Here is a 55546-nt window from a genome sequence, read left to right on the forward strand (position 1 = left end):
GCTGGGCCACCAGGTGACGATGGCAGCACCCCGACGGCTCGCAACCCCGAGGGCGGCGCAGGACCCCGCCGGTCGCCCTGTCCCTAGACTCGTCCCGGGGACTGTCCCCACGTCTCGCCGGCGTGGCGCAACTGGTAGCGCACCCGACTTGTAATCGGGCGGTTAGGGGTTCGAGTCCCCTCGTCGGCTCAGTCGAAGCTCCCCGCGCCGTCGCGCCGGTAGGGGGAGAGCCGCTCCACCCGCGCCCGCTCGACCCGTTCGGCGCGCAGCCGGGCCGCCGTCCCCGGCTCGTAGCCGGCCTTCGCCACCCGGTGCTCGGTGGTCTCGACCATGTAGGCCAGCGAGAACAGCAGGCCCAGCAGCAGCCCGCCACCGGCCGCGGAGACCCGGTAGGCCAGCGGGACGGGGACGAGCAGCAGGCACGCCACGACGAACGGCAGCAGCTGCACGAGCGCCCGGGTCAGGTGCCGCCACACCCAGGTGCTGCGGGTGGTGTCGGCCAGCACCCACGGTGCCAGCTCGCGGGGCAGCCCCCCGCCGTACGCGTACCAGACCCACTGCAGGAGGCCGGGGTGCCGCGTGCTCACGCCCTCGACGGTAGGCCCATCCGGCCGCACGCGGCCGGCCCCGGCCCCGGGCGTACGGTGCCGCCGTGGACGAGCGTCGCCTGGGGGTGGTCTCCGGGCTCGGCGCCTACGCCCTCTGGGGCATCTTCCCGCTGTACTTCCCGCTCCTGGAGCCCGCCGGCGGCTTGGAGATCGTGGCCCACCGGGTGCTCTGGTCGCTGCTGTTCGTCGGGCTGCTGCTCACCGTCGTCCGCCGGTGGGGGCACGTGCGGGCCGCGGTCGCCAGCCCCCGCACGCTCGTGGTCCTGGCGGGCGCGGCGGTGCTGATCGCCACGAACTGGCTGATCTACGTCTACGGCGTCAACTCCGGGCAGGTCGTGGAGACCTCGCTCGGCTACTTCATCAACCCGCTGGTCAGCGTGCTCCTGGGGGTGGTCGTCTTCGCCGAGCGGCTGCGTCCCCTGCAGTGGGTCGCCGTCGGCATCGCGGCCGTCGCCGTCGTGGTGCTGACCGTCGACTACGGGCGCCCTCCGTGGATCGCCCTCGGCCTGGCGCTGTCCTTCGGCCTGTACGGGCTGATGAAGAAGCTGGTCCGGGTCGAGGCGGCGCCGGGGTTGTTCCTCGAGACGGCGCTGGTCGCCATCCCGGCCGGTGTGGTCCTCGCCGTCCTGCACGGCGGTGGCGCGGGCACGTTCGCCAACGCGGGCGCCGGCCACGCCCTGCTGCTGGCCAGCGCCGGTGTGGCGACGGCGGTGCCGCTGCTGCTGTTCGCCGCGGCGGCCCGGCGCATCCCGCTCTCCACGGTGGGACTGCTGCAGTACCTGACCCCGCTGATGCAGCTGGCGATCGGCGTCTTCGTCTACGACGAGCCCATGCCCCCGGCCCGGCTGGCCGGCTTCGTCATCGTCTGGGTGGCGCTGGCGGTCTTCACCGCCGACACCTGGCGACACGCCCGGGCCGGGGCGCGCCGAGCGGCCCGCGACGCGGTGGTCGCCACGCCCTGAACGGGTAGCCGGGCCCGTCGTGTCGCGGGGCCCGGAATCGTCGGAGGGCGGCGCTACCGTCGTGCCCGAGCCGCCGGGAGCGCCCGGCCGGTGGAGCAGCTCAGGAGATGGTCCGACGATGAACAGCGACCCAGCCCCCGTGGTCTCCCCGCCCCGGGTCGACGGGTCAGGGGAGGGATCCGTGCAGGCCGGAGACGCAGGCCTCTCGCGGCGCGAGCACGAGATGCTCGGTTTCGAGCGCCAGTGGTGGCGGCGTGCCGGCGCGAAGGAGACGGCGATCCGCGACCTGTTCGACACGACGCCGACCAGGTACTACCAGGCGCTCAACGCCCTCGTCGACCGCCCGGAGGCGCTGGCGGCCGACCCGCTCCTCGTGCGGCGCCTGCGCCGGGTGCGGACGGCGCGTCAGCGGACGCGTTCCGCGCAGGTCCTGGGCAAGGGGAATGACATGGATTAGATTTGCTCACCGTGGGCAGGCACGCCGCGTCAGGCAGTGACGGACTGGGTCAGGGACACGTGTCTCCAGCCGCTGGGCGGCGCCGGACCGACACCCCGGACGGGTCCTTGCCCCACGCCGGCCTGAGCGACCACCCGACCGCTCCCGGGCGCGACCGCGCCGACCTTCGGCGTGACGTCGTGGCGGATGCCCCCGCCGAGGCGGCCCGCCAGGTCTCCCGCTCCCGGCTGCCGCTACCGCCCGTGCCGGCCGGCCCGCGCGCCGCGGGTGCCTCCGCACCGGCCGGTCCGCGCGCTGCGGGTGCCTCTGCACCGGCCGGTCCGCGCGCCGGGGCCGTCCCCGCACCGCACACCAGCGCCGCGCCGTTCCGCGCGGTGCCCTCGCCCGCTCCGGCCCCCGCCGTCCTCGGGGACGTCCCCGCGCCGGTCCGCGCCGCCGACGTCCCCGCGCCGGTCCGCGCCGCCGACGTCGTCGCGCCCCGGGGCGCCGACGCGCCACTGCCCGGCGCCCACCTCGTGGGCAAGGTCGCCAGCCCGACGGGCCTCCTGGTCGACGACGAGCCGCTGGCCAGCACCGGCCCGGCCCGCGGCCTGGGCCGCAGCGCCCCCGCGCCGCGCGTCCCCCGGGTGCCGCGGCAGACCACCCCGTCCGGCGCGCCCTCGTCCTCCTACGGCGACTGGACCAAGCCCTCGCGCACCGACGAGACGGGCCGCTCGCGGCTCGGGCCGGCGCTGCAGGCGCCGGCCACCACGGCGATCCCCGAGCGCGGCACCGCCGCCCGCCGCGACGACGTGGCCGACCTCGGTTACGACGACTTCGGCTACGACGAGTTCGGCCACGACGGGCCCGCCTACGACGACGCCCACGACCTCGACGCCGAGCTCGCCGCTACCGCAGCCGGCGCAGCCAAGGTGAAGGGCGGCCGTGCCGCCTACCGCGCCGAGCGGCAGGCGGCCGACGCCGCGCGTCGGAAGGCGGCCAAGCGCAACGGCACCCCCGAGGTGATCTTCGACGACGAGCCCGAGCGCAAGCCGCGCCGGGTGCTCAAGGGCCTGGTCGCCATGGCCGTCGTGGCCGGCGCGGTCCTCGGCGTCTACACGGTCACCGCTCCGGAGAAGGAGGAAGCCGCCGCCACCTCCCCCCCTGCCAGCGCGCCGACCGTCGCCGTCCCCACGGCCGCCCTGCCGCCGCTGCCCGAGAACCCCGTGGTCGTCGAGCCGGTGATCACCACCCCGGTGCGCGTGCCCGTCACCGTCCTCAACGCCACGAACATCAGCGGCCTCGCCGCCACGATCTCCGGCACCGTCGTCGCCGGCGGCTGGGAGTCGCCGGGTGTCGGCGCCTACCCGGGCACCGACGTGTCGGCGACCACCGTCTTCTTCACCGAGGGCGACGAGCAGCAGCGCCAGGCCGCGCTGCAGCTGGTCGACCAGTTCCCCGAGCTCGCCGGCCCCGCGCCGCGCTTCTTCGACGTGGCCGACGCCCCCGCTCCGGGGCTGGTCATCGTCGCCACGGGCAACTGGCAGCCCTGATCCCGGCCGGTACCGACGCCCGGAACACCGGCCGACCCCCGGCCGTTGGGGCCTTCGTGCGTTCCCTCCGCGGGCCCGTGCGTCCCCGCCCGCGCCCCGGTGCGCGCGCCGCGGCCGCCGCCCTGCTCGCCCTCGCCCTGCCGGCCGGTCTGCTCGTGCTGGCGCCCCCGGCGGTCGCCGCCGAGGTGCGCACGGAGGAGGCCCGGGTGCCTTCGGGCTCCGGTGAGGACGCCGTCGAGCTCGACACCACGCTGTACCTCCCCGACACCGACGAGCCCGCGCCCGCGGTCGTGCTCGCGCACGGCTTCGGCGGCAGCAAGCGCTCGGTCGCCGACGACGCCGCCGACCTGGCCGACCGCGGGTACGTCGTCCTCACCTACTCCGCCCGCGGGTTCGGGGAGAGCACCGGGCGGATCGGGCTCAACGACCCTCGCTACGAGATCGCCGACCTCTCCACGCTGCTCGACCTGCTGGCCGGGCGCGAGGAGGTCGAGCTCGACGCCGCCGGCGACCCGAGGGTGGGGGTCGCCGGCGGGTCCTACGGCGGGGCGCTCGCCCTGCTCGGCGCCGCCTACGACGAGCGGGTCGACGTCATCGCGCCGCAGATCACCTGGCACTCGCTGACCACGTCGCTCTTCCCGTCACAGACCGGCGACCTCGCTGCCGACACGGTCGCCGCGGTCCCGCAGACCGAGGCGGCCGGCGTCTACAAGCAGCTGTGGTCGGGGCTGTTCTTCGGCATCGGCTCGGCGGCGGGCGGCCTGCTGGACTCCTTCGGGGGCGGCGGCGCCGGTGCTGCCGCGCTGCCCACCGGGCTGCCCGAGCAGCTGCTCGAGCAGGCCGCCGCGGACCCGGAGGCCGCCGAGCTGCTGCTCACCTGCGGTCGGTTCCGGATCGAGGTCTGCGAGGCCTACCAGACGGCCGCGTCCACCGGCACGCTCACGCCGGAGGTCGCCGCGGTGCTCGACCGCGGCAGCCCGGCCGGCGTCCTCGGCCGCATCGACGCACCGACGCTGCTGGTCCAGGGCACGCAGGACTCGCTCTTCGGCCTCGGCCAGGCGGACGCGAACGCGCGCGGGATCGCCGCGGACGGGACCCCGGTCAAGGTGGTCTGGTTCGCCGGCGGCCACGACGCCTCCCCGTCCGGTGAGCAGGCGCAGGGCCTGCGCGACCAGGTCGCCGGCTGGTTCGACTGGCACCTGCGGGGGCAGGGCGAGGACCCCGGGACCGGCTTCGAGTTCCCCGCGCCCACCGGCCTCGGCGCCACGGTCGGCCGCGTGCAGGGTGGCGGCCAGACCATCGCGGCGACCGCCTACCCCGGGCTGGACGGCGCCGAGCCGGCCACCCGCCGGGCGGTGCCCGTCTCCGGCCCCGTGCAGCCCGTCGTCACCCCCGCCGGCGGCACGCCCGCCGCGCTCACCACCGTCCCCGGCCTGGGCGCGCTGACCGCGGCCCTGGGCGGCGCCACCGCGGAGATCCCCGGCCAGTTCGCCGCCTTCGACAGCGCCCCGCTCGAGGCCCCCGTGGAGGTCGTCGGCGCCTCGACCGTCGACCTCGCGGTCGCCTCGCCCAGCGGCAGCGCCACCCTGTTCGCCAAGCTCTACGACGTCGGCCCGGACGGCGCGACCACGCTGCCCGGCGGGCTGGTCGCGCCCCTCGCGCTCACCGGGATCTCCACCGACCCCACCGCCCCGACGCGGGTGAGCGTCACGCTCCCGGGCATCGTGCACCGCTTCGAGACCGGTCACACCATGCGCGTGCTGGTCTCCTCCACCGACCAGGCCTACGCGCTGCCCGACGAGGCGGCGGTCTACTCGGTCGGGCTGGCCTCGGACGTCGCCCCCAACGGCGTGGCCGCCGGTGAGACGACCCTCGCTGCTCCCGAGGTGGACGGCCGCAGCGAGTCCGCGACCGGTACCTCCCGCTGGTGGGTGCTGCTCGCCGTCCTCGCCGCCCTCGGGTTGCTGAGCTGGCTGGCCGCCCGCTGGTGGGGGAGCCGCCGCGACCGGCAGATCTCGCAGGTCGAGCCGGACGGCGAGGACGTCCCGCTGCGCTTCACCGGGGTGACCAAGGCCTACAAGGACGGCTTCGTCGCCGTCCGCGACCTCTCCTTCGAGGTGCGCCGCGGCCAGGTGCTCGGCCTGCTCGGGCCCAACGGCGCCGGCAAGACGACGTCGCTGCGCATGCTGATGGGCCTCATCAAGCCCACGGAGGGGCGGATCAGCATCTTCGGGCACGCCGCCGGCCCCGGGGCGCCGGTGCTGTCCCGGCTCGGTTCGTTCGTGGAGGGCACCGGCCTGCAGCCGCACCTCTCCGGCCGCGACAACCTCACCCTCTACTGGGCCGCCACCGGCCGGCCGGCCGAGGACGCGCACATGGAGGAGGCCATCAGGGTCGCGGGGCTCGGCGCCGCCATCGACCGGCCGGTGCGCCGCTACAGCCAGGGCATGCGCCAGCGGGTCGCGATCGCCCAGGCGATGCTCGGGCTGCCCGACCTGCTGGTGCTCGACGAGCCGACCAACGGGCTGGACCCGCCGCAGATCCACGCCATGCGCGAGGTGCTGCGCTCCTACGCCGCCACCGGCCGTACGGTGATCGTCTCCAGCCACCTGCTCAGCGAGATCGAGCAGACCTGCAGCCACGTCGTCGTCATGGCGAAGGGGCAGAAGATCACGCAGGGGACCGTGGAGGAGATCGTCGGTACCGGCGGTTCGGTGCTGGTCGGCCTGGCCGACGACGCCGACACCGACCGGGCGGTCGCCATCTTGTCGTCGCTGCCCGGGGTGACCGCCGGGCGCACGGACGAGGGTCTCGTGGCCGAGCTCGACGGTGCCCGGCGCGCCGACGTGCTGCAGGCGCTGGTGGCCGCGGGCATCGCCGTCGAGCAGTTCACGCCGCGCCGCCGGCTTGAGGACGCCTTCCTGGCGCTGGTGGGGGAGTCATGACGACGAGCACCGAGCACGTGCAGCCGACCGGCGCGGTCGCCGGCTACCGGCCCGAGCGGACGCTGCGGCTCTCGGTCGAGCTGCGCCGGCAGTTCAAGCGGCGGCGCACCCTCGGCGTCTTCGCCCTGATGGTCGCGCTGCCGCTGGTGCTCATCGGGGCGCTGCAGCTGGGCGCCAGCGAGGAGGCGGCGGAGAACACCCGGATCAACCTGGTCGACGTCGCGACGGCCAGCGGGCTGAACTTCACCCTCTTCGTGCTCTTCGCGACCACCGGCTTCTTCCTCGTCGTGGTGTACGCGCTCTTCTTCGGCGACACCGTGGCGGTCGAGGCGCAGTGGGGGTCGCTGCGGTACGCGCTGGCCACCCCGGTGCCGCGGATGCGGCTGCTCCGGCAGAAGTGGCTGGCGGCGCTGGTGCAGTCGGTCGCCGCGCTGCTCACCCTCGCGGCGGTGGCGGTGGTCGCCGGGGGCATCGCGTTCGGCTTCGGGGACATCCGGACCCCGGTCGGCGTGGGGATCGACCAGGGCGAAGGCATGCTGCGGCTGGCCGGGATGCTGGGCTACCTCGCCGTCCACCTGCTCGTCGTCGGCGCGCTGGCGTTCTGGTTCTCCACCATCACCGACGCGCCCCTGGCCGCGGTCGGCGGGGCGGTGTTCACGATGGTCGTCTTCGCGATCCTCGACCAGGTGGAGCAGCTGGGGTCCATCCGCGACTGGTTCCCGACGGCGGAGGAGTTCGCCTGGACCGACCTGCTGCAGACGCCGGTCGACGACGGCGACCTGTTCCGCGGCGTGATCCAGTCGCTGGTCTACATCGCCGTCTTCACCGCGCTGGGCTTCCGCCACTTCGCCCGCCGCGACGTGACCAGCTAGTACTGCGGCCGTCAACGCTCGCCTGCGTCCCGTGACCGCCGCTGATGGCGATGGAGTGCGCGGATGGTCAGTTCTCGGCACGGGAACGGCGCATCTGCGCACACTGTCCTGGCGCGGAGAGAGCGGGGACGGCGGCTCGCCTACAGGCTGGCGCGCACCGCCTGGGCCCAGCCCTCGCCCATGGCACCGGCGGTGACCGCGGCGTTGGGGACGGCGGCCAGCGCGTCGGCCATGCCGTCGACCGCGGCGCCGTTCGCGGTGATCCAGAGCCGGCCCACCGCGGGCGCCATCTCCAGGTCGCTGACGCTGTCCCCGATGGCCACGGCATCGGCGGGGGAGAGGCCGCGCCGCTCCAGGTCCCAGGCGATCGCCGCGCCCTTGGAGATGCCGCGCGGCATCAGGTGGTAGACCCGCGGCGGGGCGGCGTCGTCGGCCAGCCCCATCCACGGGGCGGCGGGGATCGCCCCGTTGTCCTTGAGCGTCAGCCAGCCCGTCCCGCGCTCGGCCAGCCAGGCGTCGACGGCGAGCGGATCCACCCGGCCGCGGAGCAGCGCGTCCGTGGCGTGGGTGGCGTGCCAGGGGGCGTGCCACTCCAGCCGCCCCGGGTGGGCGGCGATCAGGTCCTCGACGACGCCGAGCTCGGCCATGACCTCCATCGGCGTCCGGTCGCCGTACTGCGGGGGCAGCGCGCCGCGCAGCCGGTGCGTCGTGCGCCCCGAGCCCCAGCCGATCGTGGCGCCCAGCTCGGCGATGGCGCCGTCGGCGGCGAAGATGCGCGCGGCCTCCACCACCTGCTCGTACGTGCGGCCGCTGACCAGCACCAACGCCACCCCGGCGCGGTGCAGGTCGAGCAGCGCGCCGGCCGGCCCGTCGGTCAGCTCCCGCCCCGCCGTGTGCCAGAAGGAGCCCCGCGGGCCCACCATCGTGCCGTCGAGGTCGGTGTAGACGACGCGCGCGCTCACCTGGTCATCCTGTCCGGCCGCCGGCCGCTCTCCGCGACGGGGTCCGTGCGGCGGAGCCGCTCCGGTTCTGCACCGGAGGTGGGAGGTACAGTTCACGCCGTTCACTCATCCAGAGGGGCAGAGGGACACGGCCCGATGAAGCCCCGGCAACCGCCGCCTGCAGCGCTCCGCGCGACGGGCGGGAGGTGCCAATTCCGTCCCGCGCGGCTCGACGGCCCGCAGCGGGGAAGATGAGGAGGTAGTCGTCGCATGACACTGACCGCTCCCGGTTCTGCTCAGGCCGATTCCAGCGCCGGTGGCCCGGTGCCCCCGTGTCCCGCCCGCGGGCTGGTCTGCCGCAACTGCGGCGCCACCTTCGGCCTCATCGCCCAGCACGCCTGCGCCGAGTGCTTCGGCCCGCTGGAGGTCGACTACGACCCCGAGCTGATGAAGGCCGTCACCCGCGAGCAGATCGAGGCCGGGCCGCAGAACATCTGGCGGTACGTCGCCCTGCTCCCGGTGGGCCAGCACCCGGCCGACCGCGTCTCGCTCGACCCCGGAATGACCCCGCTGGTGCGCGCCGACCGGCTCGCCGCGGAGCTCGGGCTCACCGGTGGCCTGTGGGTCAAGGACGACTCGGCCAACCCCACCCACTCCTTCAAGGACCGCGTGGTCAGCCTCGCCGCGACCGCCGCCAAGGGGCTGGGCTACAAGAAGATCGCCGCCGCCTCCACCGGCAACCTGGCCAACTCGGTGGCCGCCCACGCCGCCCGGGTCGGCCTGCCGTCGTTCGTCTTCATCCCGAGCGACCTGGAGCCCGGCAAGGTCGTGCAGTCGGCGGTCTACGGCCAGACGCTGGTCGCCGTCGACGGCTCCTACGACGACGTCAACCGGCTGACCAGCGAGCTCGGCGAGACCGACGAGTTCGAGGACACCGCGTTCGTCAACCAGAACGTCCGGCCCTACTACGCCGAGGGCTCCAAGACGATGGGCTACGAAATCGCCGAGCAGCTCGGCTGGCGCATCCCGGCACAGGTCGTCATCCCCATGGCGTCCGGGTCGCTGCTGACCAAGGTCGACAAGGCCTTCCGCGAGCTGACCGCGGCCGGCATCGTCGAGGCCACCGAGTGGACGATCTACGGCGCGCAGTCGGCCGGCTGCGACCCGATCGCCACCGCGTTCGACAACGGCTGGGACGTCGTCAAGCCGGTGAAGCCCACGGGGATCGCGAAGTCGCTGAACATCGGCAACCCGGCCGACGGGCCCTACGCCCTCGACGCGATCCGGCGCACCGGCGGTGCGGTCGCCCGCGTGGGCGACGACGAGATCGTCCAGGGCATCCGCGACCTCGCCCGCACGACCGGCGTGTTCGCCGAGACCGCCGGCGGGGTGACCGTCGCGGTGCTGCGCAAGCTGGTCGAGAGCGGTCGGCTGGACCCGGCGAAGGAGACCGTCGTCCTCAACACGGGGGAGGGGCTGAAGACCCTCGACCCGCTCGAGCCCGTCGTCGGCCCGACGCACCGCGTGGAGCCGTCGCTCAGGTCGGCGCGGGCCGCCGGCCTCATCGGCTGAGCCGCGGGTCGCCCGATCCGGCAACACAGCGGCGGGGAAGCTCCTGCACCCGGCGGGTGCTGATGTACCTTCTCGCGCGGTTCCAGTTCCATGTTCGTGAGATGCGGGCGGAAGAGCTAGGCCCGGCCCTCCGATCCAGAGGGGCCGTCCGCACGCACGAAACGTGGGAGCACACGTGGCACAGGGCACCGTGAAGTGGTTCAACGCCGAGAAGGGCTTCGGCTTCATCGCCGTCGACGGCGGCCAGGACGTCTTCGTCCACTACTCGGCCATCCAGATGGACGGGTACAAGAGCCTCGACGAGGGTCAGCGCGTCGAGTTCGAGGTCGTCCAGGGCGCCAAGGGCCCCCAGGCCGACGCCGTCCGCAGCGCCTGAGGACCACCCAGCAGCAGCGGAGGCCCGGTCCCCCTCGAGGGGGCCGGGCCTCCGTCCGTTCTTGCACTCGCCGGGGTGGAGTGCCAGACTCGCTTCTGGCACTCGTACCCTTTGAGTGCCAACCAGGTCGGTCGGTGAGGCACCGGCGCGCGGGCCGAAGGAGCGTCCGCACCGCTGGTGTCGTCCGTCGCGGGCGCCGCACCCGGCCGTGCAGCGATCCATGCTCGGAGGACATCACCACATGGCCAAGATGATCGCGTTCAACGAAGAGGCGCGCCGCGGCCTCGAGCGAGGGATGAACACCCTCGCCGACGCCGTCAAGGTGACCCTCGGCCCCCGTGGCCGGAACGTCGTTCTTGAGAAGAAGTGGGGCGCGCCCACCATCACCAACGATGGTGTGAGCATCGCCAAGGAGATCGAGCTCGAGGACCCGTGGGAGAAGATCGGGGCCGAGCTCGTCAAGGAGGTCGCCAAGAAGACCGACGACGTCGCGGGTGACGGCACCACCACCGCCACCGTGCTCGCCCAGGCTCTCGTCCGCGAGGGTCTGCGCAACGTCGCCGCCGGCGCCAACCCGATGGCCCTGAAGAAGGGCATCGAGAAGGCCGTCGCCTCGGTGAGCGAGTACCTGCTCTCCACGGCCAAGGACGTCGAGACCAAGGAGCAGATCGCCGCCACCGCGTCGATCTCCGCCGCCGACCCCGCCATCGGTGAGCTCATCGCCGAAGCGATGGACAAGGTGGGCAAGGAAGGTGTCATCACCGTCGAGGAGAGCAACACCTTCGGCCTCGAGCTCGAGCTCACCGAGGGCATGCGCTTCGACAAGGGCTACATCTCGCCCTACTTCGTCACCGACGCCGAGCGCATGGAGGCCGTCCTCGACGACCCGTACGTGCTCGTCGTCAACTCGAAGATCAGCTCGGTCAAGGACCTGCTCCCGCTGCTGGAGAAGATCATGCAGTCGGGCAAGTCGCTGGCCATCATCTCCGAGGACGTCGAGGGCGAGGCCCTCGCGACCCTGGTCGTGAACAAGATCCGGGGCACCTTCAAGTCCGTCGCCGTCAAGGCCCCGGGCTTCGGTGACCGCCGCAAGGCCATGCTCGGCGACATCGCCATCCTCACCGGTGGCCAGGTCATCAGCGAGGAGGTCGGCCTCAAGCTCGACACCGCCGGCCTCGAGCTGCTGGGCCGCGCCCGCAAGGTCGTCGTCACCAAGGACGAGACGACGATCGTCGAGGGTGCCGGGGACACCGACCAGATCCAGGGCCGGGTCAACCAGATCCGCAGCGAGATCGAGCGGTCGGACTCCGACTACGACCGTGAGAAGCTGCAGGAGCGCCTGGCCAAGCTGGCCGGTGGCGTCGCCGTCATCAAGGCCGGCGCCGCGACCGAGGTCGAGCTCAAGGAGCGCAAGCACCGCATCGAGGACGCGGTGCGCAACGCCAAGGCCGCCGTCGAGGAGGGCATCGTCGCCGGTGGTGGCGTCGCTCTCGCGCAGGCCACGGCCGTCGCGTTCGACAAGCTCGAGCTCGAGGGTGACGAGGCGACCGGTGCCAACATCGTGCGCGTCGCGCTCGAGGCGCCGCTGAAGCAGATCGCCATCAACGCCGGCCTCGAGGGCGGCGTCGTCGCGGAGAAGGTGCGCAACTCGGAGACCGGCTGGGGCCTCAACGCCGCCACCGGCGAGTACGTGGACCTCGTCGCGGCCGGGATCATCGACCCCGCCAAGGTGACCCGCTCGGCGCTGCAGAACGCCGCCTCCATCGCGGCGCTCTTCCTCACCACCGAGGCCGTCATCGCCGACAAGCCGGAGAAGAACGCTCCGGCCATGCCCGGTGGCGACGGCGGCATGGGCGGCATGGACTTCTGAGTCCGGCCACCTAGCACGAGCACTGCCCGCCAGGGGCGGTCCCGCATCGCGGGGCCGCCCCTGTCGGCGTCTCCGGGGGCCGTCGCCGCCACCGAGTGCGACGACGTCGTGGTCATCCGACGCTGATGGCCACGACGTCGTCGCACTCGCCGCGGCTGTTCGGGTCTCCGGCGGGAAAGGGCACCACCAGTCGGCGAGCGCGTGGTGGTCGCGGGCGTCGAAACGGAGGGCCTCGGACCGGTCCGGTGCAGCCGTCCTGCCCCCGTCCCTGCACGTCCCCGAGACGGGGGGCATCGTCGCGTCAGCCACCGGGCCACGGGGTAGCGGCCGGGGATGGCGGTGATCATCGGGACGTCGGGGTGGCAGTACCGCGACTGGCGCGGAGCCTTCTACCCGCAGAAGCTGCCCCAGCGGCTGTGGCTGGAGCACTACGTCCAGCACTTCGCCACCGTCGAGAGCAACAACGCGTTCTACCGGCTGCCCGAGCGGGAGACGTTCGAGAAGTGGCGCGAGCGCACCCCGCCGGACTTCCGGTGGGCGGTCAAGGCCAGCCGCTTCCTCACCCACATCAAGCGGCTGCGCGAGCCCGAGGAGCCGGTCGCCCGCCTGATGGGGCGCGCCGAGGGGCTCGCGCACAAGCTGGACACGGTCCTGCTGCAGCTACCGCCCACCCTGAAGGCCGACCCCGGGCTGCTGCGCGAGTGCCTGGCGCAGTTCCCGGCCGGTACCCGGGTGGCGGTGGAGCCGCGGCACGAGTCGTGGTGGACCGACGAGGTGCGCGCGCTGCTCGAGCGCTACGGGGCGGCGCTGTGCTGGGCCGACCGGATGGAGGTACCGGTGGCGCCGCTCTGGCGCACCGCCGGCTGGGGTTACCTCCGTTTCCACACCGGCCTGGAGAACTGGCGCTACCGGCCGGGCACGCTGCAGCTGTGGGCCGACCGGCTGGCCGCCGCCTACGGGGACGGCGACGTGCTCGTGTACTTCAACAACGATCCGGGCTGCGCCGCGGTCATCGACGCGGTGCACTTCGCCGACGCCGTGCGCCGGGCCGGAGGGACACCCACCCGGGTGCCGACCGCGGACCAGGCCACCGGTCTGGCCTGGCCCGCGGCCTGACCGTCGGTCAGCCGGCGTCGTCCGCCTTCTCCGCAGCACGCTCGGCGTCCTCGCGGGCCTGCTCGGCGGCTTCGCGGGCGGACTCCGCGGCCTCCTCGGCGGCTTCGCGGGCGGACTCCGCGGCCTCCTCGGCCTGCTCGCGGGCCTGTTCGGCAGCGTCCTCGGCGGCGCCCCGGGCGGCCTTCTCGGCGTCGCGGGCGGCCTTCTCGGCCTCGCGGGTGGCTTCGCGGGCCGCCTTCTCCGCGTCCCGGGCGGCCTTCTCGGCCTCGCGCTCCGCCTCGCGGGCGGCCTTGGCGGCCGTGCCCTCGCCGCGGCTGTGCTCGGCAGCGGGGCCGTCGGCGCTGTCGTCGTCGGCGCCCTCGTCGTCGGTGCTCTCGGGGCTCTCGACCTCGGGGCTGTCGTCCGCGGTGCCGTCGTCCCCGGTCGTGTCGTCGTCACCGACGCCGTCCACGCCGGAGTCGTCGGTCTCGACGGGCTCCTCGGTCGAGGAGGTGTCCTCGACGAGGTCGTCGTCGGACCCCGGCAGGTCGAAGGGGGTCACGGTCTCCACCGTGCTGGCCACGGCGTCCTGCACCGGCGCGGGCAGCGCGCCCACGGCACCGGCGCCGGTGACCCCGGCGGTGGCGATGCCGACGCCGGTCGCCACCTGGGCGACCGTGCCGGCGCCGGCGAACTTCGCCGCCAGCGCGGCCAGACCTTCGAGCAGTGCCATGGATGTCGTTCCCCTCGGGCGGATGGCCGTCGGTACGGCCGTTCCCGTTCCTCTTCGGCAGGTGCCGGCGGTGGCTGGAGCCGAGCCACCCGGTCGGGGGACGGTCAGGGGCCCGGCGGGAACCGGTCGGCGAGGTGCTCGGCGAACCTGCGTGGCGGCCGGCCGAGCAGCGCGGTGAGCACCCGCGGGCTGCCCGTGAAGCCGTGCGCCCGGTACCAGTCGAACATCGTGGTGCGGCAGCGACCGGCGTAGGTCCCGTCGTCCTCGGCCCGGACGTCGACGGCGGTGACCGGCCGCCCGGCACGCTCGGTGAGCAGCGCGGCGACGTCGGGGGCGGTGAGCGCGTCGGGGCCCACGGCCTCGAAGGTGCCGCTGTCGAGATCGTCCTCGGTGAGCAGCACGGCCGCCGCCTCGGCGACGTCGCGGAGGTCGACGAAGGACTGCGCCCGCTCCAGGCCCCACGGGCTGGGCAGCTCACCGGTCGCGACGGCCGCCGTCACCGCACCGTCGAGGTTGCCGGCGTAGGCGCAGGGCTGCAGCACCCGCCACCGGGCGCCCGTGTCGGCGACGGCGCCGTCGAGCGCCTCCTCGACGACGTCCTTGGCGGCGTGGTGCGGCATCGCGCGCACCTGCGGGCGGAGCACCGAGTGGTAGACGAGCCGGGGCACCCCCGCCCGGGCGGCGGCGGTCAGCACGGCGGGGGCGCCGGTGGCCTCGCCGGGGTCGAAGTTCGGCCAGATCAGGTACAGGGCGTCGGCGCCGGCCAGCGCACCCGACAGGTCACCGGTGAGGTCGCCGACGACGACCTCGGCGCCGAGCGCGTCCAGCTCCGGGCGCGGCTTCCGCGAGGGCACGACCGCGCGCACCCGCTCGCCACGCGCCAGCAGGGCCCGGACGACGGCGGTGCCGGTGGCCCCGCCCGCCGCGGTCACGACGATCACAGGACGTCGACCGCCTCCGCGTGCCGCACCCCGAGCTGGTCGGCCGCCTGCCCGAGCACGTCCTGCACCACGAGGGTGTCGGCCAGCGGCATCACGGTGCTCTCGGTGCGGCCGGCGCGCAGGCACCCGGTGACCTCGGCCAGCTCGTGCGCGTACCCGGCGCCGGTCTGCGGGCGGGTGATCTCCTCGGGCTCGGCGCCGTCGCGGTGCAGCACGACGGTCTGCGGGTGGTGGAAGCGCGGGACGACGTCGATCCAGCCCGTCGTCCCCACCACGCGGGCGGTCCCGGGCAGGGCGTACTTGAGCGAGGTGGTGAGCGCGGCGTTGCGGCCGTCGTCCCAGCCCAGCAGGATCGCCGCCTCGGCGTCCGCGCCGGACGGGAACAGGGAGCCGGTGGCGACGACGCGGTCGGGCGTGCCCAGCAGCATCTGGGCGAAGTTCACGACGTAGACGCCGAGGTCGAGCAGGGCGCCACCGCCGAGCTCCAGCGCGAAGAGCCGGTCGACGGGGTCGTACTCGCGGGAGACGCCCAGGTCGGCCTGCACCGACCGCACCTCGCCGATCGCGCCGTCGTCGATGAGCTCCCGCATCGCCACGACGGCCGGCTGGAACCGGGTCCACATCGCCTCCATGACGAAGGTGCCGGTCTCCCGGGCGAGGTCGACGACCTCGGTGGCCCCGGCGGTGGTGGCGGTGAACGCCTTCTCCACCAGCAGCGCCTTGCCGGCGCGCAGCGCGGCCAGCGCGAACTGGTGGTGGTGCGGGTGCGGGGTGGCGACGTAGACGACGTCGACGTCGGGGTCGGCCAGGATCTCGCCGTAGGAGCCGTAGGCGCGCTCGAGGCCGTGCCGCGCGGCGAACCCGTCGGCCCGCTCCTGCGACCGGGAGGCGACGGCCACCGCGCGAGCGCCGTCGACGACCGCGAAGTCCTCCACCACCTTCTCGGCGATGCGGCCCGGCCCGACGACTCCCCAGCGGATCTCTGCGCTCACCGGGCAGACGCTAGTCGCGGCCCGGCAGACTGCTCGCCGTGGCCGTGCTGATCGACTTCCCGGTGTGGCCGTGGCGGGGGCGGATGTGGTCCCACCTGGTCAGCGACGTCTCCTACGACGAGCTGCACGCCTTCGTCGCCGCGGAGCTGGGCATCCCGCGCCGGGCGTTCCAGGGCGACCACTACGACGTCCCCGCGGACCTCTACGAGATCGCCGTCGCCGCGGGGGCCCGGCCGGTGGGCTCCCGGGAGCTGCTGCAGCGGCTGCTCACCGCCGGGCTCAGGCTCCGGAAGCGCGGGACCGGAGCAGGGTGAGCTCGGCGGTCAGGTTCGCGCGCGCCACCGGCTCCCACTCCGCGGCGGCGGGCAGCCGGTAGAGGCGGGGCAGGTCGAGCAGCCGTTCCAGGACGGCGATCCGCCCGGTGGTGAACTCGTCGTCGGAGAGGTGCCCGTACTCGGCGCGCACCGCCGAGGCGTAGCCCGCGTACGCAGCCGGGGCCGCGGCCAGCACGGCGAGGTCGGCGTCGCACAGGGCGGCGCCGTTCGCGTCACCGGGCTCCGGGTCGTGCGCGGCGGTGAGCAGCACCAGCCGGGCCACCTCCTCGGCCCTCGCCTCGGGCACCAGCCCGCGCAGCCCGGCCCGCGCGCGCTCGGCGCTGACCTGCTCGTTGTCCGCGCGCAGCGGGTCGTAGACGACGTCGTGGTACCAGGCGGCCAGGGCGACGGCGGCCGGGTCGGGGGCGTCGGCGGAGAGCCGCTCGACCAGCCCGAGCACGGCCGCCAGGTGCGCGAGGTCGTGGTATCGGCGGTGTGGCTCGCTCCAGGCGGCGACGACCGCGGCCCACTCGGTGCGGGAGATGGGGGAGTCCCCGGCCAGCGCGGCCCAGGCCTCGAACCCGACCGGGCCGCTCACCGGACCCCGCAGGTGCGCAGCGCCAGCAACGCGAATGCGCGGGCGGCGGTGACCAGCTCGGCGACCGGCACGCGCTCCTGCGGGCCGTGGGCCAGGTGCAGGTCGCCCGGCCCGTAGTGCAGCGTCGGGATGCCCGCGGCGGCGTAGAGCCGCAGGTCGGTGCCCGCGGGCAGGGCCTGCTCGGCCGGTGGCGGCCCACCGGCGTCCACGACCGCGGCGCGCACCGCCGGCAGCAGCGGCGAGCCGGCCGGCAGCTGCCCGCTGGCGAACGCGCCGCCGACCCAGGTCAGCCGCACGGGGTGCTCGGCCAGCCAGGGGTGCGCGGCCGACACCTCGGCGAGGCGGCTCTCCAGTGCGGCGCGGGCCACCTCCACCGGCTCGCCGAGCCGCACCCCGTAGCGCCCCTCGGCGACCAGCCGGTCGGGCACCGAGCTCGCCCAGTCGCCGGCCCGCACCCGGCCGATCGAGATGCCGTAGGGGAAGCGGGCCCCGCCGAAGCGCGGATCGGCGTCGCGCTGCCGCTCCGCCTCGAACCCCAGCAGCGCGGCGTGCACGTGCGCGAACAGCTCCACGCTGCTCACCCCGCGGTCGCGCATGGCGGCGTGCGCGGCGTGGCCGGTGATCTCCAGCCGGAAGGTGAGCGCGCCGGCGTGGGCGGTCACCACGGCCTGCGCCGTCGGCTCGGGGATCACGCACAGCTCGCCGGTGTGGCCGCGGCGCAGGGTGGCCCAGGCGCCCAGGCCGCCGTCCTCCTCGCCGACGACCCCGTGCACCGCCAGCGGCCGGGCCAGGCGCACCCCCGCCGTCCGCAGGGCGTGCACCGCGGCGAGGCCGGCGACGACGCCGGCCTTCATGTCGCAGGCCCCGCGCCCGTGCACCGCGCCGCCGGCGAACCGGGGGACGAAGGGATCGCCGGACCACAGGTCGAGGTCGCCGGGCGGGACGACGTCGGTGTGCCCGGACAGGACCAGCGCCGGGGCGCCCTCGCCGCCGACGGTGCCGACCACGCCCCACGCCTCGGTGCGCACGACCTCCTGGCCGGGGGCGTCGGCGGCGGTGACCGCCTCGGCCAGGTCGACCGGCCAGCAGTCGACGTCGCAGCCGAGTTCGTCGAGCCAGCCGGCGAGCAGGTGCTGCACCTCGCTCTCGGCCGCTGTGCCGCCCACCGACGGGACGGCGATCATCGCTGCGAGCCGGTCCACCGCCCACCGCTCGTCGACGGCGGAGAGGACGCGGGCCTCCACGTCGGTCAGGTCGGCCACGGTCGGAGTCTGGCACGGGGCTGCCGGGCCCCGGACGGTGTCCACGTCCCCCGACCGCACCGCGGCGGCGGCCGCTCCGAGGACATGACGCCGGTTCGTCCGGCGCGTACGGTGGAAGCCGTCCGGGCCGGGTGCATCGTGCCCCCGGGTGCCATTTGGTTACGCCTTCACGGACTACCGCCCCGACCTCGGTCGGGGGCCTGGAGCCGTGTTGTGCTTCTCGCCGCGAGGCGGCCGTCATCCGGTCCGGACCTGTACGCACGAGAGCCCCCGCCCTTCCCGGGCGGGGGCTCTCGCGTTCGCCGAGCCGGTCGGCTCAGTAGGTCTCCTCCGTGGTGCTCCGGTGCGCCGGACCACCTGCTGCCGGGTCGCCGTAGGCGTCGGTCCGGGTGACCCGGCGCTGGCGCGGCCCCCAGACGGCCAGCTCCAGGACGATGCCCAGCGCACCGACGATCATCAGGATCCAGCCGACGACCTGCAGGTCGACGCCGCTGACGTCCACGCGCAGGGCGAAGGTGAGGATCGCGCCGAGGGCGAGCAGCACGATGGCGGTTCCGAGTCGCATGACCAACTCCTCCGGTGGCGGTCGGCGGGGCGCCGACCTGCGGCGCTCGCCGCGGGGGCAGCGGTTTCCCGCGCGCCGGCCGGTCAACCGGTCCCGGCCCCGATGTCACCCTCACGGGTGGATCTGAGGCCCCCTTAGGCACAGGTGCCCACCGGGAACGGCGTGGTCGCCCGATGCCCGGCCCCCCGCCTCAGCACGAACGTTCCTCTCGTCCGCACCGATGAGAGGAACGACCATGACGTACCCCAACCCCGGACTCGAGGCCGAGCTCGCCTACCGCCGCGAGGTCCTCCAGCACCTCGGCCGCAGCACCAGCACCCGGCGCGGTCCCTGGCTCCGCCGGCCCCGGCGTTCGCGCTGAGCACACCCCGGCCGGGTGGTGCCGGCCCCGATCGGTCACCCCCGCGTGCCACGATCCCTGCCGTGTCACGCTGGGACGACGCCCCGCTCGTGGGCCGGGCCGAGGAGCTCGCCCGCCTGCTCGCGCAGGTGGAGCGGGCCGTCGCCGGCCGGGCGTGCGCGACGCTGCTCGCCGGCGACGCCGGCGTCGGCAAGACCCGGCTGCTCGACGAGCTGGGCCGGCGGGCGGCCGAGCGCGGGCTGCGGGTGCTCACCGGGCACTGCGTCGACCTCGGCGACGTCGGGCTGCCCTACCTGCCCTTCGTCGACCTCCTCCGCCCGCTCGCGGCCGACCCCGAGCTCGTGCCGGCGGCCCGGTCGAACCCCGTCCTGACCGGCTTCCTCGCCGGCCACCCGGGCGCGGTCGTCCCGGTGCCGCCCCCGAGCGAGGGCCTGGACCTCGGCCGCCCCCTGCCGCACCGGGCCGCGCCGCAGCCGGTCGACGACGGGCGGCTGCAGCTGTTCGAGTCGGTCGCCGCGCTGCTCTGCGAGCTGGCCGCGGCCGGCCCGCTGCTCGTCGTGCTGGAGGACGTGCACTGGGCCGACCGGTCCAGCCGTGACCTGCTGCGCTACCTGCTGGCCCGGCTGGTCGACGAGCCGGTCGCCGTCGTCGTCTCCTACCGCGCCGACGACCTCCACCGCCGGCACCCGCTGCGTCCTCTTCTCGCCGAGCTCGTGCGGCTGCCGGGCGTCGAGCGGCTGGACCTGGCGCCGCTGCCGGATGCCGCCGTCGGTGACCTGGTCCGGGGGCTGGCGACCGGCGGCATCCCAGCGAGCGCCGTCGACGACGTCGTCGCCCGCGCGGAGGGCAACGCCTTCTACGCCGAGGAGCTGCTGGCCGCGCGGCTGCAGGGGGAGGCGCTCCCGCTCGCGCTGACCGACGTCCTGCTGACGCGCGTGGAGCAGCGCTCCCCGGCCGCCCAGCAGGTGCTGCGGATCGCGGCGGTCGCCGGCCGCCGGGTGCGCCACGAGCTGGTCGCCGCCGTGGGCGAGCTGGGCAGCGGCGAACTGGAGGAGGCGTTCGCCGAGGCCGTGCACCACCACCTCCTCGTCGTCTCCGACGACGGCCGCTACCGGTTCCGGCACGCCCTGCTGCGGGAGGCGGTGCTGGCCGACCTGCTCCCGGGGGAGCGGGTGCGCCTGCACGCCGCGATCGCCGCGTACCTGGCGAGCGAGCCCGCCGCGGGGACGGCGGCGGAGCGAGCCCACCACGCCCGGGAGAGCAACGACCTGGCCGGCGCGTTCGGCGCCTCGCTGGAGGCGGCGGCCGATGCCTGCTGCGTCGGTGCCCCGGCCGAGCAGCTGCAGCACCTGGAATCCGCGCTGGCGCTCTGGTCGGCGGTGCCCGACGCCGTCGAGCGCGCGGGCCGCGACCAGGCCGCCCTGCTGCTGGAGACCGCCGGGGCGGCACGGACCGTCGGGGAACTGCACCGCGCCGTCGCCCTGCTGCGCTCGGCGCTCCAGGTGCTCGAGCCGGACGCCGATGCGGTGAGGCGCGCCCGGGTGCACTACACGCTGGCCCAGGCCATGGTCCGCGTCGAGGACGAGTCCGGGGCCCACCGCGAGAGCGCGGCAGCGATGGCGCTGGTCCCGGCGCACCCGCCGTCGGAGGTGCGCACCTGGGCGGCGGCCACGCACGCCCGGATGAGCTACGCGGTCGGCCGGGCGGAGGAGGCCGAGGCCGCCGCCGACGAGGCGCTCGCGGCGGCGGACGCGCTCGGGCTCGACGGCGCCTGGTCCGACATCGCGGTCACCCAGCTGCGGGCGCACCCGGGGGCCGAGCCGGAACGGGTGCGGGCCCGCCTGGACGAGGCGCTGCTCCGGTCGCGCCGGTCCGGCGACCTCGACGTCGAGATGCGGGTGCTGTTCAACCTCGCCACGGTCGCCTTCGAGGCAGGCCGGATCGACGAGGCGCTGAGCTGGACGCGGCGTGGGACGCGACGGGCGCGTGACCTCGGCGGCGACTGGTCCTACTACGCGGCCGAGCTGCGGCACCTGCAGGTGACGGCGCTCTACATGTCCGGCGACTGGGACGGGAGCCTCGCCGAGGCCGATCTGCTGGCCCGCGTGCCCGAGATGGCTGCCCACGTGCGTGCGGACGGGCTGCTCGTCCTGGTGGGCCGGGGCGATCCGCGGGCGCGTGAGCGGGTCGACTGGGCCCGCGGACTCATCCCGCGGCTGCGTGCCCACATCCTGCTCGACCTCGTCACGGCCGCATCGGAGATCGACCTGGCCGCCTGGCACGGGGACGCGCAGACCGCCCTGGACGTCGCCCTCGCGGCCTGCCGGCGGCTGCAGCAGGAGTGGGAGGACGACCACCTCGGCGTGCTCCGGTTGGTCGGCACGGCCCTGGCGCCGGTGGCCGACGCCGCGGCCACGGCGCGGCGGGACGGGGACGCCGGCGCCACCGAGCGCTGGGTACGAGCCGGCGAGGAGCTCGTCGTGATGGCCCGCTCCGGCGTCGAGGTCTACCGGGGCAACTACGGCGACACGATGGGTGTCGAGGCGAGGGCCTGGCAGGCCCGGGTGGAGGCCGAGGCGGCCCGGCTGCACGGGGACGCCGCGCCCGAGCTGTGGCGGGCGGCGGTGGAGGCCTTCGGGTTCGGGCACGTCTACGAGGAGGCGCGGTCCCTCCGGCGGCTTGCCGAGGCGCTGCTGGCCACCGGCGACCGGGCCGGGGCGGCGGAGCAGGCGCGTGCCGCGCACGAGGTCGCCGCCCGGCTGGGCGCCCGGCCGCTGCGGGAGGCGGTCGAGGCGCTGGTCCGGCGAGGCAGGCTGGACGTCCACCTGCCCGGGGTGCGGGCGGTCGACCCGGCCGCGGTGCTCACGCCTCGGGAGCAGTCGGTGCTGGCGCTGCTGGCCAAAGGCCGCACCAACCGGCAGATCGGCGCGGAGCTGTACATCAGCGAGAAGACCGCCAGCGTGCACGTCAGCAACATCCTGGCCAAGTTCGGCGCGCGCGGCCGCACCGAGGCAGTCGCGATCGCCGCCGCCCGGGGCCTGCTGGCCGGCCCGTGATGTTCCACGTCACCTCGTCCTCGAACCGCGCGTCGATCCTGGAACACGGGCTCGACTGGCGCCGGATGGGGACAGCCCCGGGCATCGCGGGCAGCCCGGCGCCCGAGCAGGAGGGGTGCTTCCTCGCTCCCGACGAATGGACGGCGGACTGGTTCGTCGACATGAACAACACCGGCGGCCCGGTCGACGTCTGGGTCGTAGAGGGGGTCGACCCGGCCGACCTGGTGACCTCCGGGGAGGGATACGACTACTTCCCGGGCGTCATCCCAGCCGATCGCCTCCGGCTGGTTCGTGCAGACGTCCCACCGGTCGACGACCGAGCGTTCTAGAGCATCGTGCGGAGGCGCTCCCGGCGGGCACGCAGCACGTCGACCGACGCCGACGCCGACGGCGGACCGGGCACCTGCTGGCGCAGCTGGCTGTGCACCACCGCCTGCGGCTGGGAGGTGCGCGCCGCCACGCGGTTGACCAGCTTGTTGATCTCTCGGCGCAGCTCGGCGGCGTCGCGCCACGAGCGGCCGGCGTCGTCCTCGTCCGGGTGATCCTCGACGACCATGAAGTCGTCGGCGTCGTTCCGGTGGCTCTGCGCGATGCGCAGCCGCAGCTCGTCGTCCCGCTTGGCCAGCAACGACGCCGTCTGCTCGGGCGTGAGCAGGCCCGGGATGCCGAGGAAGTCCTCCTCCTCGGGGGCGACGACGGTGGCCGGCCGGCCCTCACCGGTGTGCGCCGTCCCGCCGTGCAGCACGTGCGCGAAGCGGGCGTCGGCCTCCAGCGCCTCCCACTGCTTCATCTCGCCCTCCCGCGGCTCCCGGGGCGGCAGGTCGAGCGCCTCGAGCTCCTCCTCCGGCTGGCTCCGGGGCGGCGGCATGACGTGGTTGCGCTGCTCCTCCATCGAGGCGGCCAGCGACAGCAGTGGGCGGACGGCGGGCAGGAACACCGTCGCCGATTCGTGCGACGCCCGGGAGCGGACGACGCGGCCGACGGCCTGGGCGAAGAACAGCGGCGTCCGGTAGGAGGTCATCCACGCGAGGACGGCGGCGCGCGGGACGTCGACGCCCTCGGAGATCATGCGGACGCAGACGGCGATGCGGGCCGAGCCGGTCGCGAACCGCTCGATCTTCTTCGACGCCTTCGGGTCGTCCGAGAGGATCAGCTCCGGCGCCTTGCCGGTCACCCGCCGCACGATCTTGGCGTAGTCGCGGGCGTCGTCCTGGTCGCTGGCGAGGATCAGCCCGGCGGCGTCGGGCATGCCGCCCTCCTCGCGCAGGTGGGTGATCCGGTCGTCCATCGCGGCGATGACGTGCGGCACCCACTGGCCCTTGGGGTCCAGGGCGGTGCGCCAGGCCTGCATCTCCACCGACCTGGTGCCGGCTTCGCTCAGCGACGCGGCGACCACCTCGCCCGCGGAGTTCCGCCAGCGGGAGGTGCCGGTGTAGGCGGCGAAGACGACCGGGCGGACGACGTTGTCGGCCAGCGCCTCCTTGTAGCCGTAGGTGTAGTCGGCGCGGCTGACCAGGCCGCCGGCCTCGCCCTCGAAGGTGTCCTCCTCGTACCGGACGAAGGGGATGCGCTCGTCGGGCTTGGTGCGGAACGGCGTCCCGGTGAGGCAGAGCCGGCGGGCGGCCATGCCGTACGCCTCCTCGACGGCCTCGCCCCAGGAGAGCCCGTCGCCGGCGTGGTGCACCTCGTCGAGGATGACCAGCGACTTGACGGCGGTGGCGCGGGCGGCGTGCAGCATCGGCTTGCCCGCCACCTGCGCGTACGTCGTGACGTAGCCCTGGGTGCCGGCGCGGACCGGGCCGACGGCGTTGGTCAGGTTCGGGTCGAGGACGATGCCCATCGCGTCGGCTGCCTCGGCCCACTGCAGCCGCAGGTGGTCGGTCGGGGCGACGACGATCACGCGGGCGACCTCCCGCCGCGACAGCAGCCGGGCTGCCAGCGTCAGGGCGAAGGTCGTCTTCCCGGCGCCCGGCGTAGCGGTGACCAGGAAGTCCTTGGGGGATGCCTCCTCGTACTGGCCGAGGGCGGCCTGCTGCCATGCCCGGAGCGGTCGGCTGGTCGTCTGCGGGGCCCGGGCCGCCGCTGCTGCTGCAGTCGCCATGTCGGGGCCCATTCTGATCGGCGGCCGGGCAACACGCCCAACGGGGGCTTCCCGCGCGCCACCGCCGTCGGGACGTATGGCGACCTGTCGCCGAGCCTCTGACCAGGGTGTTTGCCGACGCCGTCCGGCCGCTGTGGCGATCGTCATGGCCGGAACGGACCGGCTCGTCACTCCCGCCGGCCCCGGTGATCCCAGGCGTCCCCGGCTGCATCGCGACGGCTTGACAGACTCCGCCGGTGCCCCCGCTGCGCTGGCTGACCGACCCGGACCACGTGACCCCGCGGATGCGGGCACACCTGGTCACCTGCTGGCGGGACGTGGTCAACGGCGGCGGAGCGGTCGGCTTCGCCCGGCAGGTGCCGGTGGACGACGACGTCGTCGCGCCGGTCGTCGACCACCTGGTCGACGGCCTCGACCCGCGGCTGCGCCGGCTCCTCGTCGCGCAGCACGAGGGCGGGCTCGCCGGCTGGCTGGTGCTGACGGGGAACGTCGACCCGGTCGCCGCGCACTGGGGCCGGGTGACGCACGTGCAGACGTCGCCGGCCGCCCGGGGGTGTGGGGTGGGTGGCGCGTTGATGGGCGAGGTGGCGCGGGCGGCGCGCGACGACCTCGGCCTGGACTCGCTGCGGCTCGAGGTGCGCGGCGGGATGGGGCTGGAGTCCTTCTACGGGCGGTACGGGTGGGTCGTCACCGGTCGCTGGCCCGGTGCGCTGCAGATCGCCCCGGAAGACCGGCGGGACGAGGTGCTGATGGGGCTGGACCTGCGGTGGGGCTGAGATCCAGAAATGTCGGTGATCGAACGTATGTTCGATGCATGGCGGAGAGGGTGCGGGCGGACGACGCCGATGCCGGTGCACCGGCGGCCGGGTGGGCGTCGGGCCCGCTCGGCGCGGTCCAGGCCGCCGACCGGGAGATCGCCCGGCAGACGGCGCTGCGGGCCCGGGCGATCGCCGATTTCGCCGCCACCCGGCCCTCCTCCGCGGACCGGCAGCCCGGCGAGCCGGGTGCCATGAGCGCCGACCGCCGGGCCTCGCGCGCGGAGGTGCTGTCCAGAGTCAGCGAGTGGGCGACGCACGAGCTTTCCCTCGCCCTGTCCCGCACCTCCCAGTCGGCGGAGGCGCTGCTCACCCGGTCCCTCACGCTCGTGCACCGGTTGCCGCAGACGCTGGACGCCCTCGAGGCGGGGGCGCTCCACGACGGTCACCTGTGGCCGATGCTCGGCACCGTCGCGCCGATCGCCGACGACAGGATCCGGGCCGAGGTGGAGGCCGAGCTGCTCGCCTGGGCCGCCCGCCGGGTCACCACCCCGGCGCAGCTGGGTGACAAGGCGCGCCGGGTCGTGCTCCGGCGGGACGCCCGGGACGCCGCCGGCCGGCTGACCCGTGCCCTCCGCGAGCGCGGCGTCTCCGTCCGGCCCGGTGCTGCCGACGGGACGGCCGTGCTGAGCGCGCTGCTCTCCGTGCCGGAGGCACAGGCGCTCCTCGACGCGCTGGGCCGGTACGCCGACGCCCTCGAGCCCACCCCCGACGACCGGCGCACCCGTGGGCAGAAGATGGCCGACTGCCTGCTCGACCTGGTGCTTCGGCCGGGGGAGAACGGCCTCCCGCCCGTGCAGGCGCAGCTCACCCTGGTGGCCGGTGTGCGCACCGTGCTGGGTGGCGACCAGCCGGGGGAGATCAACGGCCAGGTGGTGCCGGCCGAGATGGTGCGGGCTCTCGCCCGCGCGCTGGGCCTCCTGCCCGACCCCGCGGCACCGGCACCGGCACCGGCACCCACGGAGCCGGACGAGACCGCGCCGCCGGACGCGACCGCGGAGCCGCCCGCAGCCGAGGAGCCGGACGAGACCTGGTCGCCCGGCACCCGCCCACCGGACGCGTGGGAAGAGGAAGCCCTCGCCGACTGGTGGGCCGCCACCGAGGCGCGGGTGCTGGAGGAGTGGGGTGGTGCGGAGGACCCGCCACCCGAGGAGCAAGCCCGGTTCTGGGAGAAAGCGGCCCGCTGGGAGGCGATGCCGGCCGCGGTGGACGTCCTCCCGTGGCTGGACCCTGCCTGGACCGCGGACGACGACCCGTGGTCGGAGCCCGGTCCCGAGCGGGGCTCCGGCCCTGCGCCCGCCGGCGCACCGACGCCCGACCTCCGGCCCAGCCCTGCCCTCGCCGACGCGCCTGGGCTCGGGTCCTGGGCGGTGGCCGACCGTGCGGTCGAAGCCGCGGGAGCTGTCCTGCTCGAACTGGAGCGGGCGGTGGGGCAGGCGAGAGGTGCGGTGGCGGCCGCTGAGGTGGCTGACGCGGAGGACGAATCCGCCTGGCAGATGAGCGCGGAAGGGCGGTCGTCCTCGGCCTGTGACGCGCTCACCGCACTCGGAGCCGCGACGCAGGCTCATCGCACCGCACTCGCCGAGCTGCTCGGCCGGACCGGTGGCGGTGGGCTGGTCGACCGCCCGCGGATCGCCCTCGTCGACGAGCTGACGGGCGCACTGGTGGCGCTCACCGACGCCGATGAACTCCGCCGGCGGTCCCGGTGCGAGGCCGGCGCCTGCCGGCGGGACCCGGCCCGCTGCACCCACGACCTGAGCGCCCTGCCCGGCCTCGGCGCTCCGCCGCCGACCGACGGGTACCGGCCAGGCGCCCGGCTCGACCGGTTCCTGCGGGCCCGCGACCGTCGGTGCCGGTTCGCCGGCTGCCGCCGGCCGGTACCCCGGGGCGGCGAGCTGGATCACGACCGGCCCTGGCCCGAAGGGGAGACGAGTGCGGCGAACCTGGTCGGCTACTGCACCCCGCACCACCGCGGCAAGCACCAGGCGCCGGGGTGGCAGCACGAGCTGGCCGACGACGGCACGCTCACCGTGACCACCCCCAGCGGTTTGGTGGCTTCGACGTCCCCGCCGCCGTTCTGATGCGCGCCCGCGGCAGCGGCTACGGTGCGGGCGCATGACGCGGTTCGTGATCGACGCACCGACCCTGCTGCATCTGGTCGCCGAGCGCGTCGACGTCGCGCCAGACCACCAGCTGGTCGCCCCCCAGGTCCTGCGCTCCCAGGCGCTCGAGCTGCTCTTCGCCGCCGTCTCCCGAGGTGAGCTCACCGAGGCCGACGCGCTCGAGCGTCACGACACGATGACCCGGGTCAAGGTCCGGTCGCTCGGTGACCGGGTCTCACGACGAGTCGCCCGGCAGATCGCTCGCGAGCACGGCCTGGCCTCGACGACCTACGCCGAATACCTGGCTGTCACCCGGCTGCAGGCCGACGTGTTCGTATCCGTCGATCCAGCAGCCCGGGCTCGGGCCCAGGATGTCGTCCCCGTCGGCTCTGTCGATCAGTTGTCGACCGGGATCGGGTGAGGCGAGCGCTCAGTCGGCCGGCTCGTCCACCCAGTCGGGGCCGTTGACCTCACCCGGGCCGGCCAGGTCGGCGGCGTCGACGATCGTGTAGGCGTAGCCCTGCTCGGCGAGGAAGCGCTGCCGGTGGGCGGCGTACTCGCTGTCGAGGGTGTCGCGGCTGACCACGGTGTAGAAGTGCGCCTGCCGCCCGTCGGCCTTGGGCCGCAGCACCCGGCCGAGCCGCTGCGCCTCCTCCTGGCGCGACCCGAACGTCCCCGACACCTGCACCGCGACCGCGGCCTCGGGCAGGTCGATGGAGAAGTTCGCGACCTTCGAGACGACGAGGGTCTTGATCTCCCCGACCCGGAAGGCCTGGAACAGCCGCTCCCGCTCCTTGTTCGTCGTCGACCCCTGGATCACCGGGGCGTCGAGCGCCTCACCCAGCGCCTCGAGCTGGTCGAGGTAGGCGCCGATGACCAGCTTCTGCTCGTCGGGGTGCCGGTCGAGCACTCGGCGGATCACCGGCAGCTTCGACGTCGCGGTCGCCGCGATCCGGTAGCGCTCCTCGGGTTCGGCGACGGCGTAGGTCATCCGCTCCTCGTCGTCGAGCGCGACCCGCACCTCCACGCACTCGGCCGGCGCGATGTAGCCCTGCTGCTCGATGTCCTTCCACGGGGCGTCGTAGCGCTTGGGCCCGATGAGCGAGAAGACGTCGTCCTCCCGCCCGTCCTCGCGCACGAGCGTCGCGGTCAACCCCAGCCGGCGGCGGGACTGCAGGTCGGCGGTCAGCCGGAAGATCGGCGCGGGCAGCAGGTGGACCTCGTCGTAGACGATCAGGCCCCAGTCCTGTGCGTCGAAGAGGTCCAGGTGCCGGTACTCGCCCTTCCGGCGGGTGGTGATCACCTGGTAGGTCGCGATGGTGACCGGCCGGATCTCCTTGCGCTCGCCGGAGTACTCGCCGATCTCCTCATCGGTCAGCGTCGTGCGCGCGATCAGCTCGCGCTTCCACTGCCGCCCCGAGACGGTGTTGGTCACCAGGATCAGCGTGGTCGCCTTCGCCTCGGCCATCGCCGCGGCGCCGACCAGCGTCTTGCCCGCACCGCAGGGCAGCACGACGACGCCCGAGCCGCCGGCCCAGAAGCCGTCCACGGCCTCCTGCTGGTAGTCCCGCAGCTGCCAGCTGTCCTGCTCCAGGAAGATCGGGTGCGCCTGCCCGTCGACGTAGCCGGCGAGGTCCTCGGCCGGCCAGCCGATCTTGAGCAGCGCCTGCTTGAGCCGGCCACGCTCCGAGGGGTGGACGACGACGCTGTCGGCGTCGATCCGGGCGCCCAGCATCGGGGCGACCTTCTTGGACCGGACGACCTCCTCCAGCACCGCCCGGTCGGTGGAGCTCAGCACCAGCCCGTGCACCGGGTCGTTCTGCAGGGTCAGCCGGCCGAAGCGGTCCATCGTGTCGGCGACGTCGACCAGCAGCGCGTGCGGCACGGGGTAGCGCGAGTAGCGCACCAGGGCGTCGACGACCTGCTCGGCGTCGTGCCCGGCGGCGCGCGCGTTCCACAGCGCCAGCGGCGTCACGCGGTAGGTGTGCACGTGCTCGGGGGAGCGCTCCAGCTCCGCGAAGGGCGCGATCGCGGCGCGGCAGTCACGGGCCAGCGGGTGGTCGACCTCGAGCAGCAGGGTCTTGTCCGACTGGACGATCAGGGGGCCGTCAGGCACGCGTCAACTCTCTCCATGGGATGCGGACTGCCCACGGTAACGCCGGGGGACGACGCGACCTTCCCTCTCACGGGGGTCGGGGGACGACGCGGGCGCCGATAGGTTGGCCGGCATGGGCTCGGGGCGGTGGTGGTTCGTCGCGGGGGCCGCCGCCTGCGCGGCGGCCTGGACCTGGTCGCTGGCCAGGCTGCCCGAGCGGGTGCCGGTCCACTTCGGGGGCGCCGGCGACCCGGACCGGTGGGCCGGCCGCGCGGAGGCGCTGTGGACCTCCGGGTTGCTGGCGCTGGGCATGGCACTGCTCTTCGCCGGCCTGGTGGTGATGGTCCACCGAGCGCCCGCCCACCTGTTCGACGTGCCGCACCCCGAGTACTGGAAGCGCCCCGAGCGCCTGCCGCGCCTGCGGGCCCTCGTGGCCGACGACCTGTGGTGGATCGGCGCCTGGACGCTGCTGCTGATCGCCGCGGTGCAGGTGCTCGTGGTCCGCGCCGCGCGATCGGCCGACCCCCGGCTCGACGGCTGGGCCTTCGCCGTCCTCGGGCTCTACCTGCTGGCGGTCCTCGGCCGGGTCGGCTGGATGCTCACCCGCCGCTACGCCGTGCCGGATCCGGGCTGACGGCGAGCTCGACCCGCACCCGGTCGCCGGCCCGCAACCCCTCGGCGGCCCGCACCGGCTTCTTCACCGGCAGCACGAAGGAGCCGCTCCGCGCGTCGGGGAACACCGACGTCTGCCACGAGGTGCCGCCGACGGTGGCGGTGACGCGCACGGAGCCGAAGCCGGCGCGCGCGGCCGCGCCGAGCTCCCGCACGTCGTCGGCGACCTCCGGCGGCAGGGTGAGGAAGTGCCACCCGGCCGGGCCGTCGTGCAGCCAGAGGACGGCGGTGAACGTCTCGGTCACGGCGGCACGGTAGGCCGCCCCACCGACGGGACGGTCAGCTCGCGTCGTCCTCCACCAGGGCCACCGACGTGATGCGGTGGACGGCGAAGGTGCGGCTCTCCCCGCGTCGCTCGTCGTAGCCCTGCAGGAAGCCCCCGGCCAGCGAGACCGGCTGCACCACGCGCTGGCTGCCGCTGCCCTGGGCGTCCACGTACCCCAGCCACACCGGCACACCCTCCCGGACCGCCCGTGACAAGAGCTCCAGCGTCGACGCCGTCGTCACCCCGGGCACCTGGCGCACCGCCTCGCCGCGGCGTGCGGCGAGGGCCGCGTCACCGGCACGGATCTCCCGCACCGTCGTGTCCAGGTCGGCCCCGCTCAGCGGTCGCGGCGCGGACGGCGGCTCGGCGCCGCGGCGGCCGGCGGCGCGCGGCCGGGCCGGCGGCCGGGTGAGCACCGCCCCGCCCGGGTGCTCGCCGGCCGGGGCGTAACCGGCCTCGCGCAGCACGGTGAGCACCTCGTCGGCGCCCAGCCCGCTGACGAGCACCCCCGGGGCCAGCCGGCGCAGCTCGGCGGCCGCGGTGCGCCGGTCGCCGAGCACCTGGGAGAGCAGCCCGTGGTCGTCGGAGCGCACGTAGGACTCGATCGACCCCACCCGCAGCCGCCCGTGCTGGCGAGCCACGTCGTCGACCAGGTAGTCCAGCGCCTGGGGGACCGGGGTGCGGGACGCCTTCGCGAAGAAGTCGTGCAGGTCCGGCGCCGACCAGCCTGCGTCCAGCGCCCGGCGGACCGAGGGCTCCGACACCCGGAACACCGTCGCCCCGCCGGAGGACTCGACGTCGGCGACGACCGAGAGGGTGTCGGCCAGGTCGGCGACCAGCGGCCCCGGGGCGATCAGCGAGAGGTCCGGCTGGGCGAGCACGTGGTCGACCGGCTCGGGCAGCAGCCCGCGCACGCCGTCGGCGGCGCCGTCCTCCCCGGTGGCGAGCAGCCCGCGGCCGCCGGTGGAGGGCACCCCGCCCACGAGCACGCCCAGCCGCGCGGCCTCGGCCAGCATGTCGGGCACCGGCGCCAGCCGGTCGGCCCGGCGCGGGGTGCGCCAGCGCAGCAGCGCGACGAGCTCGTCGGGCGGCAGCCCGGAACCCGGCGGCAGCTCGGCGAGCACGGCCAGCGCCGACCGGCGGATCGCCGGCGCGGTGTGCCGCACCAGGTCGGGGGAGAGCGGGTTGGCGGCCTTGCCGGCCACATCGCGCACGCCCACCAGGGAGGGCAACCGGACGGCGCCCAGCCACCCGGCGGCCAGCACCGCCCAGCGGTCGGCGAGGTCCTGTTCCCGCCAGACGTCGTAGGCGCGGGTGGGCAGCCACTCGTCGCGGTGCGGCCCGCCGACGTCGAGCAGCCCGGCGGCGTGCGCCAGCTCCAGCAGCCAGGCGGCGTCGGGCTCGGCCACCTTGAGCGTCTTGGCCAGCCGCTTCTGGTCGCGGACGCCCACCCCGCCGCTGCGCAGCAGCCCGGCCGCCTCCTCCTCCAGCAGCGCCAGCAGCTCGCCGACCCGCCCGACCTGCTCCAGCGCCGCACCGGCGGACTGCCGGTCCACCGCCTGCGGGTCGCGCGTCACCGGAGCGGGCTCCGGCCGCCGCCGCGGCGGTCCGTAGGGCCGGTCGCCGCGCAGCAGCAGCCCCAGCTCGCGGGGGAGCTCGACGTTCAGCGCGTCGATGCGGGCCAGCAGGCCCCGCTGCAGCAGCCGCCGCGCCGGGGTGGCCCCGCCGTTCGGCGCCTCGGGGAGGTGCCCGACCGGGCGGTCGCCGGCCAGCCGCTCCAGGACGGCGCGCTCCTCGGGATCCAGCTCGGCGACGGCGGCGGGCAGGTCCGCGGGCAGCTGCAGCCGCAGGTCGACCGCCCGGCGGCCCAGCCCGGCGGGGTGCCGGACGGCGCGGCGCACCGGGTCGGGGGCGTGCAGGACGTCGTCGCCCCACAGCAGCGCCTGCGTGGTGAGCGCCTCGACGGCGGCCTCGACCACCTCGTCGGGCACCTCCGGCAGCGCGGCGACCAGCGCGTCGGGCGGCATCCCGTCGGTGGGCGCCAGCAGGACGGCGTCGAGCACCTGCAGCGTCGCGGCGTCGAGCTCGTCGAGGGCGCGGTCGACCGACACCGGGACGGCGAGCCGGCTGGCCAGCGCGACGACGTCGGAGGGGGCGGGGCGGGCGACGTCGGGCCGGGCCGCCAGCAACGCGCGCAGCTGCTCGTCGCTGCGGGTGCGCAACCAGGCGGCGAGCGTCGCAGGGGCTTCCGTGGACATCCGTTCCACGCTACGTCGCCGTCCCCGCGGACGCTGCTGCCAGCATGGGCCCATGCACCCCGCGAGTGACGACCCCGCCACCCGGACCGCCCTGGCCGCCCTCCAGGTCGGGGCGCTGCGCTGGCTGGGCGGCGGCGCCATCGCCGTCGTCCTCGGCGTCCTGCTCGGCCTCGCCACCGTGACGTTGGCCGGGGAGGACGGCCGGCGGGTGCCCGGTGCCGGGCTCGCCGTCCTCGCCCTCGTCCTCGGCGGGCTGGCCGCCGTCGTCGTCGGCGCCGGCGCGTTGCTGCGCACCCGCCGCTGGCGGCGGGCGCTGGCCGGCACCACGTGGCGCACGGGGCAGCTCTACGTCGCCGGGCCCGCGGTGCTCTCCTTCGAGCCCGACGGCGGGGACGACGCCGTGCACCTGCGGCTGCTGAGCACCGCGATCTGGCGCACCCGCGCGGTGCAGGCCCTCGACGGGGCCGGCGTGCTCGCCGCACCGGTCGGGCCCGGGCAGTGGGTGTTCACCGCCGAGGGAGCGGGCACCCTCTACGGGGCCCGCGTCACCGCTCGCGGGCGCTGACCGCGACACCACCGCCACCACGGGGGGCGGTGGCGCGCGGTCGGCAGGTCGGTCAGGAGAAGATGTCGGGCAACAGTGCACCGCGCGGTGCACCCGCTACCGCACACGGAGGCGTCATGGCCAAGCGCAACGAGAAGCACGCGCACCTGGTGGAACCCACCTGGGGCGAGTCCGACGGCGGTGGCCCGCCGATCACCGAGCTCTCCGCCTCGGTCGCCGGTGGGCTGTCGCCGTTCGGCGAGGACCACGGCTTCCCGCTCCCGGCCGACCGGCTGCGCTACGCCCACCCGACGGACAAGCCCAACCGGGCCGGCGTCCAGACCGCAGAGGGTCGGCGGCGGTGACCGCGCCCGCGCTGCCGTCCTACAGCAGCGGGACCTCCACGGTCCCCCTGCTCGGCGACACGATCGGGGCGAACCTGGATCGGACGGCGGCGCGGGTGGGTGACCACGAGGCGCTCGTCGAGTGCGCCTCGGGCCGCCGCTGGACCTATCCGCAGCTCGTCGCCGACGTCGACGCCTGCGCCCTCGGGCTGGACGCCCTCGGCGTCGGCAAGGGCGACCGGGTCGGCATCTGGGCGCCCAACTGCGCCGAGTGGGTGTTCGTCCAGTACGCGACGGCGAAGCTCGGCGCGATCCTGGTCAACATCAACCCGGCCTACCGCACCCACGAGCTCGCCTACGTGCTGGAGCAGGCCGGCATCTCGGTGCTGGTGAGCGCGCCGGAGTTCAAGACCAGCGACTACCGCGCGATGGTCGCCGAGGTCCGGGGGGACTGCCCCGCGCTGCGCGAGGTGCTGTTCCTCGGCTCCCCGGAGTGGGAGCGACTGGTGGACACCGGCCGGGCCGCCGACCGGGCCATGCTGGCCGAGCGCGAGGCTTCTCTGTCGGCCGACGACCCGATCAACATCCAGTACACGTCCGGGACCACCGGCTTCCCGAAGGGCGCCACCCTCACCCACCACAACCTGCTCAACAACGGGTTCTTCGTGGGGGAGGGCTGCGGCTACACCGAGGCCGACCGGGTCTGCATCCCGGTGCCCTACTACCACTGCTTCGGCATGGGGATGGGCAACCTCGGCGCCACTTCGCACGGCGCCACGATGGTCATCCCGGCACCCGGCTTCGACCCCGCGCTGACGCTGCAGGCGGTGCAGGACGAGCGCTGCACCTCGCTCTACGGCGTCCCGACGATGTTCATCGCGGAGCTCGGCCTGCCGAACTTCGCCGAGTACGACCTCTCCTCCCTGCGCACCGGGATCATGGCCGGCTCCCCGTGCCCGGTGGAGGTGATGAAGCGGGTCGTCGCCGAGATGGGCATGACCGACGTGACCATCTGCTACGGCATGACCGAGACCAGCCCCGTGTCCACCCAGACCGGCGCCGACGACGACCTCGACCGCCGCACCTCCACCGTCGGCCGCGTGCACCCGCACCTCGAGGTGAAGGTCGTCGACCCGGTCACCGGCCTCACCGTGCCCCGCGGCACGCCGGGGGAGTTCTGCACCCGCGGCTACTCGGTGATGCTCGGCTACTGGGAGGAGCCGGAGAAGACCGCCGAGGCGATCGACGCCGCACGGTGGATGCACACCGGCGACCTCGCCGTCATGGACGAGGCCGGCTACCTGAACATCGTCGGCCGGATCAAGGACATGGTGATCCGGGGCGGCGAGAACGTGTACCCGCGGGAGATCGAGGAGTTCCTCTACACCCACCCCGACGTCGTCGACGCCCAGGTCATCGGCGTCCCCGACGAGCGGTACGGGGAGGAGCTCATGGCCTGGGTGCGGCTGCGCGAGGGCGCCGAGCCGCTCACCGCGGAGGCCCTGCGGGAGTTCTGCGCCGGCCGGCTGGCCCACTACAAGGTGCCGCGGTACGTGAAGGTCGTCGACGAGTTCCCGATGACCGTCACCGGCAAGGTCCGCAAGGTCGAGATGCGCCAGGTCGCGGTCGCCGATCTCGGGCTGGAGTCCGCGGCGGCGGTGCGGAACGCCTAGACGCGGGCGGTGCTGCCCGGCGCCAGCTTGATGATCAGCTTCGACAGCAGGGAGCCCGCGACCACCCAGATCAGCGCGGCCAGCGCGGCGTTGACCGCCTCGGCGACCTCCGGGTCCGACGGCGTGAACAGGTCGCGGGTGAACCAGCCGAACGAGTCGCGCCAGCCGGCCGCGAACTGCACGAGGACGTTCCCCGGGTTGGCCTCGAAGAGCACGAAGACCGCGTGGACGACGATGACCGCGGCGATGACCGCGAACACCGTGCGCACGACCGTGGCGACCAGCGACAGGATGCGGACGGCTCCGGGCATGCGGTCATGATCCACTGCGCGGTGCGCCACCGCGACCCCTCCCCGCTGCTCAGCCGGCCGCGACCCGGACCACGAGCGCCCGGTGGTCCGACAGCGGCAGCCGCACCGCCTCGGCCGGGCCGTCCGCCCGCAGGTCACCGCGCACCAGCACGTGGTCCAGCTGCCGCGACGGCCGCGGCGCCGGGAAGGTGGCCGCCGTCGCCACCGGCGTCAGCCCGCTGTTCCGGGCGGCGGCGCGCGGCTGCATGTTCAGGTCGCCCATGAGCACCAGCGGCTCCGGTGTGCCCTCGAGCGAGCGCACCAGGGTGCGCAGCTGGTGGCCGTTCCACCGCGGGATGAACGACAGGTGGGTGTTGGCCACGGTGAACCGCCCGGCCGGGCCGTCGACGACGGCGGCGACGGCCACCCGCGGTTCGTCGCGGGCCAGGAACGGCCGCCGCGAATCCGGCGACCACAGCGGCACGCTCACCCGCAGCGACGCCAGCCGGACCACCCGCCAGGAGACGACGGGGTGGCGGGAGAGCAGCGAGATCCCGTAGCTCGCCGAGCCGGGCTGCTCGTCGCCGGTGGCCGCCATCCAGGTGCCGCCGGGCGTCCCGGAGAGCGCGGCGACGAACTGCGAGTCGACCGCCCCCATCGCCTCGGCGGCGACGGCGGTGAGGTCCGCGCCGAGCGAGCGCGGCTGGTCGCGGTCGACCTCCTGCAGGCCGAGCACGTCGGCATCCAGGCTCTTCACCGCCGCGGCCAGCCGGTCGACGTCGACCCGGCCGTCGTCGAGCGAGCGTCCGTGCAGGATGTTGAAGGTCGCGATGCGCACCCGGTCCCTGTGCCCCGCGGCCCGCCGGATCTACCCCTCCGTGTGCCGGCGGCGCCCGCGGGTAGCAGGCGCTGGGTGCAGACGTCTCCCCGCGAGCAGGTGCGCGACCTGCTGAAGCGCACCGCCGTCGCGCTGAAGCAGGCCGACGTGCCGTTCGCGCTGTGCGGCGGCTACGCCGCCTGGGTGCGCGGTGCTCCCGAGCCCGACCACGACGCCGACTTCCTGGTGCCGGCGGGCGAGGCGGAGCGGGCGGCGAAGGCGCTGGCCGACGCCGGCCTGCAGGTCGTCGACCCCGCGGAGGACTGGCTGCTCAAGGTCGAGCGGGACGACGTCTTCGTGGACGTCCTCTGGCGCACCTGCGGGCGACCGGTGGAGACCGACCTGGTCGACCGCGCCGAGGTCCTGCCGGTGCTCTCCGTGCAGATGCCGGTCATGGCGCCGACCGACATCCTCGTCTCCAAGCTGATGGCGCTGGACGAGCACTACTGCGACCTCGCGCGGCTGCTGCCGGTGGCCCGGGCGCTGCGCGAGCAGGTCGACTGGGACCGGGTGGCGGCCGAGGTGGCGGAGAACGACTTCGCCGTCGTCTTCCTGCACCTGCTGGACCGGCTGGGGATCGTGCCGGGGGTCAGCCGGGGATGAGGACGGCGACGGCGGCCGCGGCGCCGGTGAGCAGCACGGTCCCGGTCACCGCGCGGGCGGCCCAGGGTGCGGCGACGGCCCGGTCACCGGCCACCCGGCGCTGCACCTGGCGGTAGCGGGCCGGCGCGAGCCCGCCGAGCACCCCGAGCCCGGCCAGCGCGGCGACGCCCGCGAGGACCAGCAGCGCCGGCCGGCCGAGGTGCACCGCCCGGTGCCCCACCAGCCCGGCCACGGCCAGCAGCCCCAGGCCGGTGCGCTGCCAGGACAGGGCCGTGCGCTCGGGCTGGGTCTCCACGGGCACGGTCACCCGTGCAGCACCTCCACGCCCACGAGGACGCCGACGACGACCACCACCGCCGCGACGGCTGCGACCGCGGCCGGGACGAGCCGGCTGGCCGGGAGCGCACGCCCGTCCGCGATCGCCGCCTCGTTGACCCGCCAGCGGCGGTAGCCGGCCAGCGCGACACCCAGGCCGATGAGGACCAGCCCGAGCGCGACCGCGGAGCTGCCCCAGCGGACCCCGAGGTCGGGGGCGTAGGTGGCGACGGCCACGCCGCCGGCGACCAGCGCCAGCCCGGTCCGCAGCCAGGCCAGCAGCGTGCGCTCGTTGGCGAGGGTGAAGCGGTAGTCGGGGTGGTCGGGCACCGGCCCAGCGTAGGGACGCGCCCGGAATCGGCAGGTCGGCGCGGCGCCACGGCGGCTAACCTGTCCACCAGCGGCGTCCTGCCGCGTCGACCGTCCGGCCAGCGCGCCGCGCCACAGCGAGGAACTGAGGGATCCACCGTGCCCACCGGCAGAGTGAAGTGGTTCAACGCGGAGAAGGGCTTCGGCTTCCTGTCCCGCGAGGACGGTCCCGACGTCTTCGTGCACAAGGACGCGCTCCCGGCCGGCACCGACCTCAAGCCCGGTCAGCGGGTGGAGTTCGGCATCGTCGCCGGCCGCCGCGGCGACCAGGCGCTGCAGGTGCGCCTGCTGGACCCGCTGCCATCGGTGGCGGCCACCGTCGCCGCGGCGTCGCGCAAGAAGCCCGACGAGCTGGTCCCGATCGTCGAGGACCTGATCAAGCTGCTCGACGACGTCTCCGAGGGCCTGCGGCACGGCCGCTACCCCGACCGGGGCCACGCCCGGAAGGTGGCCGCCGTGCTGCGCGCGGTCGCCACCGACCTGGAGGGCTGAACGCCGCTCAGCTCCCCAGGTCGCCACCGGCGCGCAGGAAGCCGACCGGCCAGGCCGCGGTGAACTCGCCGCAGTCGCCGCCGGCGTCCTCGACCACCACCAGGTAGAAGGCGGGCGGGACGACGTCGGAGGAGCTGATCCCGTCGAACCTCTCCGTGCCCGCGGGGACGTCGACCTCGCCGATCAGCTCCTCCAACGACTCGTCGAACACCTGCACCTGCCACCCGCGCTCGGCGATCGACTCCGGCACGGTCAGCGTGATCGTGGTGTCCGGGGAGACCTCGACCACCGGCGGGCGCGCGCTGTAGCGCTGCCCCTCGCCGTCCAGGCAGTACTGGGTCGGCGCGGCGGTGACGTCCTGGCTGCCGGCCTGCACCCGGACGTCCTGCGGGGTCGCGGGCTCGCCGGCGCAGGCGGTCAGCGACCCGGCGGCGCAGAGGGCGAGCAGCAGGGCGGGGCGGGGCGTTCTCACGACCACGACGGTCCCACCGGCGTCGTCGGCGCATCCGGGGCCCCCGTCGTCCCCGGCGCGGGACGGCTGCGGTAGAGGCTCCACAGGATCAGCCCCACGGCCAGCACGAGCAGGGCCGCCGCGACGGTGAACCCGATCCAGCCCGTCGGCGGGAGGGCGATGCCGAGCGCCCCGCCGGCCACCCACGCCAGCTGCAGCACCGTCTCGGAGCGGGCGAACGCCGAGGCGCGCAGGCTCTCGGGCACCTCCCGCTGGATGATCGCGTCGAGCGACACCTTGCCCAGCGCGTTCGCCACGGCGGAGACGCCGGCGACCAGCACCGCCATGCCGAACCCGTAGAAGACCGCGGCCAGCACCGTCACCACCGCGGCGGCGGAGGCGGCGTGCAGCACCAGCCGGTCGGGGGCCGCGGAGTGCAGCCGCGACCCGACCGCCGTCCCCGTGAAGCTGCCGAGCCCGGCCGCGGCGGCCAGCGCGCCGAGGGCGAGGGTGGCCGACCAGCCGTCGGCGAACGTTGCCTGCACCAGGAAGGCGGCGAAGATGGTGAGGAACCCGCCCAGGCCGCGCAGCGCCGCGTTGGCCCGCAGCGCCAGCACCACGTGCGGGGTCACCCGCCGCCGGCGGCCCGGGACCGGGATCTCGGTGGTGCTGAGCACGTCGGCGGGCTCCTCGCCCGCGGGCACGTCGACGTGCCGGGGGAGCCGGACGGTGAGCACCGCGCCGGCCAGGAAGACCGCCGCGGTGGCCCACAGCTCCCAGTCGAAGCCGATCAGCGCGGCCACCCCGGCGCCCAGCCCGCCGGCGACCCCGGCCGTGACGAGGCCGAACACCGACAGCCGTGCGTTCGCCGAGGTCAGCGACATCGCACCGGGCAGCACGCGGGGGACCACCGCCGCCCGCAGCACGTTGTGCGCCTTGGAGAGCACGAGGACGCCGAGCGCCGCCGGGTAGAGCCACAGGTCGTCGAAGTGCCGGGCCATGACCAGGGCCAGCACCGCCCGCCCGCCCAGCGAGACCGCCAGCGCCCACCGCCGACCGCGCTGCAGCCGGTCCAGGGCGGGGCCGATGACCGGCGCCAGCAGCGCGAACGGCGCCATGGTCACCAGCAGGTAGAGCGCGACGTTGCCGCGCTGGGCGTCGGTGGTGGCCGCGAAGAAGAGCGTGCCGGCGAGCGAGACGGCGATCATCGCGTCGCCGGCCATGTGCAGGGCGTTCACCCACAGCAGCTGGGTCAGCCCGCTCTCGCCCGCGCCGTCGGCCCGGCTCGCGGCGCGGACCCGGCGCGCGGCGGCGGTGGTCAGCTCGCGGCTGCGGGCGGCGGCGACCCGGGTGACGGTGACCTTCGGGGCGGGCGCCGGCATCGGCCGGGTCTGCGGCCGCGGGACGCCCAGCGGGGTCGTGTCCACCGGAGGCGCCGCCCCCTGCCCGTCCGTCCGCGGCCACCGGCGGGCACCGGCGGGACGGCGGGATGAGGGCACGCCGCCCATGGTGCCGCACCGGGCCGGGAGTGCGGTCGGAGACGCCGGGCCGGCCGTCCGCCACAATGGGCGTCGTGTCCGACTCCTCCGCGCCCGTCCGGCCCGCCTCCGCAGCGGCCGAGCCGCTGACCGCCGCGATCGAGCCGGCCCGGGCGGCGGCCGTCGAGACGGCCGGCGCCGCCGATCTGGTGGGGGAGCACCTGGGCGCGACGGCGGAGGCCGTCGGGCCCGCCGAGCTCGGCGAGGTGCTCACCCACACCTTCGCCAGCCGGCTCCCCGGCTACACGGGCTGGCACTGGGCGGTCACCATCGCCCGGGCGTCCGGCGAGGAGCAGGTCACCGTCGACGAGGTGGTGCTGCTCCCGGGCGACCAGGCGCTGCTCGCGCCGGCGTGGGTGCCGTGGCACGAGCGGCTGCGCCCGGGCGACCTCTCGGTGGGCGACGTCCTGCCGGCCACCGAGGACGACACCCGGCTGGTGCCGGCGTACACGGCCGACGACGACTCCGCCGACGACCCCGAAGGGCGCGTCGTCGCCCGCGAGGTCGGCCTCGGCCGGGAGCGGGTCATGTCGCAGGAGGGCCGGTCGGAGGCCGTCGCCCGCTGGGCATCGGGGGAGTTCGGCCCGACCTCGCCGATGGCCCGGCAGGCCCCCGGGCCCTGCGCGACCTGCGGCTTCTACCTGCCCCTGGCCGGCTCGCTCCGCCAGATGGTCGGCGCCTGCGGCAACGCCTACGCCCCGGGTGAGGGGCGGGTCGTGGCGGCCGACTACGGCTGCGGTGCGCACAGCCAGGCGACGCTCGTCGTCGTCCAGGACACCGAGGTGGTCACCTCGGCGCGCTACGACACCTCGGAGTACGACGTCCTGGGCGACTGACCGCCGGGCGGCCGACCGCGCTCAGCCGCGGTCGCGGGGGCCCAGCTGCCCCTGCAGCTTCATGACGCCGAGGCCGAGCAGCGCCAGCCCGATGGCGGCGACGCAGGTCCAGGTCCACATCCGGTCCACCCGGTCGCCCAGCAGCAGCAGGACGACGAGGGCCACCGCCCACACCGCGATGCCGGCGATGACCACGCGCGCGGTGTCGACCTGCAACGGCGGCGGGGCCTGCTTCGCGGGACGGGGCACGACGGCACCTTAGATCCCGACCTGGTCACGGGTCGACGAGCCCGCCCCGCTCGTGTGGCACGCTGGCGCCGCTCGATGGCCACCCGCACCGCCCGGAGAACCCGCATGCCGCAGAAGTCCCGTCCCTCCGGTGGCGCCAGCGCCTCGGCCACCGACGGCAGCACCCCCGCCGACGTCTCGGCCGGCACGCCGCCGACCACGCCGCGCCGCAGCGAGGGGCCGCGGGTCCGCCCGAAGAACGGGCTGGACCGGTACTTCGAGATCAGCGCCCGCCGGTCGACGGTGAGCCGCGAGGTGCGCGGCGGGATCACGACCTTCTTCACGATGGCCTACATCGTGGTGCTCAACCCGATCATCCTGACCAGCATCGCGGGGCCCGACGGCACGCCGGGTGCCGACGTCGAGGGCACGGTGCTGCCCTTCGGCTCGATCGCCGCCGTCACCGCGCTGCTCGCCGGCGCGCTCACGCTGCTCATGGGGATCGTCGGGCGCTACCCGTTCGCGCTGGCCACCGGCCTGGGCATCAACGCGATCGTCGCGGTCTTCGCGGCCACCCAGCTCACCTGGCCCGAGATCATGGGCCTGGTCGTGCTCGAGGGCCTGCTGATCACCGTGCTGGTGCTCACCGGCTTCCGCAAGGCGGTCTTCGAGGCCATCCCGGCGCAGCTCAAGACCGCGATCGCCGTCGGCATCGGGTTCTTCCTGGCGATCATCGGGCTGGCCGACGCCGGCATCATCCGGCCGGGCAACCCGCTGATCAGCTTCGGCGTGGGCGGTCAGCTCGCCGGCTGGCCGATGCTGGTCTTCGTCGTCGGCCTGCTGCTCATGAGCCTGCTGGTGGTCCGCCGGGTCAAGGGCGCGCTGCTCATCGGCATCGTGGCGACGACGGTGCTCGCGATCGTCGTCGAGGCGATCGCCGGGGTCGGCCCGCGCTTCGGCGAGGACGGGGAGAACCCCCGCGGGTGGGCGCTGCAGGTGCCCGCGCTCCCCGACGACGTCGTCGGCAGCCCCGACTTCTCGCTGCTCGGCAACTTCTCGCTCTTCGGCGGGTTCGAGCGCATCGGCGTCGTCGCCGCCCTGCTGATCGTCTTCTCGATCATGATCGCCGACTTCTTCGACACCGTCGGCACCGTCACCGCCGTCGGCGCCGAGGGCGACCTGCTGGACGAGAAGCGCAACCTGCCGAAGTCGCAGCCGGTCCTGCTCGTCGACTCGCTGGCCGCCGCCGCGGGTGGCGCGGGCAGCGTCTCGTCGAACACCACCTACATCGAGAGCACCGCCGGTGTGGCCGACGGCGCGCGCACCGGGCTGGCCAGCATCGTCACCGGCCTGCTGTTCCTGGTCGCGGTCTTCTTCACGCCGCTGGTGGCGGTGGTCCCGTCCGAGGCGGCCGCCCCGGCGCTGGTCATCGTCGGCGCGCTGATGATCAGCCAGATCAAGAACCTCACGTGGGACGACATGTCCCTGGTCATCCCGGCGTTCCTCACCATCGCGCTGATGCCGTTCACGTACTCGATCACCAACGGCATCGGGGCCGGCGTCATCAGCTTCGTGCTGCTGCGCCTCGCGGTCGGGCGGCGCCGGGAGATCCACCCGCTCATGTGGGTGGTGGCGCTGCTGTTCCTGGTCTACTTCGCGCTCGAGCCGCTCCAGCAGCTGTTCTGAACAGGCGCTGAGTTAGGCTAACGATCGTGGGCCGGACGACGCTGGACACCGCCGCGCTCGCCCACGAGCTGCGGCTCGCGGTCATGCGGTTCTCCCGGCGGCTGCGCAACCAGCGGGTGGACACGTCGGTGACGCTCACCCACCTCGCGGCGCTGTCGACGCTCAAGCGGCACGGCCCGATGAGCCCGGGGGAGCTGGCCGCCCACGAGCGGGTGCAGCCGCCGTCGATGACCCGCGTCGTCGTCGCCCTGGAGCAGGCGGGGCTGGTCACCCGCACGCCGCACCCCACCGACGGGCGCCAGGTCATCATCGGGCTGACCGCGGCGGCCGAGGAGATGCTGTCGGCGGAGGCGCGGGCGCGCGAGGCGTGGCTCGCCGGCCGGCTGCAGGAGCTCACCGCCGAGGAGCGGGCGGTGCTGCGCGAGGCGGCCGAGATCATGGACAAGCTCGCCGGTGGGTGACCTGCACGAGCACTGACCAGCGGACGCCGCCCGAGCAGGGGAGCGGTATGTTCCGGGCCCTCCGGGTGCGCAACTTCCGCCGCTACGCCTCGGCCAACCTGCTCAGCCTGACCGGTACCTGGATGCAGCGCATCGGCCAGGACTGGCTGGTGCTCCAGCTCTCCGACGGCAGCGGCATCGCCCTCGGGCTGATCACCGCGCTGCAGTTCGGCCCCGCGCTGCTGCTGAGCGCGTACGGCGGCGTCCTCGCCGACCGCTACCCCAAGCGCCGGCTGCTGTTGATCGCCCAGACCCTCATGGGCCTGCTCGCCCTCGTACTGGGGGTCCTGGTGGCCACCGGGGCGGTCGCGCTGTGGCACGTCTTCGTCCTCGCCGGGCTGCTCGGCTCGGTCGCGGCCGTCGACGTGCCGGTGCGCCAGTCGTTCGTGCCGGAGATGGTCGGCCCCGCGCTGATCACCAACGCGGTGAGCCTCAACTCGACGATCTTCAACGGCGCCCGGCTGGTCGGGCCGGCGCTCGCCGGGCTGCTCATCGGCGCGGCCTCGGGGAACACCGCGCCGGCGTTCTTCCTCAACGCGGCGAGCTTCGCCTTCACCATCGCCGCGATCGCCGGCATGCGCACCGAGGAGCTCACCCCCAGCCCGCCGGTCGCCCGCGGCCGGGGCCAGCTGCGCGAGGGGCTGGCCTACATCTCGGCCCACCCCGACCTGCTGCTGGCGATGGGGCTGGCCTTCGTCCTGGGCACCTTCGGCTTCAACTACCAGGTCACCATCGCGCTGATGGCCCGCGAGACCTTCGGCCTCGGTGCGGAGGCCTTCGGCCTGCTCTCCACCTGCTTCGCGGTCGGGTCGCTGACCGGCGCCCTGCTGTCCACCCGGCGCAGCGTCCGGCCCCGGCAGCGCTTCCTCGTCGCCTCGGCGGTGATCTTCGGCGCGTGCACGGTCGTCGCCGGGCTGATGCCCGGCTACCTGGCCTTCGCCGCGCTGCTGGTGCCCACCGGCGCCGCGGCGCTGGTGTTCAGCGTGGCCACCAACAGCTTCGTGCAGCTCGGCGTCGACCCGCAGATGCGCGGCCGGGTGATGGCGCTGTACTTCATGTGCTTCATGGGCGGCACCCCGGTCGGGGCGCCGTTGATCGGCTGGGTCTCCGAGCGGTTCGGCGCCCCGTGGGGGCTGGTCCTCGGTGGCGGCGTCTGCGTCGTCGCGGGCCTCGCCGCAGCGGCGTGGCTGGCCCACCGCGGGTCGCTGCGGCTGGCGCTCGAGCGCGCGCCCGTGCGGGTGCGCATCCGCCCCGCCGTCCCCTCCGCGCAGGTGCGCACCGTGGAGGAGCAGCTCAGCCAGAAGGCCCCCGGTCAGCAGTCGCGCTGAGCGTTCTCCGCGTACCGTTCGCTGCACCGGTACCGCCCGTGCGCAGGGGGACACCATGGCCGCGCTCCTCCAGCTCGTCGCACTGCTCGCCGCGTTCGCCGGCCTGGTCGCCGGTCTCGGACCGCTGATCCGGCGGATCGAGGCCTGGTCGGTCCGCCGCCACGCGGCCCGCCACCCCGCGCCGCCCGGGCGCTCACTGGAGGTCGTCGCCGCCCACCTGCGCCGGCTCGCCCGCCAGGTGGCCCTGGTGCCCGCCGGCATGCCCATGGCCCGCCGCCGCGCACTGCTGGCGGCCTACGACGACGTCCTCACCGAGGCGGCCGGGATGCTGGGGGTGACCTCGGCGCTCGCGGAGCTGCCGGAGGGCCGGCCGCGTGAGGTCGAGCGCCTGCGGCTGGCCGCGGAGCTGCGCGCCGCCGGGCTGCAGGTGCCCCTCTGAACCCGGGGTACGTGCGCCGGCTGTTCTTCGCCGTCGACCCGCCCGACGCCGCGCGCCGCGACCTCGACCGCGCGCTCGGCCCGCTGCGCGACCTCCCCGGTGCCCCGCGCTGGGGCCGGCCCGAGCGCTGGCACCTCACGCTGCTGTTCCTCGGTGCCGTGCCCGAGCCGCTGGTGCCCGGCCTCGTGGCCACGGCGGCGCCGGCGGTGGCCGCGACCCCGCCGATGGGGCTGCGGCTGTCCGGGGGCGGGCGGTTCGGCTCGCTGCGCCGCCCGCAGGTCGCCTGGGCGGGGCTGGAGGGCGACGTCGACCCGCTGGTCGCGCTGGCCGGCCGGCTGGCGGCGGTCGCGCGCACCCTCGGACTCCCGGCGGAGGACCGGCCGTTCCGGCCGCACCTGACGCTCGGCCGGTGGCGCCCCGGCCGGCCCGCCGACGGCACCCTCACCGACCGGCTGGCCGGCTACCGGGGGCCGGAGTGGCCGGTGCGCGAGATCCGGCTGTGGGAGAGCCGCCTCGGCGCGGCGCCGGCGTACACGGTCGTCGCCTCCTGGCCGTTAGGGGCAAAGGATCCTTTACATGCGGATTCGGGCCCCACGCCGTAGGGAAAGGATCCTTTGCCCGGGGGTGGGCCGGTCACCAGGCGTACTCCATCGGGGCGGCGCGGTAGCCGGGGAAGATCTCGTCGAGGCGGGCCAGGGCGGCGTCGTCCAGCGCGATCTCCAGCGCCCGCAGGCCGCCCTCGAGCTGCTCCATCGTGCGCGGGCCGACGATCGGCGCGGTGACGGCCGGCTGGTGGAGCAGCCAGGCCAGCCCGACGTCGGCCGGGGCGTGCCCCAGCTCCCGGCAGAACGCCTCGTACCGCTCCAGCGCGGGGCGGTGCCGCTCGATCCGCTTCCGGGTGCGCTCCTCGCTGCGGCGGGCGCCGTCCGACTTCTCCAGGGCGCCGGCGAGCAGGCCGCCGGCCAGCGGGCTCCACGGGATGACGCCGACGCCGTAGTGCTCCGCCGCGGGGAGCACCTCGAGCTCGACGTGCCGGGTGAGCAGGTTGTAGTGCGACTGCTCGCTCACCAGGCCCTGGAAGTTCCGCCGGGCCGCGGCCTCGTTCGCGGCGGCGATCTGCCACGCGGCGTGGTTGGAGGAACCGACGTAGAGCACCTTGCCCTGGGCGACGAGCGTCTCGCAGGCCTGCCAGATCTCCTCCCACGGCGTGCGGAGGTCGACGTGGTGGAACTGGTAGAGGTCGATCCAGTCGGTGCCCATCCGGCGCAGCGAACCCTCGCAGGCGCGCACGATGTTGCGCGCGGAGAGGAAGGTGTCGTTGGGCCAGCCCGACATCCCGCCGTAGACCTTGGTGGCCAGGACCGTCTTCTCCCGGCGCTCCCCGCCCTGGGCGAACCAGCTGCCGAGCACCTCCTCGGTGCGGCCCTTGCCGGCGTCGAAGCCGTAGACGTTGGCGGTGTCGACGAAGTTGACGCCCTCGGCCAGCGCCCGGTCGAGGATGGCGTGGGAGTCGCCCTCCTCGGTCTTCCAGCCGAAGTTCATCGTCCCCAGGCAGAGCCGGGAGACCGACAGGCCGCTGCGGCCGAGGTGGGTGTAGTCCATGCCGGCCACCCTGGCACCCTGTCCGACGTGCCGCAGAACGATGACCAGGGCCTCTCCGAGTTCGACGCCGCCACCGCCGTCCGGCGATCCGAGGGCGGCGGCTTCGTCGCCGACCTCCACCCGGGCTGGGACGTGGGCAGCGGCATCCTCAACGGCGGCTACCTGCTCGCCGTCGCCGCCCGGGCCGCGCTCGCGGACAGCCCCCACCCGCACCCGGTGGCCGTCTCGGCCAGCTACCTGCGCGCGACCCCGCCCGGCCCGGCCTCGCTGGCCGTCACGCCGGGCCCGGCCGGCCGGACCCTGGCGCACACCGGCGTCGTCCTCAGCGGCCCCGCGGGGCCCACGCTCAGCGTCCAGGTGACGACGGCGGTGCTCGGGGAGGACGCCCCGCTGCGCTCGGTGCCGGTCCCGGACGTCCCGCAGGTGGAGCGGTGCCTGCGGGCCGGGCCGGGCGCCGAGATGGGCGGCCACCCCGTTCCCGCGGTGGGCCTGCGGCACCGGGTGGAGACCCGCCTGGACCCCGCCACCGCCGGCTGGGCGCTGGGCACGCCGTCGGGGGAGCCGGTGATGCGGGCCTGGCTGCGGCTCGCCGACGGGCGCGAGCCCGACCCGTTGGCGCTGCTGCTGTTCGCCGACGTGCTGCCGCCGACGAGCTGGTCGATGGGGCTCATGGGCTGGGCGCCCACGGTCCAGCTGCAGGTGCTGGTGCGCGCCCGGCCGGCTCCCGGGTGGTGCCTGGCCGAGGCCCGGGCCAACGAGATCGCCGGGGGCTGGCTGGACGAGGAGTACCGGATCTGGGACTCCACCGGCCGGCTGGTCGCGCAGAGCCGGCAGCTGGCCCGGGCCCCGCGGTAGTCAGGCCCGCGGCAGCTCCACCTCGCCGGTGAGGTAGCGCTGGACCGTGGGGCCGATCGCCGCGACCAGCTCCTCGGGGGCGGCCGAGGCGAGCGGTTCGACGCGGAGCACGTACCGGGCCACGACCAGGCCGATGAGCTGGCTCGCGACCAGGGCTCCGCGTGCCTCGCGCTCCGCCGGAGTCGCGTCCAGCGTGGCCACGACCCGGCGGAGCACCTGGGAAACCAGGAACTCGCGCAGCAGCTTCCCCGTCCACTCGTTGCCGACGGCCGACCGCACGAGCGCCAGGGCGGCCGGTTGCATGGGGCCGTCCCAGACCCGCAGCAGCATGCGGACGACGTTGCCGCCGAGCTCGTCGCGGCCGCCGGCGAGCACCTCGGGGAGGAAGTCGGCCGGGTTCGCCGGCGCCTCGATCGCGGCCAGGAAGAGCTGGTCCTTGCTGCCGAAGTAGTGGTGCACCAGCGCCGGGTCGACGCCGGCGGCGGTCGCGATGGCGCGGATGGAGGCGCCGTCGAAGCCCCGTTCGGCGAAGGCGGCGCGGGCCGCGGCGAGCACCGCCTCCCGGGTGTCGGGCCGGCCGGGGCGCCGGCCGGGAGGACGACGGGAACGGGGGGTCAGCTGGTCCTCCTCCGCAGGGTCGCCGCCGCCAGCGCGAGGGCGAGCAGGGCCGCGCCGGCGACGATCCCGACGCCGGCCCACATCCTGCCGGTCGCCTCGGGGGAGCGCCCGACCTCCTGCAGCGCCTCGACCGCGTAGGTCAGGGGGAGGACGTCGCTGATCGCCTGCAGCCAACCGGCCATCTGCTCGCGGGGGACGAGCAGCCCGCAGAGGAAAAACTGCGGTAGCACGATCACCGGCATGAACTGCACGGCCTGGAACTCGCTGCGCGCGAAGGCGCTGGCCAGCAGGCCCAGGGCCACGCCCAGGGCGGCGTCGGCGACGGCGACGAGGACGACGAGCCACACGGAGCCGGCGACGTCGAGGTCGTACAGCGTCGTCGCCACCGTCACGGTGACCACCGCCTGCAGGCCGGCCGCCAGCCCGAACGCGAGGCCGTAGCCGAGCAGCAGGTCCAGCCGGGACAGCGGAGTGGTGAGCAGCCGCTCGAGCGTGCCGGACGTGCGCTCGCGCAGCATGGCGATGCTGGTCACGAGGAACATCACGACGAAGGGGAAGACGCCGAGCATCGCGAGGCCGACGCGGTCGAAGGTGCCGGGCTGCCCGGGCGCGCTCGGCAGGTCCGCCCACAGCAGGTGGAGCAGGCCGAGCAGCAGGCTCGGCAGCACCAGCATCATGGCGATCGTCCGGTGGTCGTGGCGCAGCTGGCGCAGCACCCGGCTCGTCGTCGCGGCGGTGAGCCGGGGGCTCAGCCGGCTCGGGGCGCGGGTCGGGGTCGCGGTGGTCACGCCGCCACCTCCTCGCGGGCGCGGATCAGCCGGAGGAAGGCGTCCTCCAGGTCGTCGGTGCCCGCCTCGGCGCGGACCTCCGCCGGCGTGGCGTCGGCCAGCAGGGCGCCGTCGCGCAGCAGGAGGAGCCGGTCGCAGCGCGCGGCCTCGTCCATGACGTGGCTCGAGACGAGCAGCGTCGCGCCGCCGGCGGCCAGGGCGTGGAACCTCGCCCAGAGCTCCACCCGGAGCACCGGGTCCAGCCCGACGGTGGGCTCGTCGAGCACCAGCACCTCCGGGCCGCCCACCAGCGCGCAGGCCAGCGAGGCCCGGCCGCGCTGCCCGCCGGAGAGGTTCTCGACCAGCTGCCCGGCCGCACCGGCGAGGCCGACGGCGGCGAGGGCGGCGTCGGCCTCCTTCGCCCCGCGGCCGTACAGGGCCGCGAAGTAGCGGGCGTTCTCGCGCACGGTGAGGTCGGCGTAGACGCTGGGCGCCTGGGTGACGTACCCGACCCGGCTGCGCAGGGCGGGGGAGCCGGCCGGCTCCCCGAGCACGGTCACCTCGCCGGATCGGACGACCTGCACGCCCACGACAGCCCGCAGGAGCGTGGACTTCCCGCTGCCGCTCGGGCCGAGCAGGCCGGTGACCTGCCCCGGCGGCACGGTGCAGGAGAGGCCGTCGAGCACCCGGCGGTGCCCGCGGTCGACGACGAGATCGGTGACGGTGACGGCGGCGTCCATGTCCGGCCTCCGGTGGTTCAACGGCTGATGAATTCAACGGTAGGTGAGTTGCCGCCGAACGGTCAACGGGCGAGCGCGCGGCCGAGCGCGGTGCCCGAGGACCACGCGCCCTCCACCTTCGCCGGGGCGTGCCAGCCGTCGCCGCAGAGGCCGATCCCGTCGACCAGGCCGAACGGCTCCTCCCGCGGGGCGGCCGGGCGGGCGAAGGTCCAGCGGTGGACCTCCGTCCACTCCGGGTCCACCTCGATTCCCAGGGCGGAGCGCACGGCCGCCACCACGGCCGGCACCGCGGCCGCGGGCTCGTCGAGGTGGTCGGCGGCCAGCGAGGCGGTCGTGTGCGCGACCAGCACCGGGGCGGCGTCCCCGCGGCGGTCGCCGTCGTCGGCGATCCACTCCACGGCCGGGTCGTCGTGCACGAAGGCGCCGTGCAGGTCGGCCGGCCACCGCCGACCGGCCCAGCCGAGCACCACCGCCAGCGCGGGATGCCAGGTCTCCGCGGCGGCCAGGTGCCCCGCCGGGCCGGCCGGATCGAGCAGCCGCGCAGCCTGCGGCCCCGGCATCGCGAGAACGGCGGCCGGTACCGCCCGCCCGTCGACGGCGGGGCCGGCGGACACCGCGCGCACGGTCGTTCCGGGCCGGACGGTCAACCCGGTGGCGAGGTCGGTGGCCAGGCTGCGCGATCCGCCGGGGGCCCCGTACCGCAGCGGGCCGGACGTCCGCTCCCGGAGACCCTCGGGCCCGGCCACCGCGAAGGTGTCCGTCCAGGGGCGGGCCAGGCCGCGGTCGACCCAGTCGGCCACCACGGCGGCGAACGGGGAGCCGTCGCTCGCGGTGAGGTAGGAGGCGCCGAGATCGACCGGCCGGCCCCGCACCGTGCGCGAGGACAACCGCCCGCCCGGGGCCCGCCCCCGGTCCAGCACCTGGACGTCGCGGCCGGCGTCCCGGAGGGCGCGGGCGCAGGCGAGGCCGGCGACGCCGGCGCCGATGACGGTCACGGGAGCGCTGTCGGGAGTCACGGCTCGATCCTGGGGGTCGCACCCCGCCGGCGCCCGCCCGGCAGAATCACCGGGTGCCCGCGACCATCACCGACCCGGCCGACGAGCGGGTGGCCGACTTCCGCGACCTCAAGGCGGGTGACCGGCCCGCGGGTACCCCGCGCGGTACCGGGCCGGTGATCGTGGAGGGCGTCCCCGCGGTGCAGCGGCTGCTGGCCTCCCCGTACCGGGTGCGGGCGGTGCTCGGGGTGCCCGGGCGGGTGGCCGCGCTGGGGCTGCCCGACGACGTGCCGGCCTACGAGGCGGACAAGTGGGTGCTGTCGGAGGTCATCGGCTTCCGGCTGACCCGCGGCGTCGTCGCCTCGGCCGACCGCCGTCCACCGGCCGACCTCGACGAGCTGCTCACCGGGCCGGACCCGGCGGCGCCGCGGCGGCTGGCCGTGCTCGAGGCGCTCAACGACGCCGAGAACCTCGGCTCGATCGCCCGCTCGGCGGTGGCGCTGGGGGTCGACGGGCTGCTGCTGGACCCGCGCTGCGCGGACCCGCTCTACCGCCGGTCGGTGCGGGTCTCGATGGGGCACGTGCTGTCCCTGCCGTTCGCCGTGCTGCCCGACTGGCCGGCCGGCCTCGACCGGCTGCACGACGCCGGCTACCTCACGGTCGCGCTCACCCCTGCGGCCGATGCCGTCGACCTGGCCGACGTCGACCCCCGCGCGCACCCGCGCACGGCGGTGCTGCTCGGGGCCGAGGGCCCCGGGCTCACCCCGGAGGCGCAGGCGGCCGCGCGGGTGCGCGCCCGGATCCCGATGCGCAGCGGGGTGGACTCCCTCGGCGTGGCCGCCGCGGCGGCCGTCGCGTTCGCGAGCCTCCGCTGACCGCTGACCGCTAGCCGCGCAGCGAGAAGCGGGCGAGCAGGGCGCGGGCCTGCTCGGCCTGCGCCGGGTGGCACATCACGTCGTAGCGGCTCGCGGTGATCTTGCTGGTGCTGGTGAAGTCACGCCGGCCGCGGGTGGCGGCGTAGCCCATCCCGCCGAACGCGGCGCCGAAGGCCAGACCGATCAGCAGGCCGGTCAGCACCGAGCCGACCCAGCCGCTGCCGTCGGGGGCGAAGATGCCCAGCAGGAGGCCGACGAACAGACCCCACCAGGCACCGGCCGCCGCGCCGGCGGCGAGCGCGCGGCCCATCGTCATGCGGCCGGTCACCGTCTCGATCATCCGCAGGTCGGTCCCGATGATCGTCACGTTCTCGACCGCGAACTTCTCGTCGGAGAGGTGGTCGACGGCGGACTGCGCCTGCTCGTAGCTGTCGTAGGACCCGACCTGCACGCCGCCCAGCGGCATCGACACCGAAGCACTCATGCCCGGTCAACTACCCAGCCGCGCGGCGTGTTCCACGCGCACCCGGTCAGCGGTTGCGGCGGACCCCGAAGACGATGTCCTCCCACGCCGGGATGCGGGCGCGCGGGTCCTCGTCGTCGTCGGTGCCGTCGCCACCGCGGCCGAGCACCACGGTGTCGTGCTCGGCGACCTCGTCCAGCAGGGCGGCCATCGACTCGTCGTCGGCCGGGCTGCCGTCGGGGGCGTGTACGTCGCGCACGTGCGCGTCCTCTGCCGCGGCGGGGGCGGGCGGGAGCTCGGGGGTGCGCACCACCGACACGGGGCGGGCGCGGGGCGCCGCGGCGGGCTGGCCGGCCGGCACCTCGGGGACGACGCGCACCAGGCGGGTGCCCTCGGCGAAGTCCGTCGTCGCGGCGTCGTGCGGCGCGACGGTGCGCGAGGGGAGGTCGAAGTTCCACCGGGCGGTGCCGGACTTCGCGCCCGCGCGCCACTCGCCGGTGACCACCCAGGTGCCGTCCTCGTCGCGGAAGGCATCCCACCGGACGGCGTCGATGTCGGTGTCGATGAGCCGCAGCCGCTCGACCATGAACTGCTGGAGCACGACACCCGGCGCACCCTCGGTGAGCCGGACCCGCGCCTCGCGGGCCTGCGTGGCCACGCGCTCGCGCTCCTGCAGCACGGGGTGCGCGAAGCGCATGATGCGCTCCACCCGGGCACCGGTGGCGGCGGCGACCTGCTCGGGTGTCTCGCCGGCGCGGATGCGCTGCTGGATCACCCGGGGCGGCAACTCGGTGCCGAGGTCGACGTCGATCTGGGTGAGCCGGCGCGCGTCCCCCCTGGCGGCGGCGCGCACGCGCTCGTCGATCGGGAGCTCGAAGCGCTCGCCCTCGGGGTGGTCGGGGCTGTCGGCGACGAGGACGAGGCTCCTCCCGTCGTCGGAGAGTGCCACGAGGCGCAGCGTGCGCATGGGCGACCTCCTGCAGCCGGCGCGGCGGGCCCGGACGAGACCCCGGTCTCCGAGGCTATCCGGAGCGGCGGTGCGCGGCACGCAGGCGCCCCGGCGTGGCGCGCCGCGCCACTACCCGGTCCCGGTCCTCCCGGCGGGGGGTGCGGACGGGCCCGACCCACGCCGATGACAGCGCTGACACGTGCCCGGAACCTGCCCCCGCCAGAGTGGGGGGCTCGTCGGCGGCACCGCACCGAGCCGAGGAGGAGCGATGGCCAGCCCCGTGACCCAGCAGTGGACGGCCGCGCCCGCGGGCTGCCCCGCCCTGGCGGCGCTCGCACCCCCGGAGGCGCTGCCGGCCGCGGTCCGCCGCGCCGTCGCCGGCATCGCCGGCGCAACCGCCACCTGGTGCCCCGCCCCGGCCCCCGACGGACGCCGCGTCGCCTACGTCACCGACCGCTCCGGGCTGCCCCGGCTGGAGGTGGCCGCGCTGGACGAGCGGACGCCGCCGGTGCAGGTGTCCGCGGCGGACCAGGAGGTCATCTCGGCCTCCTGGTCGCCCGACGGCGAGCGGCTGGCCTACCTGGTCAGCCCCGGCGGTTCGATCTGCGCCGAGCTGCACGTCGTGCGCCCCGACGGCTCGGGGCGCCGGCTGGTGGCCGGTGCCGACCCGCGGGCGGCGGTCTTCGCCGGGTGCTGGGTGGGGCCGCGGCACTACGCGTGCTCGATCGCCCCGGGCTCCGGGCCCGACGCCGACGTGGTGCTGGTCGACGTGGTCACCGGCGCGCAGCGGACGCTGGCCTCCGGCGGCTTTCTCGCCGTCACCGCGGTCTCCGCCGACGGGCGCACCGTCCTGGCCCGGCGCGGTCCGCGCGCCTACCGGCACATCGTCGTCATCGACGTCGCGACCGGCATCCAGCGGCGGGTGGTCCCGCTCGACGCGCCCGGCGGGATCGCCTCGGAGGACGGCCGGTTCACCGACGGCGGGGCCACCGTGCACGTGCGCGCGGCGCTGCCCGGCCCGCCCGGGGCCGACCGCGCCGGCCTCGTCGCCGTCCCGCTCGACGACGACGGAGTGCCGGGGCGCGGCCGGATCGTCCTGCAGCGCGCCGACGCCGATCTCGACGGCTACGCGGTGCGCGCCGACGGCACCGTCCTCGCGGTGTGGAACGCGGACGGGGTCAGCGAGCTGTGGCTGCACGCGCGCTCCGACGGTGCGGTGGTGCGGCGGATCGCGCTGCCCGAGCCGGTGCTCTCCGGCTGGGCGACGGCGCCCGAGGGCGACGCGCTCGTCGCCGAGCTCTCCGGGCCCCGGGCTCCCCGGACGCTGTGGCGGGTGCCGCTGGACGGCGCCGCCGCCGAGCCGCTGCCCTGCTCGCCCCCGCGGCCGGAGGCGCTGGGTCTGGTCGAGCCGGTGCGGCACGAGTACCTCGCCCCCGACGGCGTCCGGCTCTCGGGCTGGTTGTACGTGCCCGAGGGCAGCCGCGGCCCCAACCGCACGGTCGTCAGCTTCCACGGCGGGCCGGAGGGGCAGGCGCGGCCGAACTGGTCGCCGATCACGCAGAGCATGGTGGCCGCCGGGCTGACCGTCTTCGCCCCCAACGTGCGGGGTTCCGGCGGGTTCGGGCGAGCCTTCATGACCGCCGACGACGGGCCGGCGCGCGAGTCGTCGTTCGCCGACGTCCGGACGACGGTGGACGAGCTGGTGACCGCGGGCATCGCCGCGCCCGGCCGGGTCGGCGCGCACGGCTGGTCCTACGGCGGGTACCTGACGCTGGTCGCGCTCACCCGCTGGCCCGAGCTCTTCGCGGCCGGCACCTCGCTGGCGGGCATGAGCGACCTGCGCACCTTCTTCGCCGGCACCGAGCCGTGGATGGCCGCGGCCTCGGTGACCGAGTACGGCGACCCCGTGGCCGACCGCGACATGCTGGCGGCCCTCTCGCCGATGACGGCCCTGGACCGGCTCACCGCCCCGGTGCTGCTGACCCACGGGGACCGCGACACCAACGTGCCGGTGGCCGAGTCGGTGCAGGCGCACCAGGCGCTGCAGGCCCGCGGCGCCCGCGCCGACCTGCTGCTCTTCCCCGGCGAGGGTCACGCGATCGTGGGACGCGAGCACCTGGTGGAACTGGGCGAGCGGCTCGCCGCCTGGTTCGATCGGTGGCTGTGAGCGGGGAACTCTTCGCCGGCTACCCCACCGACCGCACCGACGAGGCCGTCGGTGCCGACGGCCGGCTGCGCGACGGGTGGGCCGGGCCGGTCGCTGCCCTGGAGCGGCTGGGGGCGGCGGGGCTGGTGGCCGCGGAGGAGGAGCTGGCGCGGCGGCGGCAGGAGCGCGGCGTCGTCGTCGGCACCTGGGTGGACGGCCGGCAGCAGCTGCGGCCGGTGCCCCTGGACCCGGTGCCGCGGCTGCTCGACGCCGGTGCCTGGCGGGCGGTGTCGGCGGGCACGGCGCAGCGGCACCGGGCGCTGAACGCCTTCCTCGCCGACGCCTACCGCCCGGCCGGGCGCCGGCGCGGTGACGCCGACCGCGCCGCGGAGATCGTCCGGGCCGGCGCCGTGCCCGAGTGGGCGGTGGCGCACGGCCCCGGCCGCGACCCCGGGGCGGTCTCCCGCGCCTGGCCGGGCCAGCCGCGCGCGACCGTGGCCGCGGCCGACCTCGTCCGGACGGCGGACGGGCGCTGGGCCGTGGTCCGCGACCACCTGCGCACGCCCGCGGGCATCGGCTACGCCCTGGCCGACCGGGAGAGCGCCCGCGCGGTGTTGCCGCAGCTGGTCGCCGGCGCCGGCGACCGGCTCCGCGACCCCGCCG

General features: G+C 75.5%; 58 protein-coding genes, 1 tRNA gene, 1 pseudogene and 1 riboswitch (2 of these 61 cut by a window edge). Of the genes and pseudogenes, 33 read left to right on the forward strand and 27 right to left on the reverse strand.

All coding sequences use genetic code 11. The features are described from left to right. Positions 1–10 carry the start of a polysaccharide deacetylase family protein gene (locus BMW62_RS03150; RefSeq protein WP_091929368.1) on the reverse strand. The gene continues 872 nt to the left of window position 1, outside the view, so 10 of the gene's 882 nt are visible here — the first part of the coding sequence; its start codon is at positions 8–10; the stop codon falls past the left edge of the window. A 106-nt stretch (positions 11–116) separates the two neighbouring features. On the opposite strand from BMW62_RS03150, the gene BMW62_RS03155 reads away from it, so the two are divergent. Next, positions 117–189: transfer RNA gene (locus BMW62_RS03155), tRNA-Thr, on the forward strand. On the opposite strand, the gene BMW62_RS03160 is transcribed toward BMW62_RS03155, so the two are convergent. Beyond that, positions 189–587 (reverse strand): DUF5313 family protein, encoded by a 399-nt coding sequence (locus BMW62_RS03160; protein ID WP_091929369.1) that lies wholly within the window; start codon positions 585–587, stop codon positions 189–191. The genes BMW62_RS03155 and BMW62_RS03160 overlap by 1 nt on opposite strands. A gap of 65 nt (positions 588–652) precedes the next feature. Between BMW62_RS03160 and rarD the strand changes: the two genes are divergently transcribed. The 5 genes from rarD to BMW62_RS03185 all read left to right on the forward strand — a co-directional run bounded on the left by rarD (position 653) and on the right by BMW62_RS03185 (position 7376). Further along, the gene (gene rarD / locus BMW62_RS03165; protein WP_091929370.1) at positions 653–1570 is read left to right on the forward strand and encodes an EamA family transporter RarD; all 918 of its coding nucleotides are present in this window, start codon (positions 653–655) and stop codon (positions 1568–1570) included. A 181-nt stretch (positions 1571–1751) separates the two neighbouring features. Continuing rightward, complete coding sequence (locus BMW62_RS03170; RefSeq protein WP_244523805.1) at positions 1752–2027, forward strand: DUF3263 domain-containing protein; 276 nt, start codon at positions 1752–1754, stop codon at positions 2025–2027. Between the two features lie 179 nt (positions 2028–2206). Then, positions 2207–3559 (forward strand): LytR C-terminal domain-containing protein, encoded by a 1353-nt coding sequence (locus BMW62_RS03175; RefSeq protein WP_211434952.1) that lies wholly within the window; start codon positions 2207–2209, stop codon positions 3557–3559. 77 nt (positions 3560–3636) lie between these two features. After that, a complete protein-coding gene (locus BMW62_RS03180) occupies positions 3637–6504 on the forward strand; it encodes an alpha/beta fold hydrolase (RefSeq protein ID WP_244523806.1) in 2868 nt (955 codons plus the stop codon). Next, complete coding sequence (locus BMW62_RS03185) at positions 6501–7376, forward strand: ABC transporter permease (protein ID WP_091929374.1); 876 nt, start codon at positions 6501–6503, stop codon at positions 7374–7376. The genes BMW62_RS03180 and BMW62_RS03185 overlap by 4 nt, the downstream gene beginning before the upstream one ends. 140 nt (positions 7377–7516) lie before the next feature. Here the strand turns inward: BMW62_RS03185 and BMW62_RS03190 are convergent, their stop codons facing one another. After that, complete coding sequence (locus tag BMW62_RS03190; protein WP_091929375.1) at positions 7517–8338, reverse strand: HAD family hydrolase; 822 nt, start codon at positions 8336–8338, stop codon at positions 7517–7519. Positions 8339–8440: 102 nt separating this feature from the next. Further along, positions 8441–8575, forward strand: a riboswitch (SAM riboswitch). A 66-nt stretch (positions 8576–8641) separates the two neighbouring features. Between BMW62_RS03190 and thrC the strand changes: the two genes are divergently transcribed. The 4 genes from thrC to BMW62_RS03210 all read left to right on the forward strand — a co-directional run bounded on the left by thrC (position 8642) and on the right by BMW62_RS03210 (position 13251). After that, the gene (gene thrC / locus BMW62_RS03195) at positions 8642–9889 is read left to right on the forward strand and encodes a threonine synthase (protein WP_091929376.1); all 1248 of its coding nucleotides are present in this window, start codon (positions 8642–8644) and stop codon (positions 9887–9889) included. 175 nt (positions 9890–10064) lie between these two features. Next, positions 10065–10265, forward strand: a complete 201-nt coding sequence (locus BMW62_RS03200) for a cold-shock protein (RefSeq protein ID WP_040337424.1) — start codon at positions 10065–10067, stop codon at positions 10263–10265. A 241-nt stretch (positions 10266–10506) separates the two neighbouring features. Then, entirely contained in the window at positions 10507–12135 is a 1629-nt protein-coding gene (groL, locus tag BMW62_RS03205; RefSeq protein ID WP_091929377.1) for a chaperonin GroEL, read from the forward strand. A 333-nt stretch (positions 12136–12468) separates the two neighbouring features. Continuing rightward, a complete protein-coding gene (locus BMW62_RS03210; protein ID WP_091929378.1) occupies positions 12469–13251 on the forward strand; it encodes a DUF72 domain-containing protein in 783 nt (260 codons plus the stop codon). A gap of 7 nt (positions 13252–13258) precedes the next feature. Here BMW62_RS03210 and BMW62_RS03215 read toward each other — a convergent pair whose 3' ends face one another. The 3 genes from BMW62_RS03215 to BMW62_RS03225 all read right to left on the reverse strand — a co-directional run bounded on the left by BMW62_RS03215 (position 13259) and on the right by BMW62_RS03225 (position 15896). Continuing rightward, positions 13259–13963: a hypothetical protein gene (locus BMW62_RS03215; RefSeq protein ID WP_091929379.1), complete on the reverse strand. Its 705-nt coding sequence runs from the start codon at positions 13961–13963 to the stop codon at positions 13259–13261. 104 nt (positions 13964–14067) lie between these two features. Further along, positions 14068–14904 (reverse strand): SDR family oxidoreductase, encoded by an 837-nt coding sequence (locus BMW62_RS03220; protein ID WP_091929380.1) that lies wholly within the window; start codon positions 14902–14904, stop codon positions 14068–14070. Beyond that, on the reverse strand, positions 14901–15896 hold the full coding sequence (locus BMW62_RS03225; RefSeq protein WP_091929381.1) for a Gfo/Idh/MocA family protein: 996 nt from the start codon (positions 15894–15896) through the stop codon (positions 14901–14903). The genes BMW62_RS03220 and BMW62_RS03225 overlap by 4 nt, the downstream gene beginning before the upstream one ends. Positions 15897–15934: 38 nt before the next feature. On the opposite strand from BMW62_RS03225, the gene BMW62_RS03230 reads away from it, so the two are divergent. Then, positions 15935–16210, forward strand: a complete 276-nt coding sequence (locus BMW62_RS03230) for a DUF4031 domain-containing protein (protein ID WP_091929382.1) — start codon at positions 15935–15937, stop codon at positions 16208–16210. Here BMW62_RS03230 and BMW62_RS23385 read toward each other — a convergent pair. From BMW62_RS23385 to BMW62_RS03245, 3 genes are all read right to left on the reverse strand, one after another. Next, positions 16176–16808: an HD domain-containing protein gene (locus BMW62_RS23385; protein ID WP_091929383.1), complete on the reverse strand. Its 633-nt coding sequence runs from the start codon at positions 16806–16808 to the stop codon at positions 16176–16178. The two genes, BMW62_RS03230 and BMW62_RS23385, sit on opposite strands and share 35 nt — an antisense overlap. Beyond that, the gene (locus BMW62_RS03240) at positions 16805–18070 is read right to left on the reverse strand and encodes an ArgE/DapE family deacylase (RefSeq protein WP_091929486.1); all 1266 of its coding nucleotides are present in this window, start codon (positions 18068–18070) and stop codon (positions 16805–16807) included. The genes BMW62_RS23385 and BMW62_RS03240 overlap by 4 nt, the downstream gene beginning before the upstream one ends. A 316-nt stretch (positions 18071–18386) precedes the next feature. Beyond that, positions 18387–18635: a DUF6458 family protein gene (locus tag BMW62_RS03245; RefSeq protein WP_091929384.1), complete on the reverse strand. Its 249-nt coding sequence runs from the start codon at positions 18633–18635 to the stop codon at positions 18387–18389. Positions 18636–18870: 235 nt separating this feature from the next. Between BMW62_RS03245 and BMW62_RS23390 the strand changes: the two genes are divergently transcribed. The 3 genes from BMW62_RS23390 (at position 18871) to BMW62_RS03255 (ending at position 22381) form a co-directional block, all read left to right on the forward strand. After that, positions 18871–18996: a hypothetical protein gene (locus tag BMW62_RS23390; protein WP_280138605.1), complete on the forward strand. Its 126-nt coding sequence runs from the start codon at positions 18871–18873 to the stop codon at positions 18994–18996. A gap of 62 nt (positions 18997–19058) precedes the next feature. Then, on the forward strand, positions 19059–22052 hold the full coding sequence (locus BMW62_RS03250; RefSeq protein WP_091929385.1) for a helix-turn-helix transcriptional regulator: 2994 nt from the start codon (positions 19059–19061) through the stop codon (positions 22050–22052). A 65-nt stretch (positions 22053–22117) separates the two neighbouring features. After that, entirely contained in the window at positions 22118–22381 is a 264-nt protein-coding gene (locus tag BMW62_RS03255; protein ID WP_091929487.1) for a hypothetical protein, read from the forward strand. Here BMW62_RS03255 and BMW62_RS03260 read toward each other — a convergent pair. After that, positions 22378–24153 (reverse strand): DEAD/DEAH box helicase, encoded by a 1776-nt coding sequence (locus BMW62_RS03260; protein WP_091929488.1) that lies wholly within the window; start codon positions 24151–24153, stop codon positions 22378–22380. The two genes, BMW62_RS03255 and BMW62_RS03260, sit on opposite strands and share 4 nt — an antisense overlap. Positions 24154–24389: 236 nt before the next feature. Between BMW62_RS03260 and BMW62_RS03265 the strand changes: the two genes are divergently transcribed. From BMW62_RS03265 to BMW62_RS03275, 3 genes are read left to right on the forward strand one after another with little or no spacing between them, the layout of a single operon-like run. Beyond that, a complete protein-coding gene (locus tag BMW62_RS03265) occupies positions 24390–24929 on the forward strand; it encodes a GNAT family N-acetyltransferase (RefSeq protein ID WP_211434954.1) in 540 nt (179 codons plus the stop codon). 38 nt (positions 24930–24967) lie between these two features. Further along, entirely contained in the window at positions 24968–27049 is a 2082-nt protein-coding gene (locus BMW62_RS03270; protein WP_091929386.1) for an HNH endonuclease signature motif containing protein, read from the forward strand. Between the two features lie 46 nt (positions 27050–27095). Continuing rightward, positions 27096–27491: a hypothetical protein gene (locus BMW62_RS03275; RefSeq protein WP_139206180.1), complete on the forward strand. Its 396-nt coding sequence runs from the start codon at positions 27096–27098 to the stop codon at positions 27489–27491. Between the two features lie 9 nt (positions 27492–27500). On the opposite strand, the gene BMW62_RS03280 is transcribed toward BMW62_RS03275, so the two are convergent. Then, a complete protein-coding gene (locus tag BMW62_RS03280; protein ID WP_091929388.1) occupies positions 27501–29186 on the reverse strand; it encodes a DNA repair helicase XPB in 1686 nt (561 codons plus the stop codon). A 112-nt stretch (positions 29187–29298) separates the two neighbouring features. Here BMW62_RS03280 and BMW62_RS03285 point away from each other — a divergent pair, with 112 nt between their 5' ends. Continuing rightward, positions 29299–29799 (forward strand): DUF1648 domain-containing protein, encoded by a 501-nt coding sequence (locus BMW62_RS03285; RefSeq protein ID WP_091929389.1) that lies wholly within the window; start codon positions 29299–29301, stop codon positions 29797–29799. Here the strand turns inward: BMW62_RS03285 and BMW62_RS03290 are convergent. Then, positions 29765–30082 carry a DUF1905 domain-containing protein gene (locus BMW62_RS03290; RefSeq protein ID WP_091929390.1) on the reverse strand — a complete coding sequence of 106 codons (318 nt, stop codon included), beginning with the start codon at positions 30080–30082 and terminating at the stop codon, positions 29765–29767. The genes BMW62_RS03285 and BMW62_RS03290 overlap by 35 nt on opposite strands. A gap of 34 nt (positions 30083–30116) precedes the next feature. Further along, positions 30117–32360 (reverse strand): helicase C-terminal domain-containing protein, encoded by a 2244-nt coding sequence (locus BMW62_RS03295; RefSeq protein WP_091929391.1) that lies wholly within the window; start codon positions 32358–32360, stop codon positions 30117–30119. A gap of 52 nt (positions 32361–32412) precedes the next feature. On the opposite strand from BMW62_RS03295, the gene BMW62_RS03300 reads away from it, so the two are divergent. The 3 genes from BMW62_RS03300 to BMW62_RS03310 all read left to right on the forward strand — a co-directional run bounded on the left by BMW62_RS03300 (position 32413) and on the right by BMW62_RS03310 (position 34921). Beyond that, positions 32413–32925 carry a hypothetical protein gene (locus BMW62_RS03300; RefSeq protein ID WP_091929392.1) on the forward strand — a complete coding sequence of 171 codons (513 nt, stop codon included), beginning with the start codon at positions 32413–32415 and terminating at the stop codon, positions 32923–32925. Positions 32926–33041: 116 nt separating this feature from the next. Further along, a complete protein-coding gene (locus tag BMW62_RS03305; protein WP_091929393.1) occupies positions 33042–33269 on the forward strand; it encodes a hypothetical protein in 228 nt (75 codons plus the stop codon). Further along, positions 33266–34921: an AMP-binding protein gene (locus BMW62_RS03310; protein ID WP_091929394.1), complete on the forward strand. Its 1656-nt coding sequence runs from the start codon at positions 33266–33268 to the stop codon at positions 34919–34921. The genes BMW62_RS03305 and BMW62_RS03310 overlap by 4 nt, the downstream gene beginning before the upstream one ends. Here BMW62_RS03310 and BMW62_RS03315 read toward each other — a convergent pair. Together BMW62_RS03315 and BMW62_RS03320 are read right to left on the reverse strand one after the other, a co-directional pair. Next, positions 34918–35232 carry a hypothetical protein gene (locus tag BMW62_RS03315; protein WP_091929395.1) on the reverse strand — a complete coding sequence of 105 codons (315 nt, stop codon included), beginning with the start codon at positions 35230–35232 and terminating at the stop codon, positions 34918–34920. The genes BMW62_RS03310 and BMW62_RS03315 overlap by 4 nt on opposite strands. A 49-nt stretch (positions 35233–35281) precedes the next feature. Further along, positions 35282–36049, reverse strand: coding sequence for an endonuclease/exonuclease/phosphatase family protein (locus BMW62_RS03320; protein WP_091929396.1), 768 nt, complete (start codon positions 36047–36049; stop codon positions 35282–35284). Positions 36050–36124: 75 nt separating this feature from the next. Here BMW62_RS03320 and BMW62_RS03325 point away from each other — a divergent pair, with 75 nt between their 5' ends. Then, entirely contained in the window at positions 36125–36691 is a 567-nt protein-coding gene (locus BMW62_RS03325; RefSeq protein WP_091929397.1) for a nucleotidyltransferase family protein, read from the forward strand. Here the strand turns inward: BMW62_RS03325 and BMW62_RS03330 are convergent. Both BMW62_RS03330 and BMW62_RS03335 read right to left on the reverse strand, forming a co-directional pair. After that, positions 36678–36998, reverse strand: a complete 321-nt coding sequence (locus BMW62_RS03330; RefSeq protein WP_244523807.1) for a DUF202 domain-containing protein — start codon at positions 36996–36998, stop codon at positions 36678–36680. The genes BMW62_RS03325 and BMW62_RS03330 overlap by 14 nt on opposite strands. Further along, positions 36995–37336 (reverse strand): YidH family protein, encoded by a 342-nt coding sequence (locus BMW62_RS03335; RefSeq protein WP_091929398.1) that lies wholly within the window; start codon positions 37334–37336, stop codon positions 36995–36997. The genes BMW62_RS03330 and BMW62_RS03335 overlap by 4 nt, the downstream gene beginning before the upstream one ends. 138 nt (positions 37337–37474) lie before the next feature. Between BMW62_RS03335 and BMW62_RS23080 the strand changes: the two are divergent. Next, a pseudogene (locus tag BMW62_RS23080) lies at positions 37475–37660 on the forward strand (cold-shock protein); the annotation flags it as partial. Positions 37661–37874: 214 nt separating this feature from the next. Here BMW62_RS23080 and BMW62_RS03345 read toward each other — a convergent pair. Both BMW62_RS03345 and BMW62_RS03350 read right to left on the reverse strand, forming a co-directional pair. Beyond that, positions 37875–38339: a DUF2771 family protein gene (locus BMW62_RS03345; RefSeq protein WP_244523808.1), complete on the reverse strand. Its 465-nt coding sequence runs from the start codon at positions 38337–38339 to the stop codon at positions 37875–37877. Next, positions 38336–39745, reverse strand: a complete 1410-nt coding sequence (locus BMW62_RS03350) for an MFS transporter (RefSeq protein WP_244523809.1) — start codon at positions 39743–39745, stop codon at positions 38336–38338. Before BMW62_RS03350 ends, BMW62_RS03345 begins: the two co-directional genes overlap by 4 nt. 137 nt (positions 39746–39882) lie before the next feature. On the opposite strand from BMW62_RS03350, the gene BMW62_RS03355 reads away from it, so the two are divergent. Beyond that, positions 39883–40692, forward strand: coding sequence for a DUF3027 domain-containing protein (locus BMW62_RS03355; protein ID WP_244523810.1), 810 nt, complete (start codon positions 39883–39885; stop codon positions 40690–40692). A 21-nt stretch (positions 40693–40713) separates the two neighbouring features. On the opposite strand, the gene BMW62_RS03360 is transcribed toward BMW62_RS03355, so the two are convergent. Then, on the reverse strand, positions 40714–40941 hold the full coding sequence (locus BMW62_RS03360) for a DUF2530 domain-containing protein (protein WP_091929403.1): 228 nt from the start codon (positions 40939–40941) through the stop codon (positions 40714–40716). Between the two features lie 105 nt (positions 40942–41046). On the opposite strand from BMW62_RS03360, the gene BMW62_RS03365 reads away from it, so the two are divergent. From BMW62_RS03365 to thpR, 5 genes are read left to right on the forward strand one after another with little or no spacing between them, the layout of a single operon-like run. Continuing rightward, positions 41047–42606, forward strand: coding sequence for an NCS2 family permease (locus BMW62_RS03365; protein ID WP_091929404.1), 1560 nt, complete (start codon positions 41047–41049; stop codon positions 42604–42606). A 26-nt stretch (positions 42607–42632) separates the two neighbouring features. Beyond that, positions 42633–43067 (forward strand): MarR family winged helix-turn-helix transcriptional regulator, encoded by a 435-nt coding sequence (locus BMW62_RS03370; RefSeq protein ID WP_091929405.1) that lies wholly within the window; start codon positions 42633–42635, stop codon positions 43065–43067. A 47-nt stretch (positions 43068–43114) separates the two neighbouring features. After that, positions 43115–44434, forward strand: a complete 1320-nt coding sequence (locus tag BMW62_RS03375; protein WP_091929406.1) for an MFS transporter — start codon at positions 43115–43117, stop codon at positions 44432–44434. Between the two features lie 55 nt (positions 44435–44489). Continuing rightward, on the forward strand, positions 44490–44873 hold the full coding sequence (locus BMW62_RS03380; RefSeq protein ID WP_091929407.1) for a hypothetical protein: 384 nt from the start codon (positions 44490–44492) through the stop codon (positions 44871–44873). 11 nt (positions 44874–44884) lie between these two features. Next, the gene (gene thpR / locus BMW62_RS03385; RefSeq protein ID WP_091929408.1) at positions 44885–45475 is read left to right on the forward strand and encodes an RNA 2',3'-cyclic phosphodiesterase; all 591 of its coding nucleotides are present in this window, start codon (positions 44885–44887) and stop codon (positions 45473–45475) included. A gap of 31 nt (positions 45476–45506) precedes the next feature. On the opposite strand, the gene BMW62_RS03390 is transcribed toward thpR, so the two are convergent. Then, on the reverse strand, positions 45507–46475 hold the full coding sequence (locus BMW62_RS03390; protein WP_091929491.1) for an aldo/keto reductase: 969 nt from the start codon (positions 46473–46475) through the stop codon (positions 45507–45509). Positions 46476–46502: 27 nt separating this feature from the next. Here BMW62_RS03390 and BMW62_RS03395 point away from each other — a divergent pair, with 27 nt between their 5' ends. Then, the gene (locus tag BMW62_RS03395; protein WP_091929409.1) at positions 46503–47330 is read left to right on the forward strand and encodes a thioesterase family protein; all 828 of its coding nucleotides are present in this window, start codon (positions 46503–46505) and stop codon (positions 47328–47330) included. Here the strand turns inward: BMW62_RS03395 and BMW62_RS03400 are convergent, their stop codons facing one another. The 4 genes from BMW62_RS03400 to BMW62_RS03415 all read right to left on the reverse strand — a co-directional run bounded on the left by BMW62_RS03400 (position 47331) and on the right by BMW62_RS03415 (position 50471). Continuing rightward, the gene (locus BMW62_RS03400) at positions 47331–47885 is read right to left on the reverse strand and encodes a TetR/AcrR family transcriptional regulator (protein ID WP_091929410.1); all 555 of its coding nucleotides are present in this window, start codon (positions 47883–47885) and stop codon (positions 47331–47333) included. It lies immediately after the preceding gene. A gap of 59 nt (positions 47886–47944) precedes the next feature. Continuing rightward, complete coding sequence (locus BMW62_RS03405) at positions 47945–48736, reverse strand: ABC transporter permease (protein WP_211434956.1); 792 nt, start codon at positions 48734–48736, stop codon at positions 47945–47947. Further along, on the reverse strand, positions 48733–49455 hold the full coding sequence (locus BMW62_RS03410) for an ABC transporter ATP-binding protein (RefSeq protein WP_091929411.1): 723 nt from the start codon (positions 49453–49455) through the stop codon (positions 48733–48735). The genes BMW62_RS03405 and BMW62_RS03410 overlap by 4 nt, the downstream gene beginning before the upstream one ends. A 62-nt stretch (positions 49456–49517) precedes the next feature. Continuing rightward, positions 49518–50471, reverse strand: coding sequence for an NAD(P)/FAD-dependent oxidoreductase (locus BMW62_RS03415; RefSeq protein ID WP_091929412.1), 954 nt, complete (start codon positions 50469–50471; stop codon positions 49518–49520). 53 nt (positions 50472–50524) lie between these two features. Between BMW62_RS03415 and BMW62_RS03420 the strand changes: the two genes are divergently transcribed. Then, on the forward strand, positions 50525–51325 hold the full coding sequence (locus BMW62_RS03420; protein ID WP_091929413.1) for a TrmH family RNA methyltransferase: 801 nt from the start codon (positions 50525–50527) through the stop codon (positions 51323–51325). 10 nt (positions 51326–51335) lie between these two features. Here the strand turns inward: BMW62_RS03420 and BMW62_RS03425 are convergent, their stop codons facing one another. Both BMW62_RS03425 and sepH read right to left on the reverse strand, forming a co-directional pair. Beyond that, positions 51336–51809: a YflT domain-containing protein gene (locus tag BMW62_RS03425; RefSeq protein ID WP_170852190.1), complete on the reverse strand. Its 474-nt coding sequence runs from the start codon at positions 51807–51809 to the stop codon at positions 51336–51338. 46 nt (positions 51810–51855) lie between these two features. Then, the gene (sepH, locus tag BMW62_RS03430) at positions 51856–52755 is read right to left on the reverse strand and encodes a septation protein SepH (RefSeq protein WP_091929415.1); all 900 of its coding nucleotides are present in this window, start codon (positions 52753–52755) and stop codon (positions 51856–51858) included. A 250-nt stretch (positions 52756–53005) separates the two neighbouring features. On the opposite strand from sepH, the gene BMW62_RS03435 reads away from it, so the two are divergent. Beyond that, positions 53006–54904, forward strand: a complete 1899-nt coding sequence (locus tag BMW62_RS03435) for a prolyl oligopeptidase family serine peptidase (protein ID WP_091929416.1) — start codon at positions 53006–53008, stop codon at positions 54902–54904. After that, positions 54901–55546 carry the 5' portion of a circularly permuted type 2 ATP-grasp protein gene (locus BMW62_RS03440; protein WP_091929417.1) on the forward strand. It continues 803 nt past the right edge of the window, so only the first 646 of its 1449 coding nucleotides appear in the window; the start codon lies at positions 54901–54903; the stop codon falls past the right edge of the window. The genes BMW62_RS03435 and BMW62_RS03440 overlap by 4 nt, the downstream gene beginning before the upstream one ends.

This window comes from Blastococcus sp. DSM 46786 (genome assembly GCF_900109665.1).
In the GTDB taxonomy this organism is placed as follows: Bacteria; Actinomycetota; Actinomycetes; order Mycobacteriales; family Geodermatophilaceae; genus Blastococcus; species Blastococcus carthaginiensis.

Coding starts and splice junctions, on each gene's coding strand:
- groL (WP_091929377.1), top strand. CDS start 10,507: ATGGCCAAGATGATCGCGTTCAACGAAGAGGCGCGCCGCGGCCTCGAG.
- BMW62_RS23390 (WP_280138605.1), top strand. CDS start 18,871: ATGACGTACCCCAACCCCGGACTCGAGGCCGAGCTCGCCTACCGCCGC.
- BMW62_RS03285 (WP_091929389.1), top strand. CDS start 29,299: ATGGGCTCGGGGCGGTGGTGGTTCGTCGCGGGGGCCGCCGCCTGCGCG.
- BMW62_RS03255 (WP_091929487.1), top strand. CDS start 22,118: ATGGGGACAGCCCCGGGCATCGCGGGCAGCCCGGCGCCCGAGCAGGAG.
- BMW62_RS03355 (WP_244523810.1), top strand. CDS start 39,883: ATGGGCGTCGTGTCCGACTCCTCCGCGCCCGTCCGGCCCGCCTCCGCA.
- sepH (WP_091929415.1), bottom strand. CDS start 52,755: ATGCGCACGCTGCGCCTCGTGGCACTCTCCGACGACGGGAGGAGCCTC.
- BMW62_RS03270 (WP_091929386.1), top strand. CDS start 24,968: ATGGCGGAGAGGGTGCGGGCGGACGACGCCGATGCCGGTGCACCGGCG.
- BMW62_RS03380 (WP_091929407.1), top strand. CDS start 44,490: ATGGCCGCGCTCCTCCAGCTCGTCGCACTGCTCGCCGCGTTCGCCGGC.
- BMW62_RS03210 (WP_091929378.1), top strand. CDS start 12,469: ATGGCGGTGATCATCGGGACGTCGGGGTGGCAGTACCGCGACTGGCGC.
- BMW62_RS03365 (WP_091929404.1), top strand. CDS start 41,047: ATGCCGCAGAAGTCCCGTCCCTCCGGTGGCGCCAGCGCCTCGGCCACC.
- BMW62_RS03375 (WP_091929406.1), top strand. CDS start 43,115: ATGTTCCGGGCCCTCCGGGTGCGCAACTTCCGCCGCTACGCCTCGGCC.
- BMW62_RS03425 (WP_170852190.1), bottom strand. CDS start 51,809: ATGAGTGCTTCGGTGTCGATGCCGCTGGGCGGCGTGCAGGTCGGGTCC.
- BMW62_RS03215 (WP_091929379.1), bottom strand. CDS start 13,963: ATGGCACTGCTCGAAGGTCTGGCCGCGCTGGCGGCGAAGTTCGCCGGC.
- BMW62_RS03295 (WP_091929391.1), bottom strand. CDS start 32,360: ATGTCCACGGAAGCCCCTGCGACGCTCGCCGCCTGGTTGCGCACCCGC.
- BMW62_RS03260 (WP_091929488.1), bottom strand. CDS start 24,153: ATGGCGACTGCAGCAGCAGCGGCGGCCCGGGCCCCGCAGACGACCAGC.
- BMW62_RS03305 (WP_091929393.1), top strand. CDS start 33,042: ATGGCCAAGCGCAACGAGAAGCACGCGCACCTGGTGGAACCCACCTGG.
- BMW62_RS03300 (WP_091929392.1), top strand. CDS start 32,413: ATGCACCCCGCGAGTGACGACCCCGCCACCCGGACCGCCCTGGCCGCC.
- BMW62_RS03435 (WP_091929416.1), top strand. CDS start 53,006: ATGGCCAGCCCCGTGACCCAGCAGTGGACGGCCGCGCCCGCGGGCTGC.
- BMW62_RS03245 (WP_091929384.1), bottom strand. CDS start 18,635: ATGCGACTCGGAACCGCCATCGTGCTGCTCGCCCTCGGCGCGATCCTC.
- BMW62_RS03315 (WP_091929395.1), bottom strand. CDS start 35,232: ATGCCCGGAGCCGTCCGCATCCTGTCGCTGGTCGCCACGGTCGTGCGC.
- BMW62_RS03390 (WP_091929491.1), bottom strand. CDS start 46,475: ATGGACTACACCCACCTCGGCCGCAGCGGCCTGTCGGTCTCCCGGCTC.
- BMW62_RS03410 (WP_091929411.1), bottom strand. CDS start 49,455: ATGGACGCCGCCGTCACCGTCACCGATCTCGTCGTCGACCGCGGGCAC.
- BMW62_RS03185 (WP_091929374.1), top strand. CDS start 6,501: ATGACGACGAGCACCGAGCACGTGCAGCCGACCGGCGCGGTCGCCGGC.